This is a genomic window from Acetanaerobacterium sp. MSJ-12, from assembly GCF_018917875.1.
Classification (GTDB): Bacteria; Bacillota; Clostridia; order Oscillospirales; family Ruminococcaceae; genus Bittarella; species Bittarella massiliensis.
Genome location: NZ_JAHLPK010000005.1, coordinates 171353 through 228269 on the forward strand (window position 1 = coordinate 171353; position 56917 = coordinate 228269).

Sequence of the window (56917 nt, forward strand, 5' to 3'; positions counted from 1 at the left end):
GGGAGAGCGCCGCTCCGGCACGGCCGCGGCGGGGAGCTCGGCGGCGGGGGGACGGTGTCGGCGGCGGCTGGGGGGAGGGCGCTTTGCCCCAACTGTCCGCCGGCAGGGCGGGCGGCGGATTGCCTATGGAAAAAGGGGCGGCGGTTTGCTATAATGACTAGAGATGCGGGCGGCCGCGGGGCGGCCCGGCGAGAGGGGAGAGGCGAGCTTGAAGTACACGGCCACCAATTTTGCCAAGGCGGTAAAGGGCGGGCCCCTGGGGGGGCTCATCTACTTTTTCGGCGACCAGCGCTACCTGATGGAGCGCTTCACCGCACAGCTGCTGGAGGCGCTGGGCGCGGGGGAGGAACAGGTCGTCCGCCTGGACGGGGACGAGCTGGACTTCGACGCCCTGGGCGACGAGGTGGTGACCGTCTCCTTCACCCCGCCCAAAGTGCTGGTGATCAGCGGGCTCTCCCCCGAGGGGATGAGCGAGGCCCAGATCAAGCGGCTGGGGGAGATGGCCGACTACCTCTCCCTGGAGACGGTGCTCATCGCCCAGGAGAAGTTTGTCAAGGAGAGCTACAAGGTCAAGCGTGCCAAGGCCCAGAAGCTGCGCAAGCTGGCCGACGCCAAGGGGGCGCTGGTGGACGTCAACAAGCCGGACGCGGCCTCCTGCGCCAAGCTGGCGTCGGCCCTCGCCCGGGAGGAGGGCATCGCGATCGCCGAGCGGGACGTGGCCTACCTGGTGGAGCACTGCGGCGGCGATCTGCTGAAGGTGCAAAACGAGCTGAAGAAGCTGGGCAGCTACCGGCTGGGGGAGACGGTGCGGCGGGAGGATATCGACCGCTTCACCGCCCCCACGGTGGAGCGCACCTCCTTTGAGATGGCGCGGGCTTTGATCCGGGGCGATGTGCGCCGGGCGCTCCACCTGCTGGGGGACCTGCTGGACGCCCGGGAGGAGCCCATCACCATTGTGGCGGCCCTGGCCATCAACTTCTGCGATATGTACAAGGTCAAGTGCGGCCAGGCCGACCGGCTGGCCACCCCGCAGATCGAAAAGACCTTTGGCTACCGGCCGGGGGACTTTCGGGTCAAGCAGGCGGTGCAGAACAGCCGCAGCCTGAAGTACGGGCAGGTGGTGAAGATATTGGAGGAGCTGCTGGAGGCCGACCTGGCCCTCAAGTCCTCCGGCGCCGACGCCACCGTGATCTTGCAGCGGCTGCTGGTGCAGATCAGCCTGCTGCTGCGGGCGCGCTAGAGGGGGGAGCGGGATGGTTCGCTGTGAGCGGGTGATCGTGGTGGAGGGCCGCTACGACAAGATCAAGCTGTCCAACCTGGTGGAGGGGACCATCGTCCCCTGCGGGGGGTTCTCCCTCTTTCACAACGAGGGGAAGAAGCGGGAGATCCGCACCCTGGCGCGACAGAAGGGGGCGGTGATCCTCACCGACAGCGACGTGGCGGGGTTTCAGATCCGCAGCTACCTGAAAAACTACCTGGCCGACTGCGACGTGGTGGACGCCTACATCCCCGACATCTACGGCAAGGAGCGGCGGAAGGCCCGCCCCTCCAAAGAGGGGAAGCTGGGGGTCGAGGGGGTGCCGGGGGAGGTGCTGCTGCGGGCGCTGCAGACCGCCGGCGCCCTGGCGGACGGGGCGCCCCGCCCCCGGGAGATCACCCGGCTGGACCTCTACAACTGGGGGCTGGTGGGGGGCGCTGACAGCGCGGCGCGGCGGGGGGCGCTGCTTGCGCGGCTGGACCTGCCGGAAAACCTCTCCCCCAAGGGGCTTTTGGGGGCGGTCAACGACCTCTGCACCCGGGAGGAGTTGGCGGCCCTGGTGGAGGAGCTGGGGCGGCCTTGACAAACGCGGCCCCGGCGGATATACTGAAAAAGCTGCCAGAGAGGCATGCCGCTGTGGTGGAACCGGCAGACACAAGGGACTTAAAATCCCTCGGGGGAGACTCCGTACGAGTTCAAGTCTCGTCAGCGGCACCAATTAAAACCGCTCAACAAAGCCATTTGTTGAGCGGTCGTTTCTTTTCATAACCCACTCTATAACCCACTTTTGATAAATAGGAAAGCCTCCCGAGTTTGGGAGGCTTTTGTTATTTGTATGGAATATACCTGCGGAGAGACTGGTCTACAAGCTGGGCTGTCCTCTGGTCCTCGCCTTCAAGCTGATGACCATAAACGCCTGTTGTGTCAATATCGGCGCCATGTCCCAGAATCCCTTTTAGCATCTCTAAGGGCACGTCATTTTGGGTCAACGACGTGAAGGTGTGCCGCAACTCGTGGAGGCTCTGGGTGATGCCATGCTGTCTTCTATAGATGCACCATTGGTCATATAGCTTCGTAGGATTTAGACGCTGCCCATCCTCGTCTGGAAAGAGCCAGGGAGAGACGATACCCCGCTCTTTCAGCATTCGCAATTGATCGTCGATGATTTCTTGGGCAATGCCCCATAAAAGGAAGTCCCTGGTTGAGTTTTTGGTCTTGCCTTCGGTCTCTTCGCCGAACCGGTTGATGGAGTGGGAGGTGGAGAGCCGGCCTTTCTTTAGGTCGCGCTTGCGGTTGAGGGCACACAGCTCTCCCCGTCGCAGCCCAGTGGCCGCTAAAAGGCGGTAGGCGTAGATGAAAAAGCAGGGGAGTACTTCGCCTCGCTTGATGTATGTATCCTCTGAAAAGAGCGTTTTAAGCTGCTCTGGTTGAAGGCTGGTTTTCTTTCCTTCAGGGGCGTTTTTGGGGATTTCCAGGTCATCTGGCCATTCAAAGGGGACGCGACGCTTCTTGACATAGCGACAGAAGGTCATAATTGAACCGCGGATGTTTTTGAGGGTCTTTTTGCTCCGGCCGGCTTTATATGCTGCATTGATGCAGTCCTGCCAATCCTGCGGCGTGGTTCGCGCCATTTGTTTGTGTTCCAGTGGCGGAAGAATCCAATTGCGGCCCCTCGACTCGTGGTCAACATAGGCTGTATGGCTGACAGTGGTTTTGACCTCGTTGAGAAAATCGGCCCACAGCTTCCCGACCCGAATATTTTCATCTTTTGAGTTTGTCGCCAACCACTTGTCTGCTTTCTTTTCCGCTTCGATTTTCCCCCTTTTGGAAGGGGTGAAGCTATAAAAGGCCCTGCGTACTCCGTCCTTCTGAACTTTGATTTGCCATCGTTGTGACTTTTCAATCCAAATGGCTTCATTTTTTCTCATGGTTGCTCCCTCCTGCCAAATTGTGTTATAATGACAGGGCAGATGGCTCCCAAACTATCTGCTCTATCCGTTACCCGTCCAGCGCCTTACCGCTGGGCGGGTCTTTTTTCTTCCAGGTCTAACATATAGTAGTATTCTACGGCCTTTTCCACAAACCGCTGTGGGACGTTGAAGAGTTCCGCCAGTTCCCATGGTTCCGTTACTCCGGAATTTATTGCATCGTTGAAGTATTGTCGAGGTATGATTTCTTCGATTGCCCACCGATCGGCCCGAACCTCATGCCGTTCCCGCAAATCAAAAGGGCTATATTGGTTGTAAAAGCTTCCCGTTTTACAGTGCCCCAGTTCATGGGCAAGAGCTGCTTTTTTCTCCGCCGATGTCTCAAATTGAGTTTCATCAATCCCTATGTAGCAAGTGCTATTTTCAAGTAGCGAGAGTGCTTTTGTGAGCGGCAAATTGAGACGCAGAACAGAGATGCCGTCCTTTTCGGCAAGTCTATACAGCTTATTTAATATGTCCATTCCGTCTTTGTTCCTCTACGTATTTTGCGAACCGCTTGACCTCATTCATGATGTCATCGGTTATTTCTTCCGGCGCGTCAAACAGCGCAAATTTTAGTTCTTCATCTGTAATGCCTCCGCCTTCTTCGGCGGGGGCTTTTTCTTTTTTATCTGTGTTCCCGAGGAGGTAGTCAACAGAAACTCCGAAGTAGCTAGCAATTTTGAGAAGGGTTTCCGTAGATAATGATTGTTTGCGCCCCTTTTTAAGGTCTGTCAACGATGCTCTGCTGGCGCCACTTTCCTTGCATAGTTGAGTGACTGAAATTCCTTTTTCGGCACAGAGTTTCTCAATTGTTGTATACAAGATTGACATAAAATACACCACCATTTTGTGGCATTCGCTGTATTTTATGCGAAAGCATAAAACCCGTTGACTTTTACGCTTAAACATAATATCATATAGTCACAGGATGCGAACGCGTAATTTGTATTGGACAAATACACTATATTACATATTCGCGTATACGTCAATAGGAAGGGAGGTGATGTCTTTGGCAAAGAAGCAACTTTGTCAACTTGGCAAGGAAATCAATCACGCACTTGTGGATATTAACCAACCAAAAGAATGGTTGATTGAGCAAGTGCGGCAGGACACAGGGAAATATTTTGACCGCTCCTATCTTCACAAGATCGAGACAGGAGAACTCTCCACCCCAGGAATTGTGTCCAGCATTAGAAAAATCCTTTGTTTAGAGGATAACACAAAGAATGTCCAATAAAACGGACAGTAAAAATCCCCGCCGAAGCGGGGAAAGGGGAGGTGAACACCATGGGAAAATCGCCAGATACATATCGCTACCTCAAGCGGCGGCTTCGCGAACTGGGGATTGACGGAGCGTATCTGTCAGAGTTGCTTGGGTTTTCCAGCCCGGCATCCGTGTACGGCCGTTTTGCGGGGAGCTACCCGTGGAGAATGAGGGAGATGTACCAGGTGCTGGAGATCATCAGGGAACCCCCGGAGCGGCTACATATTGTTTTTCCACCTGATGGCGTCGAGTTTCGGCGCCGGGGTCGGCCGCAAAAAGAACGGCAGAAAAGTCCGAAAGAGCTGCTCATTGAGGCGCTGGGTCTCATGGAGGCAGAGGAAAGGGAGAAATCAGCATGACGCAAACGAAATTGACCGCTGTCGGCTCCCTGCTTTTGATTTTTGCCGGCGGCATGAGCGATGCAGGAGCCGGACTGACCCACGTAATTGGACTTGTCGCCTGTGGGATTGGGTGCATTGTGGCGGCACTGTTGGTCTGGAGAGGGGCGGTGAAGAGATGATCTACCCCTGTATGGATTGCCCCAAGCACAACGAGTGTTGGGATCACGACAAGTGCATCCACTACCGCAAAGCCAAGCAGGCAGCAGAAGAGCTCAAGCGCAAGGAGCGGGAGTGGAGGGATGACTACAATGCCAAAACCGTCATCGAGATCGAGAGGACGGAAAGAATCAGGAAGAGGAAAGGGAGGTGAGAGAATGCCAAAGTACAGAGAAGCACGAATTGCCAAAGGACTAAAACAGGCGGATATTTCTGCCGCCCTTCGACCATTTGGGGAATACGTCCCAGTGCCTGTAATCTCAAGGTATGAGACCGGCCAGTCTCTTCCAACACCGCGCCAGCACGAAATTATGTGCAAGGTTTTGGACAGCGAGAAGCTACTGTCGACGCAGGAGGTCAAATTCTCGTTTATAAGACGGGTTAAGCCGCCAGTGGGGCCTGGAACATCAATTTATAGATTGACGGCAGACACGCCCCAAAAACTAGCCAACAAGTACGCCCCGCTTGGGGTGAAAATCAGAGTTTGTGGGTTGAAGTCTCTATCCCACGCTGCGGCCCTTTGTCTGCGGTGCCTAAATTTGAGGTATTTGCGGGCGGTAAAGAAAAAAGCCGCCCTCGATGGTGCGAACATCGAAGACGGCAAAAGAATAAAAGCCACCCACAGTATAGGCTGAGAGGAGGAAAAAGTCAATGTGTGATATTTGTAGGCAAACAATTTGCCCTTCTGGGTGCCCGAATGCTCCTCTCTGGGAGCCACATTCCTGCGACCTCTGCGAAAACGAAGCGCGCTGGGAGTATGACGGGTTTCATCTCTGCACCCGATGTCTCCACGAGAGCATCACAGAGGACGCGGAGTTTGAGGATATGACCGCCTTTGTGAGCGAAAACCGTGACGAGTGGCATAACTTCCTGGACTTCCTCCTTGATTCCGGAGAACTGGGAGCCGATACCCTCCGGAAGACGCGGTTCGACTGGCCCAAGGCGGCCCAAACATATTGTCTTGGCAATGACTATTTTTTTGAGTATTTGGAGGCCAAAAAAGACCTGGAATACAGGGGGTTGAATGATTGATGGAGAACTATTTCGCAGAACTGAACGCCCTGAACGTGGGCGACAAAATCGAGAAGAAAAACGGGCTATCTTATCTCTCCTGGGCGTGGGCCTGGGGAGAGGTGAAAAAGCTCCACCCGGACGCGCAGTACCGAATCTACGAGAACGCCGACGGCTGGAACTACCACACCGACGGGCGCACCTGCTGGGTCAAGACCGGCGTCACCGTAGCAGGGATTGAGCACATCGAATACCTGCCGGTCATGGACAACCGCAACAAGTCCATCCTGGCCGAAAATGTCACCTCTTTCGACGTCAACAAGGCCATCCAGCGCAGTCTTACCAAGGCGCTTGCCCGGCACGGCCTGGGGCTCTACATATACGCCGGGGAGGATTTGCCGGAGGACGCCCAGAAGGCCGCCAAAGAGGAGGAGAAGAAAGCCAATGCGTCCAAAATCGACGAGATCAAGCAGGCGTCCCTCCTCGGCGAAATCAAGCGCACCGGCTGGACAGTGGAGGGGATGCTCGACTGGTTGTCCGGCCGGTCAGAGACCCCCGTCAACAGCATCAAAGACATCACCCTGGCCCAGTACGTGGGTGTGATGCAGCGCCTGGAGCGCAAGCCCGATGCAGCGGCTGGAGCTTGATTTTTCAGCCGCCCAGTGTTGGCGCGGCCCAGACGGAGACTGGCTGATGCTCAAAATTGACAATGCCCCGGCAGCCCGGCGGTGGATAGACCAGATGTCTGGCGACTGTACCGCCGTCCTCGGCCCCAAACGGCGCAAGCGATCGCTGGACGCCAACGCCTACTTGTGGGCGCTATGCGACCAGATCGCCAAGGCCATCCGCTCCACCAAGGAGGAGGTCTACTGCGCCGCCATCAAGCGGGTGGGGGTGGTTGATGTTATCCCGATGCGGGAGGACGCCGCCGCAGAATGGTGCCACCGCTGGCGGTCTCGTGGTATTGGCTGGGTAGTCGAGACCGCAGACGCGGGCCTGGACGGCTGGGTTGAGGTATTGGCCTACTGGGGGTCAAGCACTTACAGCGCGGCGGAGATGTCCCGCCTCCTGGATGATGTAATCGAGGAGGCCAAGGAGCTGGGGATAGAGACAGCGACACCGGAGCAGCTGGCGTTGATGCGAGAGGAGTGGGGCAGATGATGGGAGAGTGTCCAATCTGCCACCGCTGGCTCCCCCTAGAGCGGCACCACATCTTTGGGGGCTCCAACCGCCGGAAAAGTGAGCGGTACAGCCTCGTGGTTGGTCTGTGCCACTGGTGCCACAATGAGCCGCCGATGGGTGCTCACCACAATGCACAGACAGCCCTCGCCCTCCACCAATATGGACAGCGAAAATGGATGAAGGAGCAGGGCAAGACAATAGACGATTTCCGCCGAGAATTTGGCCGGAACTACCTGTAAGGAGGGTATAAGATGCTTAATATAGCCGCAATTATGGGGCGCTTGACAGCCGACCCGGAGCTTCGCCAGACCCAGTCCGGCAACCCCGTCACCAGCTTCACAGTGGCGGTGGCCCGCTCCTTCGTCAAGCAAGGACAGGAGCGCGAGACCGACTTCATCAACGTGGTGGCGTGGCGCAAGACCGCCGAATTTGTCTGCCGCTACTTCAGGAAGGGAAACATGATTGCCGTGGACGGGTCAATTCAGGCCCGCAAATACCAAGACCGCGACGGCAATAACCGCACTGCCTTTGAGATTTTGGCCGCCAACGTACATTTTTGCGAGAGCAAATCCTCTGGGCCGGAGGTAGATGTGCCGAAAACGCCGATTTTCTCCACTGGGAGTTTTGAGGACGTCCCCGGCGACCTCCCGTTTTAGCCCATGGGCAGGCCACCGAAACCCGGCCTGCAATATTACTCTAAGGATGTAGACTTTTACGACGACCTCAAAATTATGGATTTGCTTGAAGAATGGGGCCCTCTCGGGGTAACGGTCTACGAAGTGATGCTCTGTGCCATCTACAAATCAGGCTACTATTTAGAGGCAGATGTCAAAAAAATCTCGCTGAAAATATGTAGGGTGATCGGCGGTAGATGGGCCAAAAAAGAGACTGTCGGGCAAGTGATAGACTACTGCGCGGATATAGGGCTTTTCGACAAGGCCCTCTTGTCACAGGGTATTATCACCTCTGCCGGGGTTCAGCGCGCTTACGCCACGGTTGCAACCCGCAGACAGTTTTCACGCGAAAAATACTGGTTGCTGGACGAAAAAGGCCAACGACTTGTATTTCCTGCACCACAAAACGGAGTTATTGCAGCAGAAACGGGAGTTATTGCAGCAGAAATGCCGATTGTTGCAACAGGAATGCGACAAAAGAAAACAAAAGAAAAAGAAAGAAAAGAAGATTGCGCACAGGAGATAATGCAGCAGTTTGAACGATTTTGGGAGATGTACCCCAGGAAGCAGAATAAGGCAGGAGCAGCACGGGCCTGGATGGCCCTTGCCCCTGATGAAGAGCTGGGGAAGAAGATAATTGCTGCGGTTGGAAAGGCAGTAAAATCTCCCGATTGGATGAAGGAGGGCGGCAAGTATATTCCTGGCCCTGTCAGGTACTTGGAGGACAGGCGGTGGGAGGATGTCGTTGCCTCTCGACCAACAGGAGGTTTTGAGCCGAGCTTTGACGCCGCAGCGCTGGATGCGGAGAGGGAATCCTCATATCGGCTGCCGCGTCTCCCGCGACCGAAAGGAGAAGACGATGGTCTACACAATCCCTGAGATACCGCCCAGCAATAACCGCTACATAGGGCGGGACGCGCGGTGGAGGTATCAGGCAGAAAAGAGACGGTGGGCCGACCTGATTGCGCTGCACTGCCGTCCACGCCCGCAGAAGCCGATTTACCGGGCGGTGGTCACCATTCGCTATTACTTCCCGGATGCTCGAAGGAGAGACCCGGACAATTACAGCGGCAAGATGATTCTGGACGGGTTGGTGCGCTGCGGGGTGTTGGAGGACGACAGCTTTTTTTGTGTCTCCCTGCGGCTAGAGGCGCGGAAGGACAAGGATAATCCAAGGACGGAGATTGAGATCATGGAGGGCAAAAAATGAAAGTCTATGAATTGATGAACGAGCTTGACAACATGCCAGCAGGAGCCGAGGTGAGGTTTCGGCGCGCACTCGAAAAGAATGAGCTGGACAAGACAGATGATGGGATCTATGTGGTAGACTTGCCAATCCGCTGGGCCGAGCTGGAGGAAGAGGTCGTACTGCTAGACGGGTGGGCGTTGTGAGAGAGGCAGCCCAATACCTGATTATGCTGCTGGCCTTGCTCACCATCCAACACCCGGTGGTCACCCGCCCCCATGCGCCGTCACCAGCCGCAGAGGCTGTCACCCAAGTGACCTACCTGGGGGAGTATACCATTGTCGCCTACTGCGCCGAGCAGTACCCCCACATCTGCGGGGGCAACCCCACCACCGCCAGCGGGGAGCCAGTGACGCCGGGGGTGACTGTGGCCGCCGACCCTGCCGTGCTGCCACTGGGGACGCGGGTCTACATAGACGGCATCGGGGGGAGGGTGGTACAGGACACCGGCGGGGCAATCAAGGGACGCAAGATTGACCTTGCGGTAGAGAGCCACCAGGAGGCAGTGGCCTGGGGAGTGCAACACAAGGGGGTGTGGGTATGCGCCAACTAGGAGACGTGACGCGCATCAATGGCGCAGAGATCGAGCCGGTGGACGTCATCACGTTCGGGAGCCCATGCCAAGATCTGTCTATCGCCGGCAAGCAAGCGGGTCTTGACGGGGAGCGCAGCGGCCTGTTTTTTGAGGCCGCGAGAATCATCAAAGAGATGAGGGAGGCAACAAACAATGAGCGTCCAACTTTCGCTATTTGGGAAAACGTTCCAGGAGCCTTATCAAGCGCCGGAGGAGAGGACTTCGGCGCGGTGCTCCAGGCCCTTGCCGCCGTTGCGGGAGAAACCGTATCTATCCCTAGACCTTCGGGGCGATGGCTTACCGCAGGAGAGATTGTGGGAGACGGTTACTCGATTGCCTGGCGAATACTGGATGCGCAATACTGGGGAGTGCCCCGGCGCCGTCGTCGAATCTACCTTGTCGCAGATTTTGGCGGACACCGTGCCCTCGAAATACTATTTGACCGCTCGCGCCTGCCGCGGCGTTTTGGCGCGGGCCGAGCGCCGGGGCAAGCCGCTGCCGTCAATGCTGGAGGAAGTGCTGCGCTGGCAGGCCGACCACTACGACCAGTTGATGGAGTGGATTGCTTGACGCCGTGGGAGTCGCAAGCAAGGCGCATATATTCGGACCATGGGGTGTGGCCTACACTATCCGCGAGAGAGAAGCGGGGGAACGGGCAAGCTGTGTGCTGCGCGTTTTCCGCCGGCCAATCCTCGACCGCCGGCAGCATTGGCTACCAGGAGGAGGTAAGCCCTACCCTCCGCGCGGCCTCCAGCGGGACCAACCAGGCCCCCACCGTGGCCTACTGCCTCCAGGGCAACACCGTTGACCGCCGCGCCGCCCAAAACGGGGCGGGCATCCTGGAGGGGATAAGCTACACCATCAACACCATCGACCGACACGCGGTGGTGGCCATGGCCCAAAATCAGCAAGGGGAAGTCAGGGAGATGAGGGTGGCGGGGGCGTTGTCAACTGGCGGAGGTATCCCGGGACAAGGTTATCCTTGTGTTATTGCCCCGCCCGGCACTGCCCGCAAGCTCACCCCGTTGGAATGCGAGCGCCTACAAGGCTACCCGGACGGATGGACAGACATCCCCGACTACATCGACAGCAAGGGGCGCGCCCGCAAAGCCACAGACACCGCCCGCTACAAGGCCCTGGGCAACTCCATCGCCCTGCCGTGCGCCGAGTATGTCCTGCAAGGCGTCGCCGACTGTCTCCAGCCCGGCGCCACCCTGGGCAGCCTGTTTGACGGCATCGGCGGGTTTCCCCTGGTCTGGGAGACCATCAGCGGAGCGGGTACAGCCCGGTGGGCAAGCGAGATAGAGGACTTCCCGGCGGCAGTGACCGCCTGCCACTTCGAGGAGGATTGAAAATGACTGACCTAGTACGCCGCGCCCTGCTGGGCGACCAGGAGGCGCAGGAGAAGTGCACCAGACAGGGGATTGTGCTGCCGTGCCCATGCTGTGGCGGAGAGGCAAAATTAAAACAATTGAGTGGCAGATGGTCGGTGTGCTGCTTGAACAATTGTGTGGGGAGCCGGATATACAACGACAATCAGCGGGCCCTCGCCACTTGGAACACCCGTCAAGCCCCGCTGATTGGCCGGTGTGAGACGTGCGGACGAAGAGAGGCAGAGTATGCAGCGGAGACGATTTGCGGGGAGCTCCTGTATGACTGTGAGCTAATGTGCGAGCCAGTCTCTTTGTCAGGATTTTGCAGCGGGTGGATACCGAGAGAGGAGGAAGACTATGAGACCGATTGACGCGGACAAACTGTTCCGGTGGGGAGAACACCGCCTATCCGACGCAGTAAAATACGGGAATAAGTCTATGGAGCAAGCAAGCTGGTCGTATTCCAAGCTGATGATGTACGAGATTGCGCAAGAGATTGAGGACGCCCCCGCCATCGACCCCAAAGACCTACAACCGCACGGCCATTGGATTGAGCACCCCACTGGCGGGCTGGTATGCTCTCACTGTGACAGGTACAAGCCGGACGAGTGGCGGAGCATGTGCTGCCCCAACTGCGGGGCGAGGATGGAAGAGGTAGACCATGAGACCGATTGATGCAGACGAAGCAAAGCGCTTTGCGGCAGAGTGCTGGCCTAATCCAGTACACCGGTTGGCGATTGATGCTCTACTTGATAATTGCCCCACCATCGACCCCAAAGACCTGCAACCGCATGGGCGGTGGGATGGAGACCATTGTACTAACTGCGGTGGGCTGTGCGTCGTGACCAAGGACGCCGCATGGCGGACACGCTACTGCCCCAACTGCGGGGCCAAGATGGACGAGGAGTGCGAGGAATGACCGATGAAAATCGAGAGAAGGTACTTTGGCTTTCCCGCTATCGAAAACTGGGGAAGCGGGTAGACCAAAAATGCGAAGAACTATCCCAATGGCGCAGTCGATCCGAGAAGGTGACCTCTTCTTTTTCAGACGGGCCAAAGGGCGGCGAAGAAGGAAACCGCCTGGAAGAGACGGTAGAGCGGATCATTGCCATTGAGGAGGAGCTCAATCGAGAAATTGATGAGATGGTTGACATCCGCAAGGAGATTCAGGCGGCCATCTCCAGTTTGGAAGACTGTACCTTGGAGGCGCTGATGGAGATGCGGTATCTTGGGGGAAGGAGCTGGGAGGAAATCGCAGTGGCTCTCTCATACAATTACCGATGGATTTTGCGGCTACATAAAAAGGCAATTGGGAAATTGGCCACACTAGGCCACATTAATCTGTGATAATATTTAAAATGAAATAATATGAAAAGCGCCGTTAATCGTGGCGCTTTTTGTTGTAATATTTCCCATCTCGCAGTATCATAAAAGAAAATGTCGTGAGGTGGCAAAAATGTCAGAAGTCGATCAAAAAAGAAAATGCTTTATTATTACCCCTATAGGTGAAGAAGGAAGCCCCATAAGAAGACATATTGATGGTATAATAGATGCTTCTGTTATTCCTGCGCTTCAAAAAGACTATAATTGTACAGTTGCCCATCGTATATCACAAAGTGGTTCTATAACAAAGCAAGTCATTCAAGAAATTTATGAGAGTGATTTAGTAATTGCAAATTTAACGACTAAAAATCCTAATGTGATGTATGAATTAGCATTTCGGCATTGTTTAGGGAAACCATGTATTATTATTGCAGAAAACGAGACTTCGCTTCCTTTTGATATTGCGGCAGAACGAACTGTTTTTTATGAAAACGATGCTTCTGGCGTTATTAAATTATCAAAAGATATTCAACAAATGGTTGAGAAAATTGATTATAACTCAGACAAACAGGAAAGTCCGATTTATGAGTTTCTGAGAGATATATTAGCAGGTAAGAAAATAATAGAAAAAATTGGAGAAAACAAAAAAGAAGAAGAACCGCTTGCATATATTATAAAAAAACTTAATGATCTTGACACTACTGTCCGGTCTTTACAAATGTCAAATAATGTGAGGAAGTCCAATAATTCTCGGCTGGGTAGAAACGAATGGTATATTACCTGCGTTTTTGATAAAATCATCTCTACCAAACTGGCTGTATCGTTATTTACCAAGATTATTGGTGTTGAAAATAATGGATGTAGCATTGTCGTTGAAGAGCATAATTTTGAAGAAAACACAGTTTTGTTGTTAGTCAAGGCAACGGATAATGATATGACAGAAGAACTAATAAAAGACTATATACAAAATATACTTAGAGAAAATAAAATTAAATCCATTTCTATTGATATTGGACGTCTAAGCTAGAGGGGAACATATATGATAAATGTGCAGAATTTGGTGTCAAACGAGAATAGAACCCCGGAAGAACGCCGTGCGAACGCACGCAAAGCGGGGAGGGCCTCTGGAGAAGCCAGGCGGCGAAAGAGGACCTTCAAGCAGGTGTTTTCCAGCCTCCTACCCCAGTCGGTCGATTTGGAGGGGACAGAAGAGATTGCAGCTTTGGCGCAGGACATGGGAGAGATCACCGCCCAGGACGCCATGGCCATGGCCCTCATCTGCAAGGCCATGAAGGGGGACATCGCCGCCTTTACCGCTATCCGGGACACCATTGGGGAGAACCCGGCCCAAAAGGTCGAGGGGAGCATGGACAGCCAAGTGACCCTTTCCCTGTCAGAGGAGCTGAAAGACTTTGCCCAGTAAGTTTATCGAGCCGCCCAACCCCAGGCAGAAAGAGTTCTTTTTTGCCAAGAGTCGCTTTGTGGCCTATGGCGGTGCACGGGGTGGAGGGAAGAGCTGGGCGGTGCGAAAGAAGGCCCTGCTCATGGGCGCCAACTACCCGGGAATCCGGATGCTGCTGCTGCGGCGGACCTTCCCAGAACTAAAAGAGAATCACATCCTTCCCCTTCAGGGGGAGCTGAAAGGTCTTGCCACCTACAAAGAGGTGGACAAGGCCTTTTCATTTGCCAACGGAAGCCGGCTGAAATTCGGCTACTGCGACAGTGAGCGGGACGTGCTTCAGTACCAGGGACAGGAGTACGACGTGATTTTCCTGGACGAGGCCACCCAGTTCACCGAATACCAGTTCAACACCCTCACTGCCTGCATCCGCGGGGCCAATCCTTTCCCCAAGCGGATGTACCTGACCTGCAACCCGGGAGGGGTGGGCCATGAGTGGGTGAAGCGGCTGTTCATCGACCGGGACTACCGTGGCTCGGAAAAGGGCGAGGACTACACCTTCATCCCTGCCCGGGTTTATGACAACCAGGCGCTCATGGGGCAGGACCCGGGCTATGTGGCCATGCTGGAAAACCTGCCGGAAGACCTGCGTCGGGCCTGGCTGGAAGGGGACTGGAACGTCTTTGCCGGGCAGTTCTTCACGGAGTGGCGGGAGGAGACCCACGTCTGCGAGCCCTTCCCCATTCCGGGGCACTGGCGGCGGTACTTCGCCATGGACTACGGGCTGGACATGCTGGCGGGCTACTTCATCGCCCTGGACGAGGGGGGCCGGGCCTGGGTCTACCGGGAAGTCTACCAGCCTGACCTCATCATCAGCGAGGCGGCGCGGGCTATTTTGGAAGCCGCCGAGGGAGAGTCTGTCGAAAGTTGGCTGGCCCCGCCGGACATGTGGAACCGCCGTCAGGACACCGGCAAGAGCGTGGCAGAGATTTTTGCCGAGCACGGCATCTCCCTCACCAGGGCGCAGAATGACCGGGTGACTGGCTGGCTGGACATGAAGGAGTGGCTCAAGCCCCGAGGAGAAGAGACCCGCTGGGCGGCCTTGACGGTCTTTCGCAGCTGCAAGAATCTTATTCGCTGTATCCCCTTGTTGCAGTTTGATGAGCGAAAGCCCAACGACGTGGCCAACCAGCCCCACGAGATCACCCATGCCCCGGACGCCATCCGCTACTTTGTGGCCGGTCGTCCGGTGCCGGCACAAGTTCCGATTGTGCGGGATGAGGACGACCTGCCATTTGATGATCAGATCAACGATTTTTTACAGTATGGAGGTTGAGAGATGACCGAAGGATTGATGGCGGCAGCCCTGCTCCTGCTCTGCCTGTGCGCGCTGATGCTCTGTGTGGCGGCGGGCGTGGGGGCGACCTGTCTCTGGCTGCAACAGCGCCGGGACGAGAGGGGAGAGCGGGTGTCCAGCGCCGCCAAAGAGGAGCTTGATAAGCAGTGGGAAAACCTATGGAACTATGACGGCAGCCCCCAACCCATGGAAGGGGGAAGTGAAGAGTGATTGCAACACGGCCTGAGGAAATCTTCCAGGAGTACCAGAAGGGCATCGACTACAAGAGCCGCATCGGTCTCTATGAGACGGTGCAGCAGAACGAGAACTTCTACCTGGGCAAGCAGTGGGAGGGGGTGAACGCGCCTGACCTGGACAAGCCGGTCTTCAATGTGCTGGGGCGGGTGCTCTCCTACTTCCTCTCCACCATTGTCTCGGACGATGTGGCGGCCCAGGTGAGCCTGTTCGACGGCAAGCCGGACGAAGGGGAGCAGATCGCCCTGGATGTGGTGAGCCAGCAATTTGACCAAATCATGGAGCAGGACAGCACCAAGGCGAAGAACCGGCTCATCGTCCGCAATGCGGCGGTGGACGGGGATGGCTACCTCTACGCCTGGTTTGACCCCTCTGAAAAGACCGGCCAGGAGGCACAGGGGCGAATCAAAACCGAGGTCATCGAGAACACCAACCTCTATTTTGGCAACACCCAGCGGGCGGACGTTCAGTCCCAGCCCTGGGTGGTGGTGGCCTCCCGGCTGCTGCTGGAAAGTGCCCGCCGCCTGGCGCCGGACGAGAAGACGGCAGCGGCCATTGTCCCTGATGGGGACGACCGGCCGGAGCGGGAGGAAGAGGACGAAGAGCGGGTGACGGTGCTGACCAAGTTCTGGAAGGTGCAGTCCGGCGGGGAGACCCACGTCCACTGTACCCGCTGCACCAAGACCACAGTCCTGAAGGCCCCCTTTGACACTGGCCTCACCCTCTATCCCCTGGCGGGGATGAGTTGGCAATCGGTAAAGGATTCCTGCCATGGGCGGGCAGCCATTTCGGGGCTGATCCCCAACCAGATCTTCATCAACAAACTGATGGCCATGTGCATGGAACACGCCAAGCGGATGGCCTTTCCCAAAATCGTCTACTCCCGGGCGGCTTTCCCAAATGGGTGGGACAACCGAGTGGGGGTGGCGGTGGCGGCCAACGGCAACCTCACCGATGCAGTGACGGCAAAGACCGCTTCGGTGGATATGCCGGCACAGGTGATGACCCTCATCGACAAGGTGATCACCTACACCAAAGACCTGATGGGGGCCTCTGATGCGGCCCTGGGCAACGTGAAGCCGGACAACACCTCGGCCATCATTGCGGTGCAGAAGGCCTCGTCGGTGCCGTTGGAGCTGCAGAGGATGGCCTTCTACCAGTTTGTGGAGGACACCATCCGCATCTTCTTGGACATGATGCGGGTCAACTACGGCACCCGCAGGGTGGTCTACCTGGACAGCGAGGGGGAGAAGCAGGAGTTGGAGTTTGACTTCTCCATTTTGGGGGAGATGTGCCTGCAGCTCAACATGGATGTGGGGGCTTCGACCTACTGGTCGGAGCTGATGCAGGTGCAGACCATCGACAACCTCTTTGAGCGGGGGATCATCACCGACCCAGTGATCTATTTGGAGAGCATCCCTGATGGGTACATCAAGAACAAGGCCGGGCTGATCGCTTCGGTGAAAAAAGAGCGGGAAGCGGCGCTGGCGATGGCTGGACCGCTTGCCGGAATGACGGGAAACGAGGGCGCTTTACCGCGAGAAACCAACGCGGGAGAGGCAGCCCTTTTTCAATCCGCTGGGACACCAACAGCGGAATAGAGGAGGATACAAAAATGAATGAAATTCTGAAACTGCCGCTGCAATTCTTTGCTGAAGGAGAGGCAGAGGGGGAGTCTGCTGCCGCGGAGGAACAGACCGACGACTGGGGAGACGCCTTTGCGACCGACGCCATTGAGGAGCCCGTGGAAGTTGAGAATGGGCAGGCGCCGGATGCGCTGGGAGAAGGAGAGCAGCCGGTAGAGCCGGAGGCAGCTCCCGCAGAGCAGACGGTCACCATCACCCACCTGGGGCAGGCGCAGGAGATCCCATTGTCCGAGGCGGTGGCCCTGGCACAGAAGGGGATGGACTACGACCACGTTCGACAGGAGCGGGACGAGTTGCGTCAAGCCCCTGCCTGGGAGGTCATGGACTACTTTGCCGCCCGTTCCGGCCAGACCCGGGAGGAGTACATCCAGACCCTGCGCGACCAGATGGAGCAGGATCAGCTGGCCCAGTACACCGCCCAGGGGGTGGACGAGCAGACCGCCAAGACCCTTCTGGAACTCAAGCAGTTCAAAGAGCGGCAGGAAGAAGAGAATCGAAAGAAGGAGGAAGAGGAGAAAAAGAAGGAAGAGTACCACAGGTTTTTTGAGTCGTATCCAGACGTGAACCCGGCTGACATCCCAGACGAGGTGTGGCAGCGGGTAGGGCAGGGAGAAAGCCTTCTGGGCGCTTACCAGGCACATGAGAACCAGCAACTCAAGGCAAAACTCGCCGCCCTGGAACAAAACGAGAAGAACAAGCAGGCGGCCGTCGGCAGCCTGGCAGGAGAAGCGGGTCAGGACGAGGTAGACCCCTTCCTCCAGGGATTTTTGAACTAGAAAAGGAGAGAAAGCAATGGCTATCAATTTGGCAACCAAATTTTCGGATAAAATCGCGACTGCCTTCACCCATGGCAGTTATGTGAGAGCACACACCAACAACGAGTACAGCTGGACCGGCGTCAAGACCCTGCAGGTGGCGACCCCCCAGACCGTGCCCATGGCCGCCTACAAACGCAGCGGCACCAACCGATACGGCGAGCCCCAGGAGATGCAGGACACCGTCCAGGAGCTGGCCCTCACTGTGGATGAGGGCTTCTCCCTCACCGTGGACAAGGGGAACAACTCCGAGCAGATGGGGATCAAGAACGCCGGCAAGATGCTGCGGCTGCAGCTGGACGAACAGGCTACCCCCAATGTGGACAAGAGGGCCTTTGCGGTAGTTGCCCAGCAGGCCGGCAAGGTGGCGGGGATCACCAAACCCACCAAGGCCACCATCGTGGATGCTGTGGCAGCCGCCGGCGAATATCTGGACGAGAGCATCACCCCGGACGAGGGGCGGGTGCTCTTTGTTACCCCCGAGATGTATCGGCTGATCAAGGGGTCGAATGAATTTATCTCCATTGGCGAACTGGGCAAAAAGTCCGTCGCTAAGGGCGAGGTAGGGGAACTGGATGGGAACACCGTCATCAAGGTGCCTTCCAAATACTTCCCCGCCGGGGTGTACTTCTACCTCTGGCACAAGAAAGCGGTGCTGGAGCCGGCCAAACTCCACGATACCCACCTGCACCTGGACCCTCCGGGGATCTCCGGCCACCTGTTGGAGGGGCGCAATATCTACGACGCTTTTGTTTTGGGCATTTTGAGCGGTTCCACCTATGTGGCGGTGGACAGTGCCAAGAAGCTAGGTGCGGTGACCATCACCAAGTCTTCCGGCGCCATCACCTGCGACGGGGCGGGGAAAATCCTCTACACCACCGACGGCACCGATCCCCGTTACTCCAAGACTGCAGAGACTTACAGCACCGCCCTGGGGGCCATCAATGGGGGCACTACCGTCAAGGCCGTGGCCTATGCTGACGGCAAGTTCCCCAGCGACTTGGCCGAGCTGGTGGCCTAGGATGACCGCCGACGACCTCTACGGCGCCGCCCTGGCGCTGATGGCCGAGAGCCGCGACCGGGCCAAGGGCTACCGGGACAAGCTGGTGCCCCTGGTCAACCTGCTGCTGGCCACCGCCTACCCGGCGGAACAGGCCCTGCGGCGGGCCAGGGGGCATCCTCCCCTGGCTGCCCCGCCAAAAGTCGAAACCGAGGGGGAGGAGCTGCCCTACCAAATGGACCTGCTGACCGAGTGCTTCCCATACGGTCTGGCAGGGATGCTGATTTTGGATGACGACACCGGCAAGGCCAATTTCTTCAACGCCATGTTCGACACCGCCCTGGCCAAGTACAGCCCGGCCGACTTTGAAGAGGTTGTGGATTGGTATGGGGGTGGTAGAGAGTGAGCCGCTATCAGATTCCCGTCTCCAAACAGCCTGACCCGGTGGTAATCCAGCAGTTCAGAGGAGTGGACTTCTCGGCTGACAGTACCCAGGTGGACCCCAGTCGCTCCCCCGACGCGCTGAACATGATCGCCGACCAGGCGTTTTTCCCAGTCAAGCGTACCGGCTATAAGCGGGTGGCGCAGGGGAGCGGGCGGGTATGGGGGTTGCACCGGCTGACAAACACCAATGGCGAGTGGGTGCTGGCCCATATCGGGACTTCCCTCTATCGTCTGGAGGAGAGTGGGACTTTGAGCAAGCTCTGCGACGGCATGGGCGCAGCTCCCTCCCAGAGCTTTGTCATGGGGGACTGCCTCTACCTATTGGACGGAACCACCTACCGCCAATTTGACGGCACGACCGTCCGCCCGGTGGCCGAGGTGGCCTATCTGCCGACGGTGCGCATCGGCGCGCCCCCGGCGGGCGGTGGGACTGATTTTGAGGCGGTGAACCTGCTGACTCCGGGCCGGAAGGAGAGCTTTCAGGCCGATGGGTCGGCCACTGCCTTTCAGCTGAGCACCAATGGGCTGGACGCCTCGGCGGTGACGGCTACGGTGGCGGGGGCTGCCAAGACAGAGGGGACCGACTTCACGGTGGACCGGGCCGCGGGGAAAATCACCTTCAAAGCAGCGCCCCCCAAGGCGGTGCAGAACGTCGACAACGTGGTTATTACCTACCACAAGACCGTCCCTGACCACCGGCAACAGGTTGACCATTGCCGGATTTTCGGGGTATACGGCGGAAAAAACGACACCCGAGTATTTCTGGCCGGGAACCCGGAAAAGCGAAACGTGGACTGGCAGTCTGGCCTCTACGATGCGACCTATTTTCCCGACACCGGTTACACAAAGGTGGGGAGCGACGGCAGCGCCATCATGGGCTATGCCCGGCAGTACGAGACCCAGATCATCCTAAAGGAGGACAACGACCAAGACGCCACCCAGTTTTTGCGCACCTTTGAACTGGACGGGGAAGGGAACCCTCTCTTCCCTCTCCAGCAGGGGGCGGCAGGGACCGGCGCGGTGGCTTCCGGTACCTTTCGGGTGCTGGAGGACACCCCTCTTTTCCTATCGCGTGACGGGGTGTACGCGGTGGCCGGGACGGCGGTCACCCAACACCGAGCCTTGCAGCACCGCTCCCGGCGAATCGACAACCGATTGCTGGGGGAGAGTGGGCTGGAAAATGCGGTGGCTTGCGTCTTTCAGGGGCGGTACTACCTGGCGGTGAACGGCCACTGCTACGTGGCGGACAGCCGCCAGACCTACCGGGAAAATTCCTCTGTGCAGTATGAGTGGTATTTCTGGGACAACATTTCCGCCACCTGCTTTTTGGAGCAGGAAGGGGCCCTCTACTTCGGCACAGCGGACGGGCGGGTCTGCCGTTTCTGCCGGCCGGAGGAGGAAGGGGCCTACCGGGACGACGGGGCCCCCATCGAGGCCTACTGGGTGACCCCCTACCTGCACTTCGGCACCTGGACGCGCTATAAGACGGTGCGCAATGTCCACGTGGCCCCGCTGCCCTACCAGCGCAGCGGGATCGAAATCTACTACAACACCGACGAGGATGTGGAGCAGCTGGCCATGGAGGAAAACATCGACCTCTTTGACTGGGAGAAGATGGACTTTGGCCGCTTCTCCTTTCGCACCATCCAGGTGCCCAATGTGCTGGCCACGGGAGTAAAAGAGCGGAAGATCCAGCTCTTTCAGCTGAAACTGCGCAACGCCCAGCTGGATGAACCCTTCGGGTTTGTCTCCATTTCCATCACCTACACAGTGGGCGGGAAGATTAAGTAAAGGGGTGAGAGATTGCTCAAAGACAGAAAGATAACAGGGTTTACAAAGCCGGTGAGCGCGCTGGCGGACACCCCCAAGATGAGCGCCCAGAAGCTGAAGGAGTGGTTTGATTCAAACTCCACCGTGGAGCTCAAGACTGCCCTCAACGGGGCGATAGACGACCTAACCGGAGCGGCAGGGGCGGACAACATCGGAACGGAGTATGGCGCACTTTCAGACGTGCTCACCTACCTGCGAGAAAAGACCGGCAGCGACAAGGAGTATAACGAGTTCCTTTCCTTCCTGGCCCGACACACCGCAATGGCCAAGGAGGCCTATGACAACTACCAGACGGAAATAGGCGGCTTGGAGGAAAGCGCCCAACTGGAACTGACAAACTTCCTTGCCTGGATAGAAGCCAGCAAAATCCGTTCCTCCAACGAGATGAAAGACTGGCTGGCAACCATCCAGGGAATCCTCTCTGGCGACGTGGCAGGAAACTTGCTTGTGCTGATTCAAGCACTGGAAGCCAAGCAACCCACCCAGCAGATCGGGAGCTTGACAGGGGTGGCCGAGGCAGACGGAAAGCTGGCTGACTGCACCCTCTATCTGGCAGAATACGCTTGCGGGGTGGGTGGTATTGGTGACGGGCCATGCGGAGGCGGGCCCCTGGCGAACCAACCGATGGAAATCAAACAGAATTTTGACGGAACACTAGAAGTTCGAACTCTACCCCAGTGGGGCGGGATGAATGAAATACATGGTCTGGGTGGGGGGCGATATGCCTTTTGCCAGAACACTGGCAGCCAGAGTCTGCTGTTGGTGGTGAAATGAGGAGGGGAAAATAGTGCACACCTTTGTGAAGGGGGAGCCCAATTGGGTAGACCCTCTCAACGCAAATTTTCAGGAAGTTGCGTCGGCGGCCGGCGGCGCGATTCCCGCGAGCGAAAAAGGGGCGGCCGGCGGGGTTGCGACATTAGACGGCAGTGGAAAGCTGGTGCAGATGCCGACGATGGAAGACGTGGGGGCGATGGCTGCGGACGCCATCCAGAGTGGCAGTAACTCTAACGGATCGTGGGTCAAGTTTCCGGATGGGACAATGATTGCCTATGGCGTGGTTACAAGTCAGTCTATCCCAGCCAACAGTACCACTGGCATAACCGGCCAAAGCGTCCTGTTCCCGGCGTCTTTTGTCGGCAGTCCGTCGGTGACACTGACAGCATTGGCGGATACGACGAGCCATTTTTCGGCGAAATTGGGAGGCGTGACCGCTACCTTGTGGTGGGGGTCTATTACCAATGGCAGCGACTATGCACGGGACGTGCCAGTGCATTGGCAGGCAATTGGCCGCTGGAAATAAGGGAGGACAGTAAATTATGGCATTATCTAAGACGATTACCTACGACAACGGCACTGCCGCCAGCTACCACCGCATTGACGGGCTGCTGGTGCACTGCCACCCAGACAACGGGGCGACGGTGACTGCCACTCTGTACAGCTATCTTACAGAGGACACCCGGGCCGCCAATGCTGGCGCGCCAGTCTCCACCCTGGACGTCACTGCAGAGCTGACCGAGGAGCAGGTCAACGGCAATCTGCGGGAAGTTCTGTATAAGTCTATTAAGTCACTGCCTGAATGGGCAGACGCGATCGACTGCTGAAAGGAGAAGAGAATGGAATTTAAGGGAATTGACGTTTCTAAACATCAGGGGGCCATTGACTGGAAAAAGGTCAAATCCTCTGGAGTGCAGTTCGCTATGCTCCGGGCAGGGTATGGTTCGGATAGGACCAGCCAGGACGACGAGTGCTTTTTGGCCAATGTGGCCGGCTGTGAGGCTGTGAGCCTCCCTTGGGGGGCCTACCTGTACAGCTACGCCATGAGCATTGGCGAAGCCAAAAGTGAGGCCGCTCACCTGCTGCGGCTGCTTCGCGGCAAAAAGCCCCGCTGCCCCATCGTCATCGACATGGAGGACGCCGACGGTTACAAGGCCAAGCGGGGCGGCATCAGCCGCCAGTTGGCCACCGACATTGTAGGGGCTGTCTGTGCCGAACTGGAAGCGGCAGAATTCTACGCCATGTGGTACGCCAACCGGGATTGGTACAAAAACCGGCTGTACGCCGACCAGTTGGCCAAATACGACTTCTGGCTGGCCCACTGGGGGGTAGAGGAACCTAGCCTGCCCTGCGGCATCTGGCAGTACACCAGCGACGGGACGGTGCCGGGTATCGCCGGCCGGGTGGATTGCAACATCGCTTACAAGGACTACCCGGCCATCATCCAGGCCGCCGGCCTCAACGGCTGGGAAAAGGGCGGAGAAAACGAGCTCTCTCCAGCCCCTGCGCCCGCTCCCTCTGAACCGGATGGGAACGTCTCCTACACTGTTCAAAAAGGCGACACCCTCTGGGGGATCGCCCAGGCCTATGGCACCACGGTGGGTGCTCTGGCAGAGCGCAACGGGATCGCCAATCCCGACCGCATCTACCCTGGGCAGGTGATTCAAATTGGAGGACAGGCCCCTGCCAGCGGCAAGACCTACACTGTCCGAAAAGGGGACAGCCTCTGGGCCATCGCCGCCCGAGAGCTGGGCAGCGGCAGACGGTACGGGGAAATCAAATCCCTCAACGGCCTGTCTGGTGATACCATCTATCCGGGGCAGACCCTGAAAATTCCCGGGTAGGAGGATAAGGAGATGGAACAGATGACACACATTAAGGCGTGGGTGCTGGCGACTGTGGGGGCAGTAGGTGGCGCGATCTCCGCCGCAATGGGAGGATGGTCGCAGATGCTCACAGCCCTGCTCATCGTCATGGGGGCCGACTACCTGACCGGGCTGATCGTAGCCGGGGTGTTCCACCGGTCGGGCAAGTCGGCAGATGGTTCGCTGGAGAGCCGTGCAGGGTTCAAGGGGCTCTGTCGTAAGGGGGCCATGCTGTTGGTGGTGTTGCTAGCGGCTCGGCTGGACTTGGTGATGGGCACCAGCTTCATCCGCGACGGCGCGGCCATGGCTTTCCTGGCCAACGAACTGCTCTCGGTGGTAGAGAACGTGGGTTTGATGGGAGTGCCCATCCCCAAGGTGATTGCGAGCGCCATCTCGGTGCTCCAGTCCAAAGCCGATAGCGCTGGCGAGGCAGAATAGATACTGACGGGCCCTGCCATCTGGCGGGGCCTGTTTTGGCATAAGGAGGAATTGAGATGTCCAGCTACATTGACCAGCTGAAGCAGTCAATGGAAGAAGAAAAGAAAATGTACGAGATGGCCCAGGCCCAGCAGACGGCCACCCTCAACCAGCAAAAAGACCCCATCAAGGAAGCTGCCAACAAGCTGCGGGGAGACACCTACACCAACTCCCGCCTCTCGGCAATTGGGAACAACGAGGCATTGGCCCAGAAGGGACTGGCCGGCGGGGTCTACCAGGAGCCTCGTTCGGGTTATTCCGAGACTTCCCGCATTCGCCAGGACACGGCGCTGCGCAATTCGCTCAATGCGGCCGACCTGGATGAAGCCAAGAAGATTGCCGAGATCGAAGCCAAGATCAAGGATTTGGGCTACGATACCAGCAAACAGATTGCCGCCTCCAATTCCAAGTGGAATGAAAAGATCGCTGCTGCTGTAAGGGAGGATGAATTGCGCCGGCTGCAGCAGGAGAGAGAAGACCAACTGCGCCGTGAGCAGTGGGAACGAGAGGATCGCATCCGCAAGGAGCAGCAGGCGCTTCAGCGGAGTATGGCCAGCTATTCGAGAGGAAGTAGTTCTTCATCAAAATCTGGGACAACTAGAGTCGAGGATTTGGAGAAGGAGTACCGTGATCTTTTGGCCCAAAAGACAAAAGAGCACAAGGTCTTAGATGCAACTAGTATGCCTGATATTAGAGAGCGGCAAGACCGAGCATATGGAGAAGTTTTGGAGCAAATGAAGAACAATTTATCGACTGATGACTATATTAAAATTGCAGAACTTTTGAATGTGCCGGAATATTTGAGATAAAAGGAGTAAATTCATGATAAAGGTTGACTATTCTGGACTTTCTGAAGAAAAAAGAAAAGAATTGAGGCTTGCTAAAAAGAGATATGAGAAGCAAAAAGCATACACTGCTCAAATTCGTGCAATGGGGCAATCTGGATTTGGGGGGCCTATAGATACCAGTTTGCCGGTGGCCCCAAAAATGAAATCAGTTGATTCTTTCAAAAATCCTGACGGCAGCATCAATGCCCAGAGCGCGGCAGCAGAGGTCTACTCCATTGGCAAACAGCAAAAGGCGAAGACATCCACAGAGAGCCAAGACGGCCTGAAAGAAGACCTGGAGCGTTTTGCCAAAGAGGAAAAGGAAAAGCAGATTGCCAGCGCCTATGAGGACGCGGCAAAGGCCTACATGCTTCGCCAGGGTGGGTTTGCAGATGAGGCTGCACCTCATGCCGAGAAGGCGGGGCAACACGTCGGGCAGGCAGGACAGTTTAAGGCCACTTTGAACTCACTCAAAACAGAGGAATACGAGGCAAAGCAGCGGGATGAGCTGGCTAAGATGCGGAGTATTCGGCAAAGCGAAGACTATGAGGAATACTCCCGGAAAGGCAAGGCTTTAGACAGCGGGGAAGGGGCTTTCCAGGTGGCTGGTGAACTGGCCAACCCGGTGGAGTTCGTCAAGCGAACCGGGCAGTCTGAATTGACTGACAGCGGCACGGGTGTGGCAGTGACCTACAACAAGGGCGCCCAACCAAAGTACAAATACCTTACCGAAGAGGAAGTCAAGGACTACAACTATTTTCTGGGCAAAGGCGACAAAAAGGCGGCCCAGGAGTACCTCAAACTCCTTGACCGTGAACTGAACAAGAGAGAGTCTGCCTATGTGGCCCAGACAATGAAGGAGACAGCCCAGGAAAACCCCGCGCTGGGAGTGGCTCAGAATATTGCCTCCTCAGCGGTGTTGGCCCCGATTTCCTTTTTGCCGACGGTGGGGCAGAACATCAAGAACAAGGTCACAGGAGAGTATGAGCCGGTCGACGCCTATTCGCCCCTATCCGTGGGAGCTGTTGTCGATGAAGCCACTCGAGAAGGTCTCACAGAAGGGAAGCCCGGGTGGCAGCAACTGCTCATCAACACCGGTCTTTCGGTGGGCCAGATGGCTGCCAAACTCCCTGCTGGAGCGGCCAGTTTGCCACTGATTGGCTTAGGAGCGGCCGGTAGCGCCAGCCAGAGCGCAGCTGCCAAAGGCGCCACCGCAGAACAAGCTTTAGGAATAGGCCTGGTCAACGGTGCTGTCGAGATGGCGACCGAAAAGCTGCCCATTGACCGATTTTTCGGGCTAAAGGGCCAAGGCAGCAAAGCTGGCATTCGGCAGGCGGCCAAGGAATGGGTCAAGCAGATGGGAGTTGAGGGCTCTGAGGAACTCATCTCCGAATACGCAGATACGGTAGCAGACATTGCCATTATGGGGGACAAGTCGGACTATGTGCAGTACCGGAACGCTCTCTTGGAGCAAGGAGTCAGCGCAGAAGAAGCGGAGAGGATGGCGGCAACACAGTTTTTTGTCAAAAATCCGGCGGCCTCTTTTACGGGCGGTGCTCTTTCGGGTGCGGTGATGGGGCCTGCTGCCACTGCTCTTGGCGATATTCAAACTGCCAGAACAGGAAAAAGACTGAAAAACAGCGGTGACCTTCCAGCACTTTGGCAGGAAGGTCTGCAAGCACCGTCGGACAGCAACATCTACCAATCGGCAGATTCTGCCATCCAAAAAACAGCCCAGGGACAGAAATACGGAAATCTGGAGGCTGGGCGCTATTACCAGCAGCTTCAGGAGGCCAAGATTGTCAACCCCGGCCATTTTCTCGACGCAGATAGCAAAGCTGCCCGGCAACAGGCGGTTTCTGCCAAGGTAGCCGATGAAGTACAGCTGCAGAGTGTAGAAAAACTGGTGACCGGTAAAGGGTTGGGGCTGCAGTATGTCTACCAGCCAGACAGCGGCGTGGGAGGGATGATTCAGGGAGACACCATCACCATCAACCTGGCCCACCCCGACTATGCTATGAACACCGCAGTTCATGAAATCGGGCACAGCGTCCGCCGGGGGGATGCACAGAAGTACCAGCGCTTTGAAAACTCTGTTTTAAAGCTGGCAGACAGCAATCCCGAATTTGGTAGGGTGGCCAAGTCGGTGGTGGACACCTACTTAGGAGAGGGCAGCCCAGTGAGCCGACAGTTTTACGGACAGGACGGCAAAATCCAGCTGGAGGCCATCCAGGAGGAGGTCTCGTTGAAGTTGGCGGAGCAGCTTGTTTTCGACCCTGTGAAACTCACCCAGGCAGTGCAGAAGGATCGCACCTTGGCGACCACCCTGTTGGATTTTGTCAAGGGAATCAAGAATCAGGCGGCCATCAAGTTGACGGGCAGCCAGAAGGCGCAGCTGGAGGAGTCAGAGCGCACCCTTGTCAATATGCTGCGGGGGAAGGCTGGAATGGTTGATGGGAACTTCAGCATTCACAGCGACGCAGGAGGCCGCCCTTTTGTCGTTATTGATGAGGATATTTTGGAAGGGGTCCCCGATGGAGAACAGCTCAAATACATCCGTGCAGAGCTAAAAAAACGGTATCCCAATGGGTTTGAGCGTGATGGATGGAAGATAGAACTCACTTCAAAAAGCGCAAAAGAATTTACTGGCTCGAAAAGCACATTTGGCCTTAAAAGAGATAGTCGAACTGCTTTTGAAGATAAGATGCGAGCAGCGGCGAACCTAGATGAAATCATTGCCGTCGCCGAAAATATTCGTCAAGAGTCACCTAAACATGCGAGAAAGGATAAGATTCAAAGTTTTAATAGGGCTGATGTCAGAATCCGAGTGGGTAAAAATGATTATTCCGCCGAAGTGGTGACAGGAATATATCCTGATACTCGAGAAATCTTTTATGACATTGTTAAAGTTTCCCCTATACAAATAGAAGATGCATCCGCTAACGGCACTGTGCAAGAGAACCCTGCACGCCGAGGAACGGACACATCCTCTATTATTAGTATATCTAATTCTGATGGGGAAGTCAACGGGAAGCAATCCCTTCAGCTCACGTCCTTGACCAGTGAAGACGGCGGCAGCTTGCAGGACTATATTCTGAAAAAATACGGGACTGCAGCGCAAACAGCCACACCTCAACTCTCTGACCTTCCCCAAGGCATCCCGGCAGCTGATGTTTTCAAGGCAGTACCCAAGAAAAGCGACCCGGTGGGCATCGAGTATTTCACCGACCCACTGGGCTTGAAGCGAAAGAAGTTTGTCCCCTTGCCCATCATACCGAAAGAGGCCCCCACCCGCAACAACGATGTCACCGCCCGGGCGGCGCTCGCATCGGGTAAAGGCCAGCTTCCTGCTTTCAGTATAGCAGATTCGGCGGGTGGAAAACAAGGGTTTGGCTCTCGATCTGTCGGGGCAGCGGAAAGCAATCCTGGCAGTTATAGCGCCATGCAAAACCAATATGGCACCATTCCGCCGGGCGAGAAGCCTGTGCGGGTGGTGGACGTGCCCAAGAGCACCGACGGGAAAGACAAGGTGAGCCAGTACGCCCGCACGGTAATGGAAGCAGAAGCGACCCCTGACAGCATGATTCCCGCTCACGAAAAACAGGTGGAGATGGGTAACTACTCCCATGAGGTGGTGACGGATAAAACCTCGCTGGCGAAGGCCGATCAAACGGTGGAGCGGAAGGGGTTTGAGGGGGCGTTGGATCAGTGGAGAGATGCCCAGGCCTACAAATCAAAGGTGACAAAAGACGACATAGCCTTGGCTCAAAAGCTCTACACAGAGGCGGCGGCCGCCGGCGACACGAAGCTTGCCATGCAGCTGACGGCGGAACTGTGCCTTGAAGCGACCCGAGCAGGCCAGGAAGTGCAGGCGTTCCACCTACTCAAAAAAATGACCCCAGACGGGCAATTGTACTACTTGCAGCGGGTTGTGAACCGGATGCAGGGAGACCTCGACCAGAGAATGGGCAAACGCGCTCCGACGCTGGAGATTAACGAACAGTTGGCGGGTGAGTTGCTGCGGGCGCAAACGCCAGCAGAGGCGAAAGCTGCTGCTGAAAAAATACAGCAGGATGTGGCGAACCAGGTCCCTCCCACTTGGGTGGACAAATGGAACGCGTACAGATATTTTGCGATGCTGTTTAACCCCCGCACCCACGTCCGCAACATCTTAGGGAATGCGATGTTTGTTCCTGTCCGAAAGTTCAAGAATGTCATTGGTGCAGCGTTGGAGGGGCTCTCAATAATCCCCACGGACGAAAGGACAAAAGCAATTTTAAAAGCCAAGGACAGACCTCTTGTAGACTTTGCCAAATCGGATTTTGTGGAAATTGAAGAAGCCATAACCGGTTCAGGTAAGATGAACCCCAAGTCACAAATACTGGACAAAAGAAGAATTTTTGGGCCTGAGTTTATGGAGCGAACCCGTAAGTTCGGCTTTGACTTGCTGGAAAAGGAGGACGCATGGTTCCTGCAAGGGGCTTATGCCGACAGTTTAGCCCAGTATGCCAAGGCCAATGGATACACCCCTGAATTCCTGAAGAGTGGCACGAAAGAGGCCAATTCGGCTTTACAGCGGGCCAGGGAATATGCCATCACAGAGGCGCAAAAAGCTACCTACCGAGACGCCAGTACGCTGGCAAACCGCCTGAACAAAATATCTAAAATGAATTGGGCTGCCAGCGTTATTGTTGAAGGAGTCATGCCTTTTAAAAAGACACCAATCAACATCCTCAAACGGGGCGTCGAATATAGCCCTATTGGATTGATGAAGGGACTAGGGGAGCTTGGCTATGACCTCGTGAAAAAGAAAAAGACCACCGCCCAGGTAATCGACGATATTTCTGCCGGTCTGAGCGGTACAGCCATCATGCTTTTAGGGGTTTGGCTCTCTCACATGGGAGTGATTTCTGGCGCCGGCGAAGAGGGGAAGGAGGGGGAGTTCGAGCGGTTGCAAGGCGAGCAGAACTACGCCTTGAAGATCGGTGATTTCTCCTACACGATTGACTGGGCAGCACCAGCAGTGATTCCTCTCTTTGCAGGGGTCGAATTACAAAAAAGCATAAAGGAGAGTAAAGGCGAAAAGTATACCTTCTCCCGTTTCGTTGATTCGACCACCAAAATAACAGACCCGGTATTCGAGATGACCTGCCTGCAAGGAATAAACAGCGCCATCAGGTCGGCCCAGTCGAACAAGAGCAACCCGGTAGCCGCCGTGGCAACCAACGCCGTGGCGAATTATGTGTCTCAGGCAGTCCCCTCCCTCGGTGGAGCTGTGGCGAGAACTATCGACGGCACTCGGCGCTCTACATACGTGCAGAAAGATGGGCCAGTGCCCAAGGTGGTTGCAGCGACAGAAAAAAAGATGGCCGCCAAAATCCCCGGCGTTACTTTTGGCCTAGAACCTTTTGTTGACAGATGGGGGAGAACGCAGAAGAGTGGCAACATCATCAGCAGAGCTGCGCAGAACTTTATCAGTCCGGGCTATGCTTCCATCAAAAATCAAACCCCGGTAGACAAAGAGGTGGAGCGGCTCTATAGATCTACCTCTGAAAATACGGTTTTGCCCAGTTCTGCTCCTACCTCTTGTCAACAAGGAAACACCACCTACCAATTCACGCCGAAAGAATATACGACTTTTCAGACCACCATGGGGCAGACAGCGTACAAAGCGCTGGAAGAGCTGTTTGAAGATCGCAGATACAAAAACTTGAGCGATCAGCAAAAAGCACAGGCGGTAGAAAAGGTCTACAAATACGCCGGTGAAAAGGCAAGAAAGGAGTTTTTCACTGGGCGGGACCTTTCCTATGACGATGACACGGTACAGAAGGCTGACAAGATGGGCGGAATCGTCCAATATGCTTTGGTCTCTACAACCATCAGCAAGGTGACAGGCAACAAGGATTCCTCTGGCAAAACCATTTCGGGGAGCGCAAAGGAAAATAAGATTCGCGCTCTTACGAGCATAGGCTATACTCGCGCAGAGGCAGAAGCCATCTACGAAAAGTCCAGATAGCAAGACGCCGCTCCATCCTTTTTGGATGGGGCGGCATTTTGCTGTTTTGTTTTACCCACGCACCCGCGCAGGGTGCGACGAGAATTATTCAAATAGGGATTTGCGCCTATAAAAGTAAATGATAAATGGTGTATAGTACAATGCAGGAACAATTATCCCGACGGAGGCAATCCCTCCAATGATGCTGCCTATAAGAGTGGCACTTATAAGAGTCATAAAAATATTGAAAATAATATAGAATAAGCCTCTTCCAAGGAAAGTGCTGTCCAGCTTTTTAAATTTTGAAGGAAGGGTAAAAATACAAAATAGATTTACACCTCCCTGAATTATGCGAAGGAACTCATATCCGGCATATAATCCTTCATTTGGCTCAAACGTTGGGAGGACGGGGCATACAGCAATAAGATAACTCCATATACCAGATACTAAGATGAACGGAACCAACATCCAAAACCAGAGAGAGGAGCGCAGCACCTTCATCCAACCGCACTTCATGCCACTGTTTTTTATATGCTGCTCAAAATATTCATCTTGCGATAGGCTAGGGACGCTTTCTTTAGGATTTGCAGGCTTTTTAGAAAGTTCTGTTTTGACAGTCGAAACAGTAGCTAATTCTGTTTCCGGCTCTGGTGTTGCAACAGGAATAGTAGGTCGAATCGGTGGGGCAGCGGGTACGGGGGCTTTCTTTGCTACACGTACTTTTACTATTCGAGCAGGTTTGATAGAATTGGAGATTAACAGCTCGGAAGAGACTGGTTTGGTGACACTAAGCGGCGCCTCCACTGCTTTTTCCCTAGGTTTAGAAAAGTCCACCTTTTTCTTCTTAATAAAGAAGAAGTAGTATCCAAATCCTCCCAGAGCCAGGGCGACAGATAGAACGGAGAGACCGACAGTAGAGGCTTTATAAAGGCCGAGTTGACTTTGTATGTTTCTTAATTCTTCTTCGCGAGCAGATTTTCCTTTTTCTAAACCTATATTAAGGCCAGCATTGTAGCCAGTTTCGTGGCCTTCGCGATAGCCTTTGTCGTACCCCAAAGACTTCCCTTTCTCAAAGCCATCACTATACGTGGGTTGCTCGTACCCAGACCAGTCAACATTGTATGCCGCACTTGCAGGAACAATCAAAGCAAAAAGTACAAAAACCACTACAAAAAGACTCAGAGTTTTTTTCATGTAGCACCCCTCCTCCCCTCATTATATTGGGAAAAGGGCAAATAAGCAAATATTTCCTGATTTTCTATACTGCGACAGCGGACAACTCAGGCTGCTGCGATGAAAGAAAGTTTGCGGTCTGCTCGAAGCTGGACCCCAGCCACACGGGGATCTGTTGGTGCGGGATGATGACCGACATCCGATGATGAACGCTGTGTGCCGACTGGTTGGCGGCAGTGGTGAGGATGACATACTGCTCTTGTCCTTCGCTTTCGCGATTTCAATCCACTCGCTCCACGGGGAGGGTGAGACGCTATACCCTTCATGTTGACCTATCGTCTGTCCGAGGACTCGTCTCCATGCAAAAGCAGCATTTCAACAATATTAACCAGGTAGCGATCCACGACAACAGCTATGGTGTGTACCCAGACGAGATTGCCGGGCTGTGGGGATGCATAAACAACATACTCAAACAGCTTGCAAAAATTGTAGAAGGCTAAGTGGGAGGGAGCCCCTCCCACTTAAAAATTTCCTAACCTGCCCATTGTTTTATATACAATCTCTAAGTCGTGAAAAACTCTATCTTTTAATTTATATTGTTTAAGTCCGCCTACGGGCCTCATTCCCCGACTGAGTGTTTGTTGCAAATCAGAAGTTATCCAATAGCGTGTAGTATCAATATCGGATATATCACCGTCATAAATAGCGATATTCATGATTTTAGTGTTATCTAACAGACTATTAAAACCGTTAAATCCTATTCGTTCAAAAGAAATCAATATCTTGTTTCCATTCTTTATAAACATAATAAGAATATTTTTGTCCTCTGGTGTTAGTTGATCAATAAATTCGTTTATACGCTCAATGGCCTCTTGATTTTCCTCTTCATTTTGCTTCATACGATAATTAAACTCTCTTGCATTATTAAAAGCCTTTTTTATTCCATTTATTATTAGCTTAACAAATTGAATAAGCAAAAAACAGATACAAAAGGCAAGAATACCGACAGATAATTTTCCGATTTTAACTATTACCCGGTTATCTTCAGGCACTATAAGAAGTGTTAATATCGCACCTGCAATCGAGATAACTGACGGAATTAAATGTTTTTCTATAAATATTTTTAATACATCAGCAAATTTATCCATGATTCATCCACCTATTGATATATTGAGTTTATATTATACATCAAAAGATAAAGTTAGACAATCTATCTTGTTTGGGCCAATTTGGCTCGAAGTGTAGGACAGTAAGATGGTAGCTCTGCGGGGCCGTCGTTCTTTGTGGAAGGAGGTGACACATGGTGGGCATCCTGCAGGCAGTTGAGTCAGACAAACAGTCGAATTTGTAACCCACTTTATAACCCACTTTTGTTCCAGAAACACTATTTTTGCTCTATTTTAGTTGTCTTTGAATCTGCAAGAAATGCTTTAGTTAAGCCATTTGTTGGCGAATCGAATTTCTGAATTTGAAACAAAACTAGTTCAAGTCTCGTCAGCGGCACCAAAAGACCTATCTTCCCCTGGGGGACGATAGGTCTTTTTCTGTGTTTTCAATCGCGCTGCATGAGGGGGATGGCAACATGCCGTATTTTGATAAATTGGAAGTGGGCGAGGCGGCTATGGACCATACGATCAGAAAGATAAAGCAGTCAGAAATACCGCTGTTATCTGATTTTCTGTATGAAGCAATATTTGTTCCGGAAGGGGTCGCACCGCCGCCAAGGGAAATCATCGACCGGCCGGAACTTCAGGTCTACACATCTGCTTTTGGGGAGAGGGACAGCGATATTTGCTATGTTGCAGAGGTGAACGGCAGGGTCGTTGGGGCTGTATGGGTCCGCGTGATGGACGATTATGGGCATATCGACGATGAAACACCCTCTTTTGCGATTTCTCTTTACAGGGAATACCGGAGTCAAGGCATGGGCACGGCATTGATGAAGGCGATGCTCGATGAATTGAAAGAAAGGGGCTACCGGCGAGCTTCCTTGGCGGTGCAGAAGGCGAACGGCGCACTGAACATGTACAAAAAGCTTGGCTTTGAAATAGTAGACGAAAAGGATGAGGAGTATATCATGCTCCGTCATCTGTGTTAGAGGGACAATGCCCCATCTGGCGGGATGCTCGGCAGTTCGATGTATGGTCTCGTTCGCCGTGCGGGTCCGATTTCCCCGCGTTCCCCTTAAAAACGCAATGGCGCTCAGGATGGGCACACCTCACAGCGCGGCGCTGGACCCAATTTCGATTGCGTTCAGCGCTCTTTTTGCGCTCGTACTCGCGAATAAAAATGGCATCTTTTTGGCAGTTCCGGCGGCTTGTGGGCCGCCCTTTTTTGGTGCGGGGCCTTTGGGGGAGCGGCCCTTCGGCGGGTTAGAAAGGGGGGGCTTCTTTTGGGCGGGGGAGCTCTCGACGGAAGGTTCTCCTTTTGGGCGGGTGGGTTTCTTTTTGGCGTTCCGGCGGCTTGTGGGCCGCCCTTTTTTCTTTGGTGCGGGGCCCTTGGGGGAGCAGCCCTTCGGCGGGTTAGAAAGGGGGGCTTCTTTTGGGCGGGGGAGCTCTCGACGAGGGTTCTCCTTTTGGGCGGGTGGGTTTCTTTTTGGCGTTTCGGCGGCTTGTGGGGCGGTCTTTTTTCCTTTGGTGCGGGGCCCTTGGGGGAGCAGTTCTTCGGCGGACTTGAAAGGGGGGCGGCTTCTCTTGGGCGGGGGAACTCTCGACGAGGGGGGCTCCTTTCGGGCGAATTTTCTTTTGCTGGGATTTGCCTTTATAGGCTGCCGGGCGGCTTCCTTTTTTCAGAGAGTGACTCAATCTTCCCGGGCCGGGACAAGCGTTCGATCGCTTGCTCCGGCTTTTTTTGTGTGCGGGGAGCACTGGCGGGGCGCCCTCTGCGGAGGGGGCGGCTGGTTCGCAGTGGGGGCGGGGGAGGCCCTGCTTGGGGGCCCTGCCGCTCAGCGGGCGCTGGCGGGGGGCGGAACACGGGCATGTTGACTCGGACGGAGAGCACCGGTTTTGCGTGGTAGAGTGGTCATAGGGCGGGGCGTTTCGGCGCTGCGCGGGGAAATCCGGCGTCCGCGGCAGGGGGGGGCGGGGAAGGCGCCCTGCTTCCGGCCCGGGAAAGGTGGGGAAGAGATGTGTCAAAAGGGGAGTTTATGAAATGAGCGGTTTGGCGGTGAGGGGCGCGGCGGAGGAGGTCAAGGCCCGCATCAGCCTGCCGGAGGCGCTGCGGCGCTACGGGCTGCCCACCTCCCCCCGGGGGCGGATCGCCTGCCCCATCCACGGGGGGGAGGGGCCCAACTTCGCCTACGACCAGCGGCGGTTTCACTGCTTTGTCTGCGGGGCGGGGGGCTCGGTGATCGACCTGGTGATGGGGCTTTTCGGCCTGGCCTACCCCCAGGCCCTGGTGCGGCTGGACGAGGATTTTTCCCTGGGGCTGTTGCTGGGGCGGGGGGACGGGCGGTCGCGGCGGCAGGCGGCCGAGGCGGCCCGTCGGCGGGCGGCGGAGAGGGAGAGGCGAGAGACGGGGGAGCGGGCCTACCGGGCCCTGGCGGCGGCCATCTGCGCCGAGGTGCGGCAGCTGCGGCTGCGCGCCGGGGAGCCGCCTCCCTGGAGCGGGGAGGGGGAGCCCCCGCCCCTGCCGGAAGACTGGGTGGAGGCGGCCCACCGGCTGCCCTACCTGGAGCACTGGCTGGAGGAAAACGAGCGATTTGAAAAATGGGAGGCGAATGGACATCGAGGCCATACAGATACCAAATTACACCCGGGAGGACTACCTGGAGGGGACGGACCCCTACGAATTCCTCTACCAATTCGCGGGGGACCCCTTTGTGCTGGAGCGGCTGGCCCAGCGGATGGGGGAGCAGGCCCGGCGGCTGCGGGTATACGGGTTCAAGAGGACCTTTGGCGAGTACGCCAAGAAGCAGCGGGCCCTGCTGGCCCCGGTCTGCGGCCAGGGGGTGACCCGGTTTGCGGGCCAGCCACTGGAACTGGCCACCGGCCCCTGGCGGGCCGACGGGGAGGGGGTGGCGATCTTTGAGGGGTACCGGGAGATGGAGGCCTGCAACCACCCCATCCTCCCGGTGATGCGGCTGGTGAACATCGACACCGGGGTGGAGAAGATGGTGCTGGCCTTTTGCAAGGGGGGCCGCTGGCGGCAGATCACCGCCGAGAAGCGGACCCTGGCCAGCCGCCGGGAGATCTTGGAGCTGGCCAACGCGGGGGTGGCGGTGACCTCGGAGACGGCGGGGACCCTGGTGCGCTATCTCCACGACATCGAGGGGCTCAACTACGAGCAGATCCCCGAGCGGCGGAGCGTGGGGCGGCTGGGCTGGATCGAGGGGGAGGGGTTCTCCCCCTACGTGGAGGAGCTGGTCTTTGACGGGGACCAGAGCTTTCGCCCCTTTTTCGAGAGCGTGCGCACCCGGGGCGAGTGGGAGAGCTGGCTGGCCGTTGCCAGGGAGGTGCGCGCCGGGGAGGGGATCGCGGCGCGGATGGCGCTGGCGGCCTCCTTTGCCAGCGCGCTGGTGGGGCCGCTGGGCTGCCTGCCCTTCTTTTTGCACCTCTGGGGCGGCACCGAGACCGGCAAGACGGTGGGGCTGATGCTGGCCGCCAGCGTCTGGGCCGACCCGGAGATGGGCCGGTACATCCACACCTTCAACCCCACCGCCGTGGGGCGGGAGCGGTCGGCGGCCTTCTGCAACGCCCTGCCCCTGATTTTGGACGAGTTGCAGATCGCCAAGGACAAGCAGACCTTTGACAAGGACATCTACCTGCTGGCCGAGGGGGTGGGCCGCACCCGGGGCACCCGGGAGGGGGGGACCGACCGGGTGCCCACCTGGCACAACTGCATCCTCACCTCGGGGGAGATGCCCATCACCAGCGCCTTTTCCGGCGGGGGGGCGGTCAACCGGATCTTGGAAGTGGAGTGCGGCGAGCGGCTCTTTGCCGACCCCCGGCGGGTGGCGGCGGCGGTGCGGCTGCACCACGGCCACGCGGGGCGGCGGTTCGTGCAGCGGCTGGACGAAGCCGGACTGGCCGAGGCGGCGGCCCTCTTTGAGGGGCACCGGGCGGCTTTGGGCGAGGGGGACGCCACCGAAAAGCAGGCCATGGCGGCGGCCCTGCTGCTGACCGCCGACGAGCTGGCGACCCGCTGGCTCTTTGCCGACGGGCGGGCCCTGGAGCGGCGGGAGGTGGCGGAACACCTGCGCAGCCGCGCCAGCGTGGACCAGAACGGCCGCTGCTACGACTACCTCTGCGAGTACGCGGTGCAAAACCGCCACCGCTTCTGCGGCGAGAGCGAACAGACCGAGGTCTGGGGCGCCCTGGAGCCGGGGCGGGTCTACATGGTGCGCAGCGCCTTCGACCGCATCTGCCGGGAGGCGGGCTACGACCCCCGCGCCTTTTTGAGCTGGGCCCGCCAGGCCGGGCGGATCGATGTGCGGCCGGGAAAGGGGTTCACCCTGACCCGGCGGATCAACCACGCCCCCTGCCACTGCGTGGCGCTGCGGCTGCCCGGAGAGGAGGACGACGGGGCGGGGGAGGCGGTTTAAAGGGCGAGCGGAGCGGGTGTCGGCCGGGTTGTGGGCTGGGGAGAGAGGATGGACTTGCTGCCAAAAGAGGGGGGATATGGGGCGTTGCTGTCAGAGGGGGCGGCGGGGCGGCCCCTGTGGCGGGGCGGCTGCGGCTGGGCCCTGGGGGAGAGGCGGAGCCGCCGAAGGGGGAAGGGCTGGGGGCAGGCTGCCGCCGGTCGGGCGAGCGGGTCTGTGCCACCGTGCGAGTTGTGCGAGGAAATAGAGGGGGTCCTCTTGTGGAGAGGAAAATTTGCGCAGGGGGCGAGACTGACTTTGGGAAGGCTGGGGGGAAAAGAAATATCCCCTATAGGGGAGAAAAAGAGGTGGCACAGTTGCACGGGGGGCCAAAAAGGGGATGGGGAAGCCAAAAACGGGGTGCGAGGAGAGGTGGCACAGGGTGGCACCTTTGGCACCCGGAGGGGAGGGTGTGCCACCGTGCGAGTTGTGCGAGGAAATAGAGGGGGTCCTCTTGTGGAGAGGAAAATTTGCGCAGGGGCCGGGGCCGGTTTTGGGAAGGCTGGGGGGAAGAGAAATACTCCCTATAGAGGAGAAAAAGAGGTGGCACAGTTGCACAGGGGGTCAAAAAGGGGATGGGGAAGCCAAAAACGGGGTGCGAGGAGAGGTGGCACGAGGTAGCACCTTTGGCACCCGGAGGGGAGGGCGTGCCACTGTGCGAGTTGTGCGAGGAAATAGAGGGGGTCCTCTTGGTGGGAGGAAAATTTGCGCAGGGGGCGGGGCCGGCTATGGGAAGGTTGGGGGGAAAAGAAATATCCCCTATAGAGGAGAAAAAGAGGTGGCACAGTTGCACAGGGGGCCAAAAAGGGGATGGGAAAGCCAAAAACGGGGTGCGAGGAGAGGTGGCACGGGGTGGCACCTTTGGCACCCGGAGGGGAGAGGCGTGAGAGGATGAGAGGAGAGAAGATGGAGAGACAGCGGAGCGGCAGGGCCGAGAGGGGACGGCTGTGGGGGTGAGTTATGGGTTATACCTGGCCACCACCGCCGACGAGTGGGAGCTGCCCCTCTGCGTGGGGACGGCGCGGGAGGTGGCCGACTACCTGGGGGTGAGCCGGGCGACCCTCTACCGGGAGATCTGCCGGCCCCGGGAGGGGCTGAAGCGGGGGTACCGGGTATACAAGATCGAGGAGGACGAGGAATGACCGAGGAGAATCGGGCCAAGGTGCGGTGGCTCTCCCGCTACCAGCGGCTGGGGCAGCGGGTGGACGAGCGGTTTGAGGAGCTGGCCGCCTGGCGCAGCCGGGCCACCCGGATGGGGCCCCGCCTCACCGACGGGCCGCGCGCCCTGCGGGAGGGCAGCCGCATCGAGGAGGCGGTGGAGAGGATCATCGACATCGAGGGGGAGATCGCCCGGGAAATTGACGAGATGGCGGCGGCCCGGGGGGAGATCCGGGCCGCGGTGGCGGGGGTGGAGGACGACACCCTGGCCCTGCTGCTGGAAAAGCGCTATCTGGCGGCCAAGACCTGGGAGGAGATCGCCGGGGAGATGGGGTACAGCACCATGCAGGTATGGCGGCTGCACCAGAAGGGGCTGGAATCGCTGCCGCGGGGGGCGGAGAGGGGCTTTGGGTGACACTCGGCGGCAGGCGGGGAAAGAGGGCGGGCCCGCCTTGGGGAGAGCCGTGCGGATACATCTGGGCGCTGTTGAATGGGCGCCGCTGCGGGGAAGCGGCTGGAAGCGGGGCGTTTTGCGCCCTCTGCGGGGCTTTTTTGCTCTTCTTTCTCACCGGATGACGGTGCGGGGCGACTTTCCCCCCTCTTGTGCGGCTGGCGGGTCTTTGGCGGGGCGCGGGGACGACAGTCCGGGCGCGCAGATTTTGAAGTCCGGGGAAAGGGGCGGCAAAGGAGGGGCACATCCCGGGGATGGGCGGTCTTTCGGGGGTGCTGATTCGGCGGTGCAGCCCCTTTTTCAGGACGTGATGGAATGTTATCCTCCCCCCGTGCTACACTGTAAATGGCAAAGAATATTTTTCGGGCGGGGCCCTGCCGGCAGGCGGGGGCCCGCCTTTTGTGAAAGGCAGGCGATGCAATGTGGACGGGCGGAAAAACCTCATCCCCCTGTCCGCCCGCGACCCCCAGGAGCGCCGGGAAATCGCCCGCAAGGGGGGGCTGGCCTCGGGCGCGGCCCGGCGGCGAAAGCGCACCTTCGGGCAGGTGTTCGCCGCCCTGCTGCCCCGGGCGGTGGCGCTGGACGGGCTGGACGAGATCGCCCGGCTGGCCGAGGGGCTGGGCCCGGTCACCGCGCAGGAGGCCATCGCCCTGGCCCTCATCTGCAAGGCCATGAAGGGGGACACCCCGGCCTTCAACGCCATCCGCGACACCCTGGGCGAGAAGCCCGGGCAGAAGGTGGAGGGGGCTCTGGAGGGCCGCATCACCCTGGCCCTGGCGGGGGAGCTGGACGAGTTTGCCCAGTAGGCACATCGACCCTCGCCGGACTTTCGTGAGGGGGCGTTTTTCCGCCTGCGGCTGGCTTGCGGTTTGGCAGGCGGGGCTGCGGGGAAGTGCTCTCTCGATCCCAGTAAGGGAAAAGCGGGAAGCGGGCAAACAGCGGGGAGTCCTTGGCTGCCGAGACATGAGGCGGGAGGGGCGGATATTGCCCAGCGGGCACGTCGGCCCCGCCCGGCCTCTGCGGGTGGGCGTTTTTCCTCACCTGCGGCTGGCTTGCGGTTTGGCGGGCGGGGATTAAGCACATCGGTCCCGCTCGACCCCCTGCTGGCGGGTGTTCTTCCCCGCCTGCGACTGGCTTGTGGTTTGACAGGTGGGGGCTGCTGGGAAGTGCTCTCTCGATCCCAATAGGGGAAAAGCGGGAAGCGGGCAGATGGCAGGAGATTTTTAGACTGCTGAGACATGAGGCGGGAGGGGCGGGCATTGCCCAGCGGGCACATCAGTCCCGCCCGGCCTCTGCTGGTGGGCGTTCTTCCCGATGACGGTCAGTTTGTGATTTTGCGGGCGGGGGCCGTTGCGGCGCGCGCTCTCGATTCCGATGGGGAAAAGCGGGAGAGGGGCCGGCTTGGCAGGCGGGGGCTGCGGGGAAGCACCCCTTCCACCCCAACGGGGGAACGCGGGAGAATGGCAGAGGACAGGGGGGGCCGCAAACGGCCCCAAGACGGAGGGGGAGGGAACGGGATTGTCTGATCGGCTCATCGCACCGCCCAACCCCCGCCAGCGGGAGTTCTTCCTCGCCCGCAGCCGCTTTGTGGCCTACGGCGGCGCCCGGGGCGGGGGGAAGAGCTGGGCGGTGCGCAAAAAGGCGACTTTAATGGGGGTGCGCTACCCCGGCATCCGGATGCTGCTGCTGCGGCGGACCTTTCCGGAGCTCAAAGAGAACCACATCCTCCCCTTGCAGGGGGAGCTGAAGGGCCTTGCCGCCTACAAAGAGGGGGACAAGGCCTTTTCCTTTGCCAACGGCAGTCGGCTGAAGTTCGGCTACTGCGACAGCGAGCGGGACGTGCTCCAGTACCAGGGGCAGGAATACGACGTGATCTTTTTGGACGAGGCCACCCAGTTCACCGAGTACCAGTTTCACACCCTCACCGCCTGCATCCGCGGGGCCAACCCCTTCCCCAAGCGGATGTACCTGACCTGCAACCCGGGCGGGGTGGGCCACGGCTGGGTGAAGCGGCTGTTCATCGACCGGGACTATCGGGGGGCCGAGCGGGGGGAGGACTACGCCTTCATCCCCGCCCGGGTGTACGACAACCGGGCCCTGATGGACAGCGACCCGGGCTACCTGGCCATGCTGGAAAGCCTGCCGGACGACCTGCGCCGGGCCTGGCTGGAGGGGGACTGGAACGTCTTTGCCGGGCAGTACTTCACCGAGTGGCGGGAGGACATCCACGTCTGCGAGCCCTTTGCCATCCCGGGGCACTGGCGGCGGTACTTCGCCATGGACTACGGGCTGGACATGCTGGCGGGCTACTTCATCGCCCTGGACGAGGGGGGCCGGGCCTGGGTCTACCGGGAGCTCTACCGGCCGGGGCTCATTGTCAGCGAGGCGGCGCGGGCCATTTTGGAGGCCGCCGGGGGGGAGCCCATCGAGGGCTGGCTGGCCCCGCCGGACATGTGGAACCGCCGCCAGGACACCGGCAAGAGCGTGGCGGAGATCTTCGGGGAGGGGGGCATCCCCCTCACCCGGGCGCAGAACAGCCGGGTGAGCGGGTGGATGGACCTCAAGGAGTGGCTGCGCCCCCGGGGGGAGCCGGGGGCCCGCTGGGCGGCGCTGACGGTCTTTCGCTGCTGCCCCAACCTGATCCGCTGCCTGCCCCAGTTGCAGTTTGACGGTCGGCGGCCCAGCGACGCGGCCGGGCAGCCCCACGAGATCACCCACGCGCCGGACGCCCTGCGCTACTTTGCGGCGGGGCGGCCGGCGCCCGCTCTGCCCCCGCGGGAGGGGGAGGGAGAGCCCCCCGGCGGGGAGCTGGGCGACTTTTTACACTACGGAGGTTGAGGAGATGACGGAAGGATTGATGGCGGCGGCCCTGCTGCTGCTCTGCCTGTGCGCCCTGCTGCTCTGCGCGGCGGCCGCGGCGGGGGTGACCCTGCTCTGGCTGCGCCAGCGGCGGGGAGGGGACGAAGGAAGGGGAGAGGGGCGGCCTGGGCCGGACCGGGAGGAACTGGACCGGCAGTGGCAGAACCTCTGGGACTACGACGGCGCCCCCCAGGGCGCGCAGAGGGGGGATGAAGAGTGATCGCCACCGAGCCGGCAGAGCTCTTTCGGGAGTACCGCAAGGGCATCGAGCACAAGGAGCGCATCGGCCTGTACGAGACGGTGCGGCAAAACGAGAACTTCTACCTGGGCAAGCAGTGGGAGGGGGTGAACGCCCCCGATCTGGACAAGCCGGTCTTCAACGTGCTGGGGCGGGTGCTCTCCTACTTTTTGGCCACCATCGTCTCGGACGACGTGGCCGCCCAGGTGAGCCTGTTCGACGGCAAGCCGGACGAGGGGGAGCAGATCGCCCTGGAGGTGGTGAGCCAGCAGTTTGCCAAGATCATGGAGCAGGACGGCACCAAGGCCAAGAACCGGCTCATCGTCCGCAACGCGGCGGTGGACGGGGACGGCTTCCTCTACGCCTGGTTCGACCCGGAGGAGGCCACCGGCCAGGAGGCGCGGGGGCAGATCAAGACCGAGGTCATCGAGAACACCGACTGCTATTTCGGCAACACCCAGCGGGGGGACATCCAGTCCCAGCCCTGGGTGGCGGTGGTCTCCCGGCTGCTGCCCGACAGCGCCCGCCGCCTGGCCCCGGACGAGGAGACGGCGGCGGCCATCGTCCCCGACGGGGACGGGCGGCCGGGGCGAGAGGACGAGGACGAGGAGCGGGTGACGGTGCTGACCAAGTTCTGGAAGGTGCGCACCGGCGGGGAGACCCGGGTCTTTTGCACCCGCTGCACCGAGACGGCGGTGCTGAAGGCCCCCTTTGACACCGGCCTCACCCGCTACCCCCTGGCGGGGATGAGCTGGCAGCCGGTGAAGGACTGCTGCCACGGGCGGGCGGCCATTTCGGGGCTGATCCCCAACCAGATCTTCATCAACAAGCTGATGGCCATGTGCATGGAGCACGCCAAGCGGATGGCCTTCCCCAAAATCGTCTACTCCCGGGCGGCCTTCCCCAACGGGTGGGACAACCGGGTGGGGGTGGCGGTGGCGGCCAACGGCAACCTGGCCGACGCGGTGACGGCGAGGACGGCCACCGCGGAGATGCCGGCCCAGGTGATGACCCTCATCGACAAGGTGATCGGCTACACCAAGGACCTGATGGGCGCTTCCGACGCGGCCCTGGGCAACGTGCGGCCGGACAACACCTCGGCCATCATCGCGGTGCAGAAGGCCTCGTCGGTGCCGCTGGAATTGCAGCGGATGGCCTTTTACCAGTTTGTGGAGGACACTGTCCGCATCTTTTTGGACATGATGCGGGCCCACTACGGCACCCGCCGGGTGCTTTACCAGGACGGCGGCGGGGAGAAGCGGGAGCTGGACTTCGACTTCTCCCTGCTGGGGGAGATGTGCCTGCAGCTCAACGTGGACGTGGGGGCCTCGACCTACTGGTCGGAGCTGATGCAGGTGCAGACGGTGGACAACCTCTTTGCCCGGGGGATCATCACCGACCCGGTGACCTATTTGGAGAGCATCCCCGACGGCTATATCCGCAACAAGGCCGGGCTGATCGCCGCCCTCAAACAGGGGTGGGAGGGGCAGGCCGGGGAGCGGGAGGCCCCTTGAGGGGCGGTCCGGGGCCTGGGAGGCCCCGTTTGAGATGGCTGCGGGGGCGGCGGGCGGCGGGAAACCAACGCCGCCGGCCGCCCTTTTGCGCCCCGCCGAGAAACCAGCGGCGGGCAGAAGGAGGAGAGACGAGATGGAGAGACTGCTGAGACTGCCCTTGCAGTGGTTTGCCGAGGGGGGCGAGGAGCCCCCCGCCCCCGAGGAGGGGGAGCAGGCCCTGGGGGAGGCCGTCTGGGAGGCGGCCGAGGACGGGGGGACTCCTGCCGGAGAGGCGCCCGGGGAGGGGGAGGAAGACGAACAGGTAGTTCGCCTCACCCACCTGGGGCAGGCGCGGGAGGTGCCCCTTTCCGAGGCGGTGTCCCTGGCCCAGAAGGGGCTGGACTACGACCACATCCGCCAGGAGCGGGACGAGCTGCGCCGGGACCCGGCCTGGGAGGTGCTGGACGCCTTTGCCGCCCGCTCCGGCCTGAGCCGGGGGGAGTACGTGCGGGCCCTGAAGGAGCAGATGGCGGGGGCCGCCCCCTCGCCGGAGGAGGGGCGGCGGGCCGAGTACCGCCGCTTTTTCGAGGCCTACCCCGAGGTGGGGGTGGCGGACATCCCCGACGAGGTGTGGCGGCGGGCGGCGGCGGGGGAGCCCCTGGTGGAGGCCTACCGCCGCCACGAGAACGCCCAGCTCAAGGCCAAGCTGGCCGCGCTGGAGCAAAACGAGCGAAACCGGCAGGCGGCCGTCGGCAGTCTGGCGGGGGAGGCGGGGCAGGACGAGGCAGACCCCTTCCTCCAGGGATTTTTTGAATGAGAGAAGGAGAGAGGACTATGGCCATCAATCTGGCAAGCAAATTTTCGGACAAGATCGCGACCGCCTTCACCCACGGCAGCTACGTGAAGGCCCACACCAACGGCGACTACAAGTTCACCGGCGTCAAGACCCTGGAGGTGGTGACCCCCCAGACCGTGCCCATGGCCGCCTACAGGCGCACCGGCACCAACCGCTACGGCGAGCCCCAGGAGATGCAGGACACGGTGCAGACCTTCACCCTGGAGGTGGACGAGGGCTTCTCCCTCACCGTGGACAAGGGGAACAACTCCGAGCAGATGGGGGTGAAAAACGCCGGGCGGATGCTGCGGCTGCAGCTGGACGAGCAGGCCATCCCCAACATGGACAAGCGGGTCTTTGCCCAGGTGGCCCAGCAGGCCGGCAGGGTGGCGGGCATCGCCAAGCCCACCAAGGCCACGGTGGTGGACATGGTGGCTGCCGCCGGGGAGTTTTTGGACGAGAACATCGCCCCGGACGAGGGGCGCTTCCTCTTTGTGACCCCGGAAGTCTACCGGCTGATCAAGGGCTCGGACGAGTTCATCGCCATCGGCGAGCTGGGCAAGAAGTCGGTGGCCAAGGGCGAGGTGGGGGAGCTGGACGGCAACGCGGTCATCAAGGTGCCCTCCCGCTACTTCCCCGAGGGGGTCTACTTTGAGCTGTGGCACCGCTCGGCCGTGCTGGAGCCGGCCAAACTCCACGACACCCACCTGCACCTGGACCCTCCGGGCATCTCCGGCCACCTGCTGGAGGGGCGCAACATCTACGACGCCTTTGTGCTGGGTGCCCGCTCCGGGGCCTGCTACGCGGCGGTGGACAGCGCCGCCAAGCTGGGGGCGGTGAGCATCGCCAAGGCCAGCGGGGCCATCACCTGCGAGGGGGCGGGCAAGATCCTCTACACCACCGACGGCACCGATCCCCGCTACTCCAAGACCGCCCAGGTCTACGCCGCCGCCCTGGGGGCCATTCCCGCCGGCACCACCATCAAGGCGGTGGCCTATGCCGAGGGCAAATTCCCCAGCGACTTGGCCGAGCTGGTGGCCTAGGATGACCGCCGACGACCTCTACGGCGCCGCCCTGGCGCTGATGGCCGAGAGCCGCGACCGGGCCAAGGGCTACCGGGACAAGCTGGTGCCCCTGGTCAACCTGCTGCTGGCCGGGGCCTACCCGGCGGAACAGGCCCTGCGGCGGGCCAGGGGACACCCTCCCCTGGCCGCCCTGCCCCACATCGCCACCGAGGGGGAGGAGCTGCCCTACCGGGAGGAGCTGCTGGCGGGGGCCCTGCCCTACGGGCTGGCGGGGATGCTGGTGATGGATGACGACCCGGGCAAGGCCAACTACTTTAACGCCGTGTACGACGCGGCCCTGGCGGCCCTCTCCCCGGCGGACTTCGTGCCGGTGGCCGACTGCTACGGGGGGGACGGGCGATGAGCCGCTACCAACTGCCCGCCGGCCGCCCCCTCGCGCCGGTGGTGATCCAGCAGTTTCGGGGGGTGGACTTTTCCTCCGACAGCACCCAGGTGGATGTCAGCCGCTCCCCCGACGCGCTGAACATGATCGCCGACCAGGCCTTCTTCCCGATCAAGCGCACCGGCTACAAGCGGGTGGCCCGGGGCAGCGGCCGGGTCTGGGGGCTGCACAGGCTGGCCGGGGGCGGCGGGGAACAGCTGCTGGCCCACATCGGCACCGCCCTCTACCGGGTGGGGGCGGACGGGGGGCTGACCCAGCTCTGCACCGGGATGGCGGCGGGGCGCTCCCGCAGCTTTGTGATGGGGGATTGCCTCTACCTGCTGGACGGGGTGACCTACCGCCGCTACGACGGCGCGGCCGTCCGCCCGGTGGCCGAGGTGGCCTACCTGCCGACGGTGCGCATCGGCGCGCCCCCGGCGGGGGGCGGCAAGGCCTTTGAGGCGGTGAACCTGCTGACCCCGGGCCGGAAGGAGAGCTTTCAGGCCGACGGGTCGTCCACCGCCTTTCAGCTGAGCACCGGCGGGCTGGACGGGGCGGCGGTGACGGCGGTGGTGGCAGGGGCCGCCAAGGCCGAGGGGACCGACTTCACGGTGGACCGGGCCGCGGGGCGGGTGACCTTCAAAACAGCGCCCCCCAAGGCGGTGCAGAACGTGGACAACGTGGTCATCACCTACCGCAAGACGGTGGCCGGCCACCGGCAGAAGATCGACGGCTGCCGGCTCTTCGGCATCTACGGCGGGAAAAACGACACCCGGGTGTTCCTGGCCGGGAACGCCGCGGAGAAGAACGTGGACTGGCAGTCGGGGCTGTACGACCCCACCTACTTCCCCGACACCGGCTACACCAAGGTGGGCGGGGACGCCAGCGCCATCATGGGCTACGCAAGGCAGTACGAGACCCAGATCATCCTCAAGGAGGACAACGACCAGGACGCCACCCAGTTTTTGCGCACCTTTGAGCTGGACGGGGAGGGGGGCCCCCTCTTCCCCCTGCAACAGGGGGCGGCGGGGGCCGGGGCGGTGAGCAGCGACAGCTTTCAGGTGCTGGAGGACGCCCCCCTCTTCCTCTCCCCCGACGGGGTGTATGGGGTGGCGGGGACGGCCGTGACCCAGCAGCGGATGCTGCGGCACTGCTCCCGCCGCATCGACAACCGGCTGCTGGGGGAGCCGGGGCTGGCGGAGGCCGCGGCCTGCGTCTTTCAGGGGCGGTACTACCTGGCGGTGAACGGCCACTGCTACCTGGCGGACAGCCGCCAGGTCTACCGGGACGGGGGGAGCGCCCAGTACGAGTGGTACTACTGGGACAACATCCCCGCCGTCTGCTGGTGCGCGCTGGGGGAGAGCCTCTACTTCGGCACGGCGGACGGGCGGGTCTGCCGCTTCTGCCGGCCGGAGGAGGAGGGGGCCTACCGGGACGACGGGGCCCCCATCGAGGCCTACTGGGTGACCCCCTACCTGCACTTCGGCACCTGGACGCGCTACAAGACGGTGCGGGATGTCCACGTGGCCCCGCTGCCCTACCAGCGCAGCGGGATCGAGGTGTATTACAGCTCGGACGAGGAGGGGGAGCGGCTGGTCGCCCAGGAGAACATCGACCTGTTCGACTGGGAGCGGATGGACTTCGGGCGGTTCTCCTTTCGCACCATCCAGGTGCCCAGCGTGCTGGCCACCGGGGTGAAGGAGCGGAAGATCCAGCTCTTTCAGCTGAAGCTGCGCAACGCCCAGCTGGACGAGCCCTTCGGGTTCGTGTCCATCTCCATCACCTACGGGGTGGGGGGAAAGGTCAAGTAGAGGAGAGGAGGGCATTCGTGCTCAAAGACAGAAAGATAACGGGGTTTGCAAAGCCGGTGAGCGCGCTGGCGGACACCCCCAAGATGAGCGCCCAGAAGCTCAAGGAGTGGTTTGACTCCAACTCCACCGTGGAGCTGAAGACCGCCCTCAACGGGGTGGTGGACGACCTGGTGGGGCCGGGGGGCGCGGAGAACATCGGCACCGAGTACGGGGCGCTGGCGGACGTGCTGACCTACCTGCGGGAGAAGACCGGCAGCGACAAGGAGTACGGGGAGTTCCTCTCCTTTTTGGCCCGGCACACCGCCATGGCGGCCGAGGCCTACGAGGGGTACGCCGCCGAGGTGGCGGGGCGCTCGGAGGAGGCCCAGTTGGAGCTGGTGAACTTTTTGGCCTGGATCGAGGCCAGCAAGGCCCGCTCCGCCGCCGAGATGCGCGCCTGGCTGGAGGGGGTGCAGGAGATCCTCTCCGGCGACGCGGCGGGGAAGCTGCTGGTGCTGATCCAGGCGCTGGAGGGGCGGCAGCCCACCCAGCAAATCGGGAGCTTGACGGGGGTGGCGGAGGCCGACGGCAGGGTTGCCGAGTGCGCCCTCTACGCGGCGGAGTACGCCTGCGGGGTGGGGGGCATCGGCGACGGGCCCTGCGGCGGCGGGCCGCTGGTGAGCCAGCCGGTGGAGACCGAGCAGGATCTTGACGGGACGCTGCAGGTCTCGACCCTGCCCCGGTGGGGCGAGATGAAGGAGGTTCACCGGCTGGGCGGGGGGCAGTACGCCTTCTGCGGCGAGAGCGGGAGCCAGAGTCTGCTGTTGACAGTGAGATGAGGAGGAGAAGATGCACAGATTTGTAAAGGGGGAGCTCAACTGGGTGGAGCCCCTGAACCAGAATTTCGAGGAAGCGGCAGCCCACGCCGCGGCCCAGGACAACCCCCACGGGGTGACGGCCGAGCAGCTGGGGGCCCCGACCAAGGCGTACGTGGATGCGCAATTGTCGAATAAGGCGGACGTGGGGACTCAAGATTGGCTTTCCCTTGAAAAAATTGTACAGCCAGGTTTCTTCGCAGAGCGCGATTACGGCGGATACCGAAAGGATCCATTCGGTCGAGTAGAAATTTTTGCTTCAATCACAAAAGGAGGACAGGCAATTGGCTCGGATGATTGGTTTCTTACCTTTCCGATAGGGTTCCGCCCGCCCCAAGACATGGTTTGCACTGTATATCCTTACTATTCAGGGGCAATTCAGGGTCCTCATACTGCCTGCATATACGCCGGCGATGGAGTCATGAAAATATCCGGTCCAAGTTGGCCTGAGAAATCTACCACTATTCGGATGAACATTTCTTTCCCGACTTTCCCGACTTAATTTGTCGCGGCAATCAACTCAGACTGAAAAGGAACAGGTCGCTGAAGCGCCACCTGTTTCAAAAAAAGTTTTGTGCCCCACCCGACTAAACAGCACATCTCCATTTGCAGCCACCACCAGTCTGGCGGTGTAGTGCGTCGCTGAATCGCAGGATTGAGAAGCGGTAAATTCTAGATTCCTATCTGGTCGAAAGCCCACAGGTAAAACAAAAATAGGGCTCTCGACTTGCGATTTTGCCCACCCTTCGATGTAGACACAATTCAATCCCTTTCGGTAGCGGACAACGCTGTAATCCGCAGAAGTCGCTCCATTTAGAAGCGCTGGGTAAATCCATTCAGAGGGTTTCACGTCCGCCTTATTCGACGAATGCGTATCTGCTATCTGCAAAATGGGGACATTCGCAAAAAAATGTTGGTTTTAAGCCGTTTGGAAGCACTTTGTTTTTCCTTTTAGGAATCAGTAACAAGTACCCAATTGGCTTAACATGCGGTGTGGTTGGCGACTTAAAAGCCTTGGCCGATTCAACCTAGTCGAATAAGGCGGACGTGGTAGACGGAAAAATCACTCCGATGCCGACGGCGCAGGACGTGGGAGCTTTGGTACAGGAGTCTGGGAAATGGGTACCTCAGTTTGTCGGTGCAGATGGCGGCGCAGCCATTACCGCGGGGGCTTATGGCATGTACAGCCGTACTGGGAATGTTGTAACAGTGGGCTTTGATATCATTTGGAGGAGTGCCGGTACACTGCAGGGGCTTGTCTGTCTGGGAGGCTTTCCCTTTTGCATGGGTGGGCCGACAGGCGCCGCTCGCTCCTATTTTGTAGGTTACAAATACAAATTGACTTTCTCCGTTGACGGAGCACTATTTTTGACCTCTCCTGGAGACGGTTCAACAGCATATATCAGAATACAAAACGGCAATTCCTTTTCCAATTTAGATGCCAGCTCATTTCAAGAGGGGACAGAAATAGCCGGTACAATCACCTACCTCACCTAGATTTTACAAAAAAGTCTTAATGTGCCAAAACATCGCTAAATTTAAGCTGTTTATTTTATCAATCCATTTATGGGTGATTACATTGGCCCCCCACGTCCGCCTTATTCGACTAGTGCGGCGCGGGCGCTCCTTTTTGCTATACTGAAAAGCAAAAAGGAGTTTTTACTGTGGACGCAAAATCAGAACTCACCGGTGCGCTTTTGGCCGCCTTTCCCGGGCTGGAGGAAGCCCGCTTGGCGGAGGTGCTCGCCCCCTATCAAGTGGGCAGGGAGGATGCGGGCGGGCGGAGCAACCTGCGCCGCCGCATCCGCCAATTCCTCACCGCCAAGCGCATCGACGGCCTCTCGGAGAAGACCCTCAAAAACTACTCCTACGACCTGGCTATCTTTGAGGGACAGGTGAAAAAGCACATCGCCAAAATCAATACCGACGACATCCGCGAGTACATTGCCTACCTCTACGACGAGCGGGGGAACGCCGATTCCAGCGTGCAGACCAAGATCAACACCCTGCGCTCCTTTTTTAGCTGGAGCCGGGACGAGGGCATCGTCAAGCGCAACCCCATGAGCAAGATCAAGTCGATGAAGCTGGACAAAAAGCACGCCCGCAAGCCCCTCACCAGCGAGGAGGTGGAGCGGATGCGCGACGCCTGCCGCACCTACCGCGAGAAGGCGATGCTGGAGTTTTTCGTCTCCTCCGGCGTCCGGCTCGACGAGGCCGCCACCATTGAGGTGGACAGCCTCAACCTACAGGACCGCAGCGTCACCGTCCACGGCAAGGGGGACAAGAGCCGCACCGTCTACTTCTCGGTGCGCGCCCGGCTGATGATCGAGCTGTACCTGAAGGACCGGCGGGGGGGCAGCGCCCTCTTCGCCAGCGGCAGGCGGCCCTACGGCGCCATCAAGCACCGGGCCATCGAGCGGATCATCCAGGGCATCGGCGAGCGGGCGGGGCTCAACCACCGGGTCCACCCCCACCTGCTGCGCCACACCTTTGCCACCGCGGCCTACGACAAGGGGATGGACCTGTCCATCCTCCAGCGGCTTCTGGGCCACGAGGAGCTGGACACCACGCAGATCTACGCCGAGATCAGCGTGGAGCATATACGGCGGCAGTACGACAAGTTCGTGGCCGCCTGACCGAGGGGGCGTCGAAGGGCGTCCCCTCCTCCTCTTTCGGGGGAGGAGGGGGCCGGCGTCTGGACTGAAAAGAGGAGGAAGAGGAGAATGTACACCTTTGTGAAGGGCGAACCCGGCTGGGTGAAGCCCCTGAATGAAAACTTCGAGGAGGTAGCGGCCCATGCCGCCGTTCGGGACAACCCCCACGGGGTGACGGCCGAACAGGCGGGGGCAATGCCAGCCACCCCTACAAAAATGCTGTACCAGCCCACAGTGACCTCGGGTTGGGACAACGCCGACAACTACACTGTGCCCGGTGAGATGGTGGACATCCCGTCTGCCACCACGGCAAAATCGGTTGACAACCTGCCCTGTGTCGACAGTGGGATGCTGCGGGTATACGGCAGCTTGGCTGACGGGGGCAGCGATTTGGTGCAGACCTATGAGTGTTACACCGTGGGCGGTTGGTGGGTGCGCCGTCGTCTGTCCGGAGTGTGGTCATCCTGGTCGCCCTCCAGCGGCATTCAGTCCGGCAGCAACGCCAACGGCAGTTGGACCAAATTCCCGGATGGGACGATGATCTGCCGGGCTGCCAAGGCCTACACGATACAGTCTTCCGAAATCACCATCACATTGCCGGTGGCCTTTGCAGCGGCTGACTACGTGCCGACGATATCGTTTCAGTGGGTTGGCACCTCGGCCGCCCTTGGAGCCATTCGCGGCATTACAGTGAACGGGTTTTTGGTGCGTGTTTCAGATGCGGTCAATGATGTCACCTATCCCAACGGCACACAGTTGACAATGAACTATATCTGCGTCGGCCGCTGGAAATAGACAGAGGCGCCGGCAGTCCAGTCGAGGGCTCGGGGAGACTGTTGGCGGCCCGCCCCTCCTCTTTCGGGGAAGGGGGACGCTCAAAAAGAGAAGAGGAGGAAGAGAAAATGTACACCTTTGTAAAGGGCGAACCCAACTGGGTGGAGCCCCTGAATGAAAACTTTGCGGAGGTGGCGGCCCTGGCCGGGGCGGCTGTCCCCGCAAGCGAGAAGGGGGCGGCCGGCGGGGTCGCGACCCTGGGCAGCGACGGGAAGTTGGCGCAGATGCCGACGGCAAATGACATAGGGGTATTTACTGGATTTCGGCCGACATCATGGACAATGGCGCCTCGGGTGGTGACAGACAACAAGGGGTTCCAGGACATCTCTTTTGACTTTTCTACAGATAAGAATTTCCTCGCATCTATCGCATCCAATCCTCATAGAGGGGGCGCGCCCCAATATCGTGCATCTTATGTGCTGTTGGTATGCCCCGTAGTAGATTATCTCAATAACCAACTGACTGTGAAAGTTGTGTTGGATATTTTGGCGGCGCATAATACAGCTGTTATTAATGGACGAGCACCAGAAGTTAAGTTGGCGTCAGGCAGTGCGGATATGCCATGGTCACAGTGGGCAAGCAACCGCAAGGTCACCCTGTCTATCCCATATATGCGCGGCAGCGAGGCTGCTGATAATTCGGAAAACTGGACGGTCAAGGTTTGGTCAATAGAATAGGAGAGGTGCAAAATGGCACTTGAAAAACAAATCACCTATGACAATGGCACCACCGCCAGCCGCCACCGCATTGACGGGCTGCCGGTGCGTTACCAGCAGGGCGAGGGTGCAGAGGTGACCGCAACCCTGTACAGCTACCTCAACGCCAACACTAGGGGCAGTGCTGCAAGAGCGCCTGTTACCACCACGGGCATCACTATGGGGCTGTTCGAATCCCAGAGCAACGGCAACCTCCGTGAGGCCATGTACACCGAGATCAAGTCCCTGCCCAAATGGGCAAACGCGGCCGACTGCTGAAAGGAGAAAAGAATGGAGTTCAAAGGAATCGACGTCTCCAGGCATCAGGGGTCCATTGACTGGGAAAAGGTCAAGTCCTCTGGAGTGCAGTTCGCCCTGCTCCGGGCGGGGTATGGCTCGGACCGGGAGGGCCAGGACGACGCGCGCTTTTTGCAAAACATGGCCGGGTGCGAGGCGGCGGGTCTCCCCTGGGGGGCCTATTTGTACAGCTACGCCATGAGCCTAGAGGAGGCCGAGAGCGAGGCCGCCCACCTGCTGCGGCTGCTTCGCGGCAAAAAGCCCAGCTACCCCATCGTCATCGACATGGAGGACGCCGACGGCTACAAGGCCAAGCGGGGCGGCATCGGCCGGCAGTTGGCCACCGACATTGTAAAGACCGTCTGCGCCCGGCTGGAGGGGGCGGGCTACTACGCCATGTGGTACGCCAACTGGGACTGGCACCAGAACCGGCTGTGCGCCGACCAGTTGGCAAAGTACGACTTCTGGCTGGCCCACTGGGGGGTGGAGGGGTCCAACCTGCCCTGCGGCATCTGGCAGCACACCAGCGACGGGGCGGTGCCGGGCATCTCCGGCCGGGTGGACTGCGACATCGCCTACAAGGACTACCCGGCCATCATCCAGGCCGCTGGGCTCAACGGCCGGGGTCAGGGCGGCGAAGGCGAGAGCGGGGGCGGTGAAGAGGGGGAGGCCGAGCGCCCTCTCGTCCCGCCCAGGCCAGTAGAGGACAGGACCTACACGGTGCAAAAGGGTGACACCCTCTGGGGGATCGCCCGGGCCCACGGCACCACGGTGGCCGCTCTGGCAGAGTGCAATGGGATCGCCGATCCCGACCGCATCTACCTCGGGCAGGTGATCCAAATCGGGAGCGGGAGCTCCACCTCGACTGCGCCGACGGGCGGCAGGACCTACACCGTTCAAAAGGGGGACAGCCTCTGGGCCATCACCGCCCGGGAGCTGGGCAGCGGCGGCAGATACGGGGAAATCAAGGCAGCAAACGGCCTGTCCGGGGACACCATCTACCCCGGGCAGGTGTTGGATATTCCGAGATAGGGGGAGCGGAAGTGGAACAGATGACACACATCAAGGCGTGGGTGCTGGCGGCTGTGGGGACAGTGGGCGGCGCGATCTCCGCCGCAATGGGGGGATGGTCGCAGATGCTCACAGCCCTGCTCATCGTCATGGGGGCCGACTACCTGACCGGGCTGGTGGTGGCGGGGGTCTTTCACCGCTCGGGCAAGTCGGCAGACGGCTCGCTGGAGAGCCGGGCGGGGTTCAAGGGCCTCTGCCGCAAGGGGGCCATGCTGCTGGTGGTGCTGCTGGCGGCCCGGTTGGACCTGGTGATGGGCACCGGCTTCATCCGGGACGGGGCGGCCCTGGCCTTTCTGGCCAACGAGCTGCTCTCGGTGGTGGAGAACGTGGGGCTGATGGGAGTGCCGGTACCCAAGGTGATCGCCGGCGCCATCTCGGTGCTCCAGTCCCGGGCGGACGGGGCCGGAAAGTCGGAGTGAGAGGGGCCCTGCCGTCCGGCGGGGCCTTTTTTGAGTGAAGGAGGGGACGCCATGTCCAGTTATATTGACCAGCTGCGCCAGTCGATGGAGGAGGAGAAGCGGCTGTACGAGTTGGCCCAGGCCCAGCAGACGGCCGCGCTGAACCAGCAAAAAGACCCCATCAAGGAGGCGGCCGCCAAGTTGCGGGGGGACACCTACACCAACGCCCGCCTCTCGGCCATCGGCAACAACGAGGTGCTGGCCCAGAAGGGGCTGGCCGGCGGGGTCTACCAGGAGCCCCGCTCGGGCTATTCCGAGACCTCCCGCATCCGCCAGGACACGGCGCTGCGGGGCTCGCTGAACGCGGCCGATTTGGAGGAGGCAAAGAAGATCGCCGAGATCGAGGCCAAAATCAAGGACCTGGGCTACGACACCGGCAAGCAGATCGCCGCCTCCACCTCCCGCTGGAATGAGAAGATCGCCGCCGCCGTGCAGGAGGAGGAGCTGCGCCGCCTGCAGCGGGAGCGGGAGGACCAGCTCCGCCGCCAGCAGCAGGAGAGAGAGGACCAGCTGCGCCGGGAGCAGCAGGAGAGAGAGGATCGCATCCGCAAGGAGGAGCAGGCCTTTCAGCGGGAGCTGGCGAATGCGGCGGCCGCCAGCGCCCGCTCCAGCGCGCCCAGCTACGCCCAGGCAGGCGGCGGCTCGACGGCCCGCAAGGCGGGGCTGACGGCGGCCGACAAAAAGCTCTACTCCCGCTCCCTGATCGACCGGGTGGACAGCTACGCCCAGTCGCTGGGGGTGGGCCGGGCCGGCACCTACAGCCAGATCGAGCAGATCCAGCGGCAGGCCTGGGCCAAGGCCCTGGAGGATCTGCGGGCGCAGTTTGGCGGCAGCGACTTTGCCGCCATCGCCGGGCTGGCGGGCGCCCCCAGCGACCTGTATTGACAGATGGAGGGAGAGGAAGAGATGGAGCGATTTCGCCTGTTGAGCGAAGAGGAGGAGCGGCTGTTGGACCGGTTGGGTCAACATGGAGGCGGGGGACGGCCCTCTGCCTTTGACCCCGAGCGGGCGGCCGCCGAGGCGTACGCCATCGGCCGGATGGAGCGGGCGGGGACCGCCACCGACCGGCAGAGGGAATACCGGGAGGACCTGGTGCGCCGGGCCAGGGAGGAGCGCCTTGCCCGGCAGGACGCGTCGCTGGACGAGGCGGCCCAGGCCTACCTGCTGCGCCAGGGGGGCTATGCCGCCCAGGCCGAGCCCCACGCCCAGCAGTCGCGGGAGGAGCGGGCGCAGTCCCGCCGCTACAGCGACGCCGCCAACTGGCTGAAAGGCGCGGTGCCGGCGGCAGAGGCGCAGAGGGAGTTGGAGGGGCTGCAGGCGGCGCGCCGGAACAGCGACTACGAGGAGCTGGCCGCCCAGGGGAAAAGCCTGGACAGCGAGCCCCTCTTCACCCGGGGAGCGGTGAAAAACCCGGTGGAGTTTGCCCACCGCAACCCCGGCGCCTTTGCCTTTGTGGACAATGGGGCCGGCGGGGTCCCGATCACCTACAACGACGGCGCGCAGGCCAAGTACCGGCAGTTGTCCGACCAGGAGCGAAAGGACTACAACTACTACCTGGGAAAGGGCGACCGGGCGTCGGCGGATCGGTACCTGGAGCTGCTGGACCGCTCCCTCAACCGGCGGGAGGGGGAGGAGCTGGCCGAGCAGGTGAAGGAGGACGCCCGCGAACACCCGGTGTTGGGGGCGGCGCAGAGCGTCCTCGCCGGCGGCGTGCTCGGTCCGCTGGCCGTCCTCCCCATCGTCGGGCAGGGCCTGAAAAACGCCGTGGCGGGGGAGTACGAGCCGGTGGACCCCCACAACCCCTTCTTTTCCGGCGCGATTGCAAAAAATGCCGGGCGGGAGGGGCTGACCGAGGGCCGACCGGCGTGGCAGCAGATGCTCATCAACGGCGCGCTGGACATGGGGGAGTCGCTCACC

Annotated in this window: 61 protein-coding genes, 1 tRNA gene and 4 pseudogenes (1 of these 66 only partly in view); 60 read left to right on the top strand and 6 right to left on the bottom strand. The window is 59.5% G+C overall.

Annotation, left to right across the window (positions count from 1 at the left end):
- The first annotated feature begins 208 nt into the window (after positions 1-208).
- From holA to KQI11_RS07510, 3 genes are all read left to right on the top strand, one after another.
- Entirely contained in the window at positions 209-1240 is a 1032-nt protein-coding gene (gene holA, locus KQI11_RS07500; RefSeq protein ID WP_216401671.1) for a DNA polymerase III subunit delta, read from the top strand.
- Between the two features lie 13 nt (positions 1241-1253).
- On the top strand, positions 1254-1841 hold the full coding sequence (locus tag KQI11_RS07505) for a ribonuclease M5 (protein ID WP_216401672.1): 588 nt from the start codon (positions 1254-1256) through the stop codon (positions 1839-1841).
- 47 nt (positions 1842-1888) lie between these two features.
- Positions 1889-1975 (top strand) — tRNA-Leu (locus KQI11_RS07510).
- Between the two features lie 110 nt (positions 1976-2085).
- On the opposite strand, the gene KQI11_RS07515 is transcribed toward KQI11_RS07510, so the two are convergent.
- From KQI11_RS07515 to KQI11_RS07525, 3 genes are all read right to left on the bottom strand, one after another.
- A complete protein-coding gene (locus tag KQI11_RS07515) occupies positions 2086-3186 on the bottom strand; it encodes a tyrosine-type recombinase/integrase (RefSeq protein ID WP_216401673.1) in 1101 nt (366 codons plus the stop codon).
- A gap of 86 nt (positions 3187-3272) precedes the next feature.
- Positions 3273-3707: an ImmA/IrrE family metallo-endopeptidase gene (locus KQI11_RS07520; protein ID WP_075109711.1), complete on the bottom strand. Its 435-nt coding sequence runs from the start codon at positions 3705-3707 to the stop codon at positions 3273-3275.
- Positions 3691-4059, bottom strand: coding sequence for a helix-turn-helix domain-containing protein (locus KQI11_RS07525; protein ID WP_216401674.1), 369 nt, complete (start codon positions 4057-4059; stop codon positions 3691-3693). The genes KQI11_RS07520 and KQI11_RS07525 overlap by 17 nt, the downstream gene beginning before the upstream one ends.
- 178 nt (positions 4060-4237) lie before the next feature.
- Between KQI11_RS07525 and KQI11_RS07530 the strand changes: the two genes are divergently transcribed.
- From KQI11_RS07530 to KQI11_RS07680, 33 genes and pseudogenes are all read left to right on the top strand, one after another.
- Positions 4238-4465 (top strand): XRE family transcriptional regulator, encoded by a 228-nt coding sequence (locus KQI11_RS07530; RefSeq protein WP_243164440.1) that lies wholly within the window; start codon positions 4238-4240, stop codon positions 4463-4465.
- Positions 4466-4515: 50 nt separating this feature from the next.
- On the top strand, positions 4516-4851 hold the full coding sequence (locus KQI11_RS07535; RefSeq protein WP_185916201.1) for a hypothetical protein: 336 nt from the start codon (positions 4516-4518) through the stop codon (positions 4849-4851).
- Positions 4852-5008: 157 nt separating this feature from the next.
- Positions 5009-5203, top strand: coding sequence for a hypothetical protein (locus KQI11_RS07540; protein WP_216401675.1), 195 nt, complete (start codon positions 5009-5011; stop codon positions 5201-5203).
- A 4-nt stretch (positions 5204-5207) separates the two neighbouring features.
- Entirely contained in the window at positions 5208-5684 is a 477-nt protein-coding gene (locus KQI11_RS07545) for a helix-turn-helix domain-containing protein (protein WP_216401676.1), read from the top strand.
- 190 nt (positions 5685-5874) lie between these two features.
- Positions 5875-6081, top strand: coding sequence for a hypothetical protein (locus tag KQI11_RS07550; RefSeq protein ID WP_216401677.1), 207 nt, complete (start codon positions 5875-5877; stop codon positions 6079-6081).
- A complete protein-coding gene (locus tag KQI11_RS07555; protein WP_216401678.1) occupies positions 6081-6707 on the top strand; it encodes a Sak single strand annealing protein in 627 nt (208 codons plus the stop codon). Before KQI11_RS07550 ends, KQI11_RS07555 begins: the two co-directional genes overlap by 1 nt.
- A gap of 46 nt (positions 6708-6753) precedes the next feature.
- The gene (locus tag KQI11_RS07560; protein ID WP_216401679.1) at positions 6754-7221 is read left to right on the top strand and encodes a hypothetical protein; all 468 of its coding nucleotides are present in this window, start codon (positions 6754-6756) and stop codon (positions 7219-7221) included.
- A gap of 272 nt (positions 7222-7493) precedes the next feature.
- The gene (locus tag KQI11_RS07565; protein ID WP_216401680.1) at positions 7494-7898 is read left to right on the top strand and encodes a single-stranded DNA-binding protein; all 405 of its coding nucleotides are present in this window, start codon (positions 7494-7496) and stop codon (positions 7896-7898) included.
- A gap of 3 nt (positions 7899-7901) precedes the next feature.
- A complete protein-coding gene (locus tag KQI11_RS07570) occupies positions 7902-8795 on the top strand; it encodes a DUF4373 domain-containing protein (protein ID WP_216401681.1) in 894 nt (297 codons plus the stop codon).
- Positions 8776-9126 carry a RusA family crossover junction endodeoxyribonuclease gene (locus KQI11_RS07575; protein ID WP_216401682.1) on the top strand — a complete coding sequence of 117 codons (351 nt, stop codon included), beginning with the start codon at positions 8776-8778 and terminating at the stop codon, positions 9124-9126. Before KQI11_RS07570 ends, KQI11_RS07575 begins: the two co-directional genes overlap by 20 nt.
- Positions 9123-9308: a hypothetical protein gene (locus tag KQI11_RS07580; protein WP_216401683.1), complete on the top strand. Its 186-nt coding sequence runs from the start codon at positions 9123-9125 to the stop codon at positions 9306-9308. Before KQI11_RS07575 ends, KQI11_RS07580 begins: the two co-directional genes overlap by 4 nt.
- Positions 9305-9715, top strand: coding sequence for a 3D domain-containing protein (locus KQI11_RS07585; protein WP_216401684.1), 411 nt, complete (start codon positions 9305-9307; stop codon positions 9713-9715). Before KQI11_RS07580 ends, KQI11_RS07585 begins: the two co-directional genes overlap by 4 nt.
- Positions 9703-9924, top strand: a pseudogene (locus KQI11_RS13265) (DNA cytosine methyltransferase); the annotation flags it as partial. The gene KQI11_RS07585 and the pseudogene KQI11_RS13265, both read left to right, overlap by 13 nt.
- 163 nt (positions 9925-10087) lie before the next feature.
- The gene (locus tag KQI11_RS13270; RefSeq protein ID WP_286172649.1) at positions 10088-10306 is read left to right on the top strand and encodes a hypothetical protein; all 219 of its coding nucleotides are present in this window, start codon (positions 10088-10090) and stop codon (positions 10304-10306) included.
- Positions 10307-10674: 368 nt separating this feature from the next.
- Positions 10675-11088: pseudogene (locus KQI11_RS13565) on the top strand (DNA cytosine methyltransferase); the annotation flags it as partial.
- Between the two features lie 378 nt (positions 11089-11466).
- Entirely contained in the window at positions 11467-11784 is a 318-nt protein-coding gene (locus KQI11_RS07595) for a hydrogenase maturation nickel metallochaperone HypA (RefSeq protein ID WP_216401686.1), read from the top strand.
- Between the two features lie 240 nt (positions 11785-12024).
- Positions 12025-12456: a DUF1492 domain-containing protein gene (locus KQI11_RS07600; protein ID WP_216401687.1), complete on the top strand. Its 432-nt coding sequence runs from the start codon at positions 12025-12027 to the stop codon at positions 12454-12456.
- A gap of 109 nt (positions 12457-12565) precedes the next feature.
- Positions 12566-13459: a hypothetical protein gene (locus KQI11_RS07605; protein ID WP_216401688.1), complete on the top strand. Its 894-nt coding sequence runs from the start codon at positions 12566-12568 to the stop codon at positions 13457-13459.
- 135 nt (positions 13460-13594) lie between these two features.
- Positions 13595-13855 (top strand): hypothetical protein, encoded by a 261-nt coding sequence (locus KQI11_RS07610; RefSeq protein WP_216401689.1) that lies wholly within the window; start codon positions 13595-13597, stop codon positions 13853-13855.
- Positions 13845-15167: a phage terminase large subunit gene (locus tag KQI11_RS07615; protein WP_216401690.1), complete on the top strand. Its 1323-nt coding sequence runs from the start codon at positions 13845-13847 to the stop codon at positions 15165-15167. Before KQI11_RS07610 ends, KQI11_RS07615 begins: the two co-directional genes overlap by 11 nt.
- A gap of 3 nt (positions 15168-15170) precedes the next feature.
- On the top strand, positions 15171-15398 hold the full coding sequence (locus tag KQI11_RS07620; RefSeq protein WP_208076091.1) for a hypothetical protein: 228 nt from the start codon (positions 15171-15173) through the stop codon (positions 15396-15398).
- Positions 15395-17023 (top strand): portal protein, encoded by a 1629-nt coding sequence (locus tag KQI11_RS07625; protein ID WP_216401691.1) that lies wholly within the window; start codon positions 15395-15397, stop codon positions 17021-17023. Before KQI11_RS07620 ends, KQI11_RS07625 begins: the two co-directional genes overlap by 4 nt.
- 14 nt (positions 17024-17037) lie before the next feature.
- On the top strand, positions 17038-17844 hold the full coding sequence (locus tag KQI11_RS07630; RefSeq protein ID WP_216401692.1) for a hypothetical protein: 807 nt from the start codon (positions 17038-17040) through the stop codon (positions 17842-17844).
- 16 nt (positions 17845-17860) lie between these two features.
- Entirely contained in the window at positions 17861-18904 is a 1044-nt protein-coding gene (locus KQI11_RS07635) for an FN3 associated domain-containing protein (protein WP_208076094.1), read from the top strand.
- A gap of 1 nt (position 18905) precedes the next feature.
- Positions 18906-19289 (top strand): hypothetical protein, encoded by a 384-nt coding sequence (locus KQI11_RS07640; protein WP_216401693.1) that lies wholly within the window; start codon positions 18906-18908, stop codon positions 19287-19289.
- A complete protein-coding gene (locus tag KQI11_RS07645) occupies positions 19286-21118 on the top strand; it encodes a hypothetical protein (protein WP_216401694.1) in 1833 nt (610 codons plus the stop codon). Before KQI11_RS07640 ends, KQI11_RS07645 begins: the two co-directional genes overlap by 4 nt.
- A 12-nt stretch (positions 21119-21130) precedes the next feature.
- A complete protein-coding gene (locus KQI11_RS07650; RefSeq protein WP_216401695.1) occupies positions 21131-21931 on the top strand; it encodes a hypothetical protein in 801 nt (266 codons plus the stop codon).
- A 13-nt stretch (positions 21932-21944) separates the two neighbouring features.
- Positions 21945-22457: a hypothetical protein gene (locus KQI11_RS07655; RefSeq protein ID WP_208076098.1), complete on the top strand. Its 513-nt coding sequence runs from the start codon at positions 21945-21947 to the stop codon at positions 22455-22457.
- Positions 22458-22473: 16 nt separating this feature from the next.
- Positions 22474-22758 carry a hypothetical protein gene (locus KQI11_RS07660; protein ID WP_185916838.1) on the top strand — a complete coding sequence of 95 codons (285 nt, stop codon included), beginning with the start codon at positions 22474-22476 and terminating at the stop codon, positions 22756-22758.
- A 12-nt stretch (positions 22759-22770) separates the two neighbouring features.
- Positions 22771-23775 (top strand): LysM peptidoglycan-binding domain-containing protein, encoded by a 1005-nt coding sequence (locus KQI11_RS07665; RefSeq protein ID WP_216401696.1) that lies wholly within the window; start codon positions 22771-22773, stop codon positions 23773-23775.
- Positions 23776-23796: 21 nt separating this feature from the next.
- The gene (locus tag KQI11_RS07670; RefSeq protein ID WP_353653943.1) at positions 23797-24234 is read left to right on the top strand and encodes a phage holin family protein; all 438 of its coding nucleotides are present in this window, start codon (positions 23797-23799) and stop codon (positions 24232-24234) included.
- A gap of 56 nt (positions 24235-24290) precedes the next feature.
- The gene (locus tag KQI11_RS07675) at positions 24291-25082 is read left to right on the top strand and encodes a hypothetical protein (protein ID WP_216401698.1); all 792 of its coding nucleotides are present in this window, start codon (positions 24291-24293) and stop codon (positions 25080-25082) included.
- A gap of 13 nt (positions 25083-25095) precedes the next feature.
- A complete protein-coding gene (locus KQI11_RS07680; RefSeq protein WP_216401699.1) occupies positions 25096-31116 on the top strand; it encodes an LPD3 domain-containing protein in 6021 nt (2006 codons plus the stop codon).
- A gap of 84 nt (positions 31117-31200) precedes the next feature.
- Here the strand turns inward: KQI11_RS07680 and KQI11_RS07685 are convergent, their stop codons facing one another.
- The 3 genes and pseudogenes from KQI11_RS07685 to KQI11_RS07695 all read right to left on the bottom strand — a co-directional run bounded on the left by KQI11_RS07685 (position 31201) and on the right by KQI11_RS07695 (position 33416).
- A complete protein-coding gene (locus tag KQI11_RS07685; protein ID WP_216401700.1) occupies positions 31201-32289 on the bottom strand; it encodes a FliH/SctL family protein in 1089 nt (362 codons plus the stop codon).
- Positions 32290-32353: 64 nt separating this feature from the next.
- Positions 32354-32524, bottom strand: a pseudogene (locus KQI11_RS13505) (SOS response-associated peptidase family protein); the annotation flags it as partial.
- Between the two features lie 265 nt (positions 32525-32789).
- Positions 32790-33416: a super-infection exclusion protein B gene (locus tag KQI11_RS07695; protein WP_185914979.1), complete on the bottom strand. Its 627-nt coding sequence runs from the start codon at positions 33414-33416 to the stop codon at positions 32790-32792.
- Positions 33417-33889: 473 nt separating this feature from the next.
- Here KQI11_RS07695 and KQI11_RS07700 point away from each other — a divergent pair, with 473 nt between their 5' ends.
- The 24 genes and pseudogenes from KQI11_RS07700 to KQI11_RS07810 form a co-directional block, all read left to right on the top strand.
- Positions 33890-34366, top strand: a complete 477-nt coding sequence (locus tag KQI11_RS07700) for a GNAT family N-acetyltransferase (RefSeq protein ID WP_216401726.1) — start codon at positions 33890-33892, stop codon at positions 34364-34366.
- Between the two features lie 1052 nt (positions 34367-35418).
- Positions 35419-35676: pseudogene (locus tag KQI11_RS13510) on the top strand (CHC2 zinc finger domain-containing protein); the annotation flags it as partial.
- A gap of 310 nt (positions 35677-35986) precedes the next feature.
- A complete protein-coding gene (locus KQI11_RS07705; protein WP_216401701.1) occupies positions 35987-37810 on the top strand; it encodes a DUF927 domain-containing protein in 1824 nt (607 codons plus the stop codon).
- A gap of 989 nt (positions 37811-38799) precedes the next feature.
- Positions 38800-38988 (top strand): hypothetical protein, encoded by a 189-nt coding sequence (locus KQI11_RS07710; RefSeq protein WP_185914981.1) that lies wholly within the window; start codon positions 38800-38802, stop codon positions 38986-38988.
- Positions 38985-39419 (top strand): hypothetical protein, encoded by a 435-nt coding sequence (locus KQI11_RS07715; protein WP_216401702.1) that lies wholly within the window; start codon positions 38985-38987, stop codon positions 39417-39419. Before KQI11_RS07710 ends, KQI11_RS07715 begins: the two co-directional genes overlap by 4 nt.
- 458 nt (positions 39420-39877) lie before the next feature.
- Positions 39878-40261: a KGG domain-containing protein gene (locus KQI11_RS07720; protein WP_216401703.1), complete on the top strand. Its 384-nt coding sequence runs from the start codon at positions 39878-39880 to the stop codon at positions 40259-40261.
- Between the two features lie 712 nt (positions 40262-40973).
- Positions 40974-42293 carry a phage terminase large subunit gene (locus KQI11_RS07725; protein ID WP_216401704.1) on the top strand — a complete coding sequence of 440 codons (1320 nt, stop codon included), beginning with the start codon at positions 40974-40976 and terminating at the stop codon, positions 42291-42293.
- A 4-nt stretch (positions 42294-42297) separates the two neighbouring features.
- Positions 42298-42534, top strand: coding sequence for a hypothetical protein (locus KQI11_RS07730; protein WP_154669077.1), 237 nt, complete (start codon positions 42298-42300; stop codon positions 42532-42534).
- The gene (locus KQI11_RS07735; RefSeq protein WP_216401705.1) at positions 42531-44066 is read left to right on the top strand and encodes a portal protein; all 1536 of its coding nucleotides are present in this window, start codon (positions 42531-42533) and stop codon (positions 44064-44066) included. Before KQI11_RS07730 ends, KQI11_RS07735 begins: the two co-directional genes overlap by 4 nt.
- 133 nt (positions 44067-44199) lie before the next feature.
- Positions 44200-44862, top strand: a complete 663-nt coding sequence (locus KQI11_RS07740) for a hypothetical protein (protein WP_216401706.1) — start codon at positions 44200-44202, stop codon at positions 44860-44862.
- Positions 44863-44879: 17 nt separating this feature from the next.
- The gene (locus KQI11_RS07745; RefSeq protein ID WP_216401707.1) at positions 44880-45923 is read left to right on the top strand and encodes an FN3 associated domain-containing protein; all 1044 of its coding nucleotides are present in this window, start codon (positions 44880-44882) and stop codon (positions 45921-45923) included.
- Position 45924: 1 nt separating this feature from the next.
- Positions 45925-46308 (top strand): hypothetical protein, encoded by a 384-nt coding sequence (locus KQI11_RS07750; protein WP_216401708.1) that lies wholly within the window; start codon positions 45925-45927, stop codon positions 46306-46308.
- Positions 46305-48137 carry a hypothetical protein gene (locus tag KQI11_RS07755; protein WP_216401709.1) on the top strand — a complete coding sequence of 611 codons (1833 nt, stop codon included), beginning with the start codon at positions 46305-46307 and terminating at the stop codon, positions 48135-48137. Before KQI11_RS07750 ends, KQI11_RS07755 begins: the two co-directional genes overlap by 4 nt.
- A 17-nt stretch (positions 48138-48154) precedes the next feature.
- Complete coding sequence (locus KQI11_RS07760) at positions 48155-48955, top strand: hypothetical protein (RefSeq protein WP_216401710.1); 801 nt, start codon at positions 48155-48157, stop codon at positions 48953-48955.
- Positions 48956-48965: 10 nt separating this feature from the next.
- Positions 48966-49493: a hypothetical protein gene (locus tag KQI11_RS07765; protein ID WP_185914991.1), complete on the top strand. Its 528-nt coding sequence runs from the start codon at positions 48966-48968 to the stop codon at positions 49491-49493.
- Positions 49494-50038: 545 nt separating this feature from the next.
- Complete coding sequence (locus tag KQI11_RS07770) at positions 50039-50488, top strand: hypothetical protein (protein ID WP_216401711.1); 450 nt, start codon at positions 50039-50041, stop codon at positions 50486-50488.
- 167 nt (positions 50489-50655) lie between these two features.
- Positions 50656-51627: a site-specific tyrosine recombinase/integron integrase gene (xerA, locus tag KQI11_RS07775; RefSeq protein WP_185914993.1), complete on the top strand. Its 972-nt coding sequence runs from the start codon at positions 50656-50658 to the stop codon at positions 51625-51627.
- Positions 51628-51714: 87 nt separating this feature from the next.
- Complete coding sequence (locus KQI11_RS07780) at positions 51715-52440, top strand: pyocin knob domain-containing protein (protein WP_216401712.1); 726 nt, start codon at positions 51715-51717, stop codon at positions 52438-52440.
- A gap of 107 nt (positions 52441-52547) precedes the next feature.
- Positions 52548-53156: a hypothetical protein gene (locus KQI11_RS07785; RefSeq protein WP_185914995.1), complete on the top strand. Its 609-nt coding sequence runs from the start codon at positions 52548-52550 to the stop codon at positions 53154-53156.
- 12 nt (positions 53157-53168) lie between these two features.
- Positions 53169-53453, top strand: coding sequence for a hypothetical protein (locus KQI11_RS07790; RefSeq protein ID WP_216401713.1), 285 nt, complete (start codon positions 53169-53171; stop codon positions 53451-53453).
- Positions 53454-53465: 12 nt separating this feature from the next.
- Positions 53466-54503 (top strand): glycoside hydrolase family 25 protein, encoded by a 1038-nt coding sequence (locus KQI11_RS07795; protein ID WP_216401714.1) that lies wholly within the window; start codon positions 53466-53468, stop codon positions 54501-54503.
- Between the two features lie 20 nt (positions 54504-54523).
- Positions 54524-54961, top strand: a complete 438-nt coding sequence (locus KQI11_RS07800) for a phage holin family protein (RefSeq protein WP_185915311.1) — start codon at positions 54524-54526, stop codon at positions 54959-54961.
- Between the two features lie 51 nt (positions 54962-55012).
- Positions 55013-55885 carry a hypothetical protein gene (locus KQI11_RS07805; protein WP_216401715.1) on the top strand — a complete coding sequence of 291 codons (873 nt, stop codon included), beginning with the start codon at positions 55013-55015 and terminating at the stop codon, positions 55883-55885.
- A 21-nt stretch (positions 55886-55906) separates the two neighbouring features.
- Positions 55907-56917: the 5' portion of a hypothetical protein gene (locus tag KQI11_RS07810; RefSeq protein ID WP_216401716.1), read on the top strand. It continues 459 nt past the right edge of the window; 1011 of the gene's 1470 nt are visible here — the first part of the coding sequence; its start codon is at positions 55907-55909; the stop codon falls past the right edge of the window.

Coding starts and splice junctions, on each gene's coding strand:
- KQI11_RS07790 (WP_216401713.1), top strand. CDS start 53,169: ATGGCACTTGAAAAACAAATCACCTATGACAATGGCACCACCGCCAGC.
- KQI11_RS07555 (WP_216401678.1), top strand. CDS start 6,081: ATGGAGAACTATTTCGCAGAACTGAACGCCCTGAACGTGGGCGACAAA.
- KQI11_RS07685 (WP_216401700.1), bottom strand. CDS start 32,289: ATGAAAAAAACTCTGAGTCTTTTTGTAGTGGTTTTTGTACTTTTTGCT.
- KQI11_RS07780 (WP_216401712.1), top strand. CDS start 51,715: ATGTACACCTTTGTGAAGGGCGAACCCGGCTGGGTGAAGCCCCTGAAT.
- KQI11_RS07535 (WP_185916201.1), top strand. CDS start 4,516: ATGGGAAAATCGCCAGATACATATCGCTACCTCAAGCGGCGGCTTCGC.
- KQI11_RS07545 (WP_216401676.1), top strand. CDS start 5,208: ATGCCAAAGTACAGAGAAGCACGAATTGCCAAAGGACTAAAACAGGCG.
- KQI11_RS07560 (WP_216401679.1), top strand. CDS start 6,754: ATGCTCAAAATTGACAATGCCCCGGCAGCCCGGCGGTGGATAGACCAG.
- KQI11_RS07550 (WP_216401677.1), top strand. CDS start 5,875: ATGACCGCCTTTGTGAGCGAAAACCGTGACGAGTGGCATAACTTCCTG.
- KQI11_RS07505 (WP_216401672.1), top strand. CDS start 1,254: ATGGTTCGCTGTGAGCGGGTGATCGTGGTGGAGGGCCGCTACGACAAG.
- KQI11_RS07695 (WP_185914979.1), bottom strand. CDS start 33,416: ATGGATAAATTTGCTGATGTATTAAAAATATTTATAGAAAAACATTTA.
- KQI11_RS07665 (WP_216401696.1), top strand. CDS start 22,771: ATGGAATTTAAGGGAATTGACGTTTCTAAACATCAGGGGGCCATTGAC.
- KQI11_RS07565 (WP_216401680.1), top strand. CDS start 7,494: ATGCTTAATATAGCCGCAATTATGGGGCGCTTGACAGCCGACCCGGAG.
- KQI11_RS07635 (WP_208076094.1), top strand. CDS start 17,861: ATGGCTATCAATTTGGCAACCAAATTTTCGGATAAAATCGCGACTGCC.
- KQI11_RS07730 (WP_154669077.1), top strand. CDS start 42,298: ATGACGGAAGGATTGATGGCGGCGGCCCTGCTGCTGCTCTGCCTGTGC.
- KQI11_RS07520 (WP_075109711.1), bottom strand. CDS start 3,707: ATGGACATATTAAATAAGCTGTATAGACTTGCCGAAAAGGACGGCATC.
- KQI11_RS07765 (WP_185914991.1), top strand. CDS start 48,966: ATGCACAGATTTGTAAAGGGGGAGCTCAACTGGGTGGAGCCCCTGAAC.
- KQI11_RS07705 (WP_216401701.1), top strand. CDS start 35,987: ATGGACATCGAGGCCATACAGATACCAAATTACACCCGGGAGGACTAC.
- KQI11_RS07785 (WP_185914995.1), top strand. CDS start 52,548: ATGTACACCTTTGTAAAGGGCGAACCCAACTGGGTGGAGCCCCTGAAT.
- KQI11_RS07595 (WP_216401686.1), top strand. CDS start 11,467: ATGAGACCGATTGACGCGGACAAACTGTTCCGGTGGGGAGAACACCGC.
- KQI11_RS07670 (WP_353653943.1), top strand. CDS start 23,797: ATGACACACATTAAGGCGTGGGTGCTGGCGACTGTGGGGGCAGTAGGT.
- KQI11_RS07580 (WP_216401683.1), top strand. CDS start 9,123: ATGAAAGTCTATGAATTGATGAACGAGCTTGACAACATGCCAGCAGGA.
- KQI11_RS07800 (WP_185915311.1), top strand. CDS start 54,524: ATGACACACATCAAGGCGTGGGTGCTGGCGGCTGTGGGGACAGTGGGC.
- KQI11_RS07570 (WP_216401681.1), top strand. CDS start 7,902: ATGGGCAGGCCACCGAAACCCGGCCTGCAATATTACTCTAAGGATGTA.
- KQI11_RS07745 (WP_216401707.1), top strand. CDS start 44,880: ATGGCCATCAATCTGGCAAGCAAATTTTCGGACAAGATCGCGACCGCC.
- KQI11_RS07515 (WP_216401673.1), bottom strand. CDS start 3,186: ATGAGAAAAAATGAAGCCATTTGGATTGAAAAGTCACAACGATGGCAA.
- KQI11_RS07575 (WP_216401682.1), top strand. CDS start 8,776: ATGGTCTACACAATCCCTGAGATACCGCCCAGCAATAACCGCTACATA.
- KQI11_RS07740 (WP_216401706.1), top strand. CDS start 44,200: ATGGAGAGACTGCTGAGACTGCCCTTGCAGTGGTTTGCCGAGGGGGGC.
- KQI11_RS07750 (WP_216401708.1), top strand. CDS start 45,925: ATGACCGCCGACGACCTCTACGGCGCCGCCCTGGCGCTGATGGCCGAG.
- KQI11_RS07680 (WP_216401699.1), top strand. CDS start 25,096: ATGATAAAGGTTGACTATTCTGGACTTTCTGAAGAAAAAAGAAAAGAA.
- KQI11_RS07755 (WP_216401709.1), top strand. CDS start 46,305: ATGAGCCGCTACCAACTGCCCGCCGGCCGCCCCCTCGCGCCGGTGGTG.
- KQI11_RS07600 (WP_216401687.1), top strand. CDS start 12,025: ATGACCGATGAAAATCGAGAGAAGGTACTTTGGCTTTCCCGCTATCGA.
- KQI11_RS07795 (WP_216401714.1), top strand. CDS start 53,466: ATGGAGTTCAAAGGAATCGACGTCTCCAGGCATCAGGGGTCCATTGAC.
- KQI11_RS07540 (WP_216401675.1), top strand. CDS start 5,009: ATGATCTACCCCTGTATGGATTGCCCCAAGCACAACGAGTGTTGGGAT.
- KQI11_RS07675 (WP_216401698.1), top strand. CDS start 24,291: ATGTCCAGCTACATTGACCAGCTGAAGCAGTCAATGGAAGAAGAAAAG.
- KQI11_RS07805 (WP_216401715.1), top strand. CDS start 55,013: ATGTCCAGTTATATTGACCAGCTGCGCCAGTCGATGGAGGAGGAGAAG.
- KQI11_RS07525 (WP_216401674.1), bottom strand. CDS start 4,059: ATGTCAATCTTGTATACAACAATTGAGAAACTCTGTGCCGAAAAAGGA.
- KQI11_RS07660 (WP_185916838.1), top strand. CDS start 22,474: ATGGCATTATCTAAGACGATTACCTACGACAACGGCACTGCCGCCAGC.
- KQI11_RS07640 (WP_216401693.1), top strand. CDS start 18,906: ATGACCGCCGACGACCTCTACGGCGCCGCCCTGGCGCTGATGGCCGAG.
- KQI11_RS07630 (WP_216401692.1), top strand. CDS start 17,038: ATGAATGAAATTCTGAAACTGCCGCTGCAATTCTTTGCTGAAGGAGAG.
- KQI11_RS07715 (WP_216401702.1), top strand. CDS start 38,985: ATGACCGAGGAGAATCGGGCCAAGGTGCGGTGGCTCTCCCGCTACCAG.
- KQI11_RS13270 (WP_286172649.1), top strand. CDS start 10,088: ATGCGCAATACTGGGGAGTGCCCCGGCGCCGTCGTCGAATCTACCTTG.
- KQI11_RS07620 (WP_208076091.1), top strand. CDS start 15,171: ATGACCGAAGGATTGATGGCGGCAGCCCTGCTCCTGCTCTGCCTGTGC.
- KQI11_RS07700 (WP_216401726.1), top strand. CDS start 33,890: ATGGACCATACGATCAGAAAGATAAAGCAGTCAGAAATACCGCTGTTA.
- KQI11_RS07605 (WP_216401688.1), top strand. CDS start 12,566: ATGTCAGAAGTCGATCAAAAAAGAAAATGCTTTATTATTACCCCTATA.